The sequence below is a fragment of the Vibrio sp. Vb0304 genome (genome assembly GCF_033338995.1).
Classification (GTDB): domain Bacteria; phylum Pseudomonadota; class Gammaproteobacteria; order Enterobacterales; family Vibrionaceae; genus Vibrio; species Vibrio alginolyticus.
Genome location: NZ_JAWOTT010000003.1, coordinates 230,687 through 277,233 on the forward strand (window position 1 = coordinate 230,687; position 46,547 = coordinate 277,233).

The 46,547-nt window shown below is 44.2% G+C and carries 38 protein-coding genes, 1 tRNA gene and 1 other RNA gene (1 of these 40 cut by a window edge); 12 read left to right on the plus strand and 28 right to left on the minus strand.

Features of this window, described 5'->3' with window-relative positions; all coding sequences use genetic code 11:
• The 5 genes in view from kdsB to R7P35_RS07885 are tightly spaced (at most 31 nt apart) and all read right to left on the minus strand, a layout consistent with a single transcriptional unit that may run on beyond the window.
• Positions 1–58: the 5' end (the start) of a 3-deoxy-manno-octulosonate cytidylyltransferase gene (gene kdsB / locus R7P35_RS07865; RefSeq protein WP_053349434.1), read on the minus strand. Its footprint begins 698 nt before the window's first position; the window shows 58 of its 756 coding nt (coding positions 1–58); its start codon is at positions 56–58; its stop codon lies beyond the left edge, outside the window.
• On the minus strand, positions 58–237 hold the full coding sequence (locus tag R7P35_RS07870; RefSeq protein ID WP_005378451.1) for a Trm112 family protein: 180 nt from the start codon (positions 235–237) through the stop codon (positions 58–60). Before R7P35_RS07870 ends, kdsB begins: the two co-directional genes overlap by 1 nt.
• A complete protein-coding gene (gene lpxK / locus R7P35_RS07875) occupies positions 218–1,225 on the minus strand; it encodes a tetraacyldisaccharide 4'-kinase (RefSeq protein WP_065274294.1) in 1,008 nt (335 codons plus the stop codon). Before lpxK ends, R7P35_RS07870 begins: the two co-directional genes overlap by 20 nt.
• A 5-nt stretch (positions 1,226–1,230) precedes the next feature.
• A complete protein-coding gene (msbA, locus tag R7P35_RS07880; protein ID WP_213866959.1) occupies positions 1,231–2,979 on the minus strand; it encodes a lipid A ABC transporter ATP-binding protein/permease MsbA in 1,749 nt (582 codons plus the stop codon).
• A gap of 31 nt (positions 2,980–3,010) precedes the next feature.
• A complete protein-coding gene (locus tag R7P35_RS07885; RefSeq protein ID WP_065274292.1) occupies positions 3,011–5,266 on the minus strand; it encodes a DNA internalization-related competence protein ComEC/Rec2 in 2,256 nt (751 codons plus the stop codon).
• Between the two features lie 8 nt (positions 5,267–5,274).
• Between R7P35_RS07885 and R7P35_RS07890 the strand changes: the two genes are divergently transcribed.
• On the plus strand, positions 5,275–5,784 hold the full coding sequence (locus tag R7P35_RS07890; RefSeq protein ID WP_005387834.1) for a DUF2062 domain-containing protein: 510 nt from the start codon (positions 5,275–5,277) through the stop codon (positions 5,782–5,784).
• A 149-nt stretch (positions 5,785–5,933) separates the two neighbouring features.
• Here the strand turns inward: R7P35_RS07890 and lolE are convergent, their stop codons facing one another.
• From lolE to lolC, 3 genes are read right to left on the minus strand one after another with little or no spacing between them, the layout of a single operon-like run.
• Positions 5,934–7,178, minus strand: coding sequence for a lipoprotein-releasing ABC transporter permease subunit LolE (gene lolE / locus R7P35_RS07895; protein WP_065274291.1), 1,245 nt, complete (start codon positions 7,176–7,178; stop codon positions 5,934–5,936).
• 2 nt (positions 7,179–7,180) lie between these two features.
• Positions 7,181–7,888, minus strand: coding sequence for a lipoprotein-releasing ABC transporter ATP-binding protein LolD (lolD, locus tag R7P35_RS07900; protein ID WP_005378457.1), 708 nt, complete (start codon positions 7,886–7,888; stop codon positions 7,181–7,183).
• A complete protein-coding gene (lolC, locus tag R7P35_RS07905; protein ID WP_213904750.1) occupies positions 7,881–9,089 on the minus strand; it encodes a lipoprotein-releasing ABC transporter permease subunit LolC in 1,209 nt (402 codons plus the stop codon). Before lolC ends, lolD begins: the two co-directional genes overlap by 8 nt.
• A gap of 249 nt (positions 9,090–9,338) precedes the next feature.
• On the opposite strand from lolC, the gene R7P35_RS07910 reads away from it, so the two are divergent.
• The 4 genes from R7P35_RS07910 to R7P35_RS07925 all read left to right on the plus strand — a co-directional run bounded on the left by R7P35_RS07910 (position 9,339) and on the right by R7P35_RS07925 (position 14,865).
• Positions 9,339–9,908, plus strand: coding sequence for a hypothetical protein (locus R7P35_RS07910; RefSeq protein ID WP_065274290.1), 570 nt, complete (start codon positions 9,339–9,341; stop codon positions 9,906–9,908).
• A gap of 5 nt (positions 9,909–9,913) precedes the next feature.
• Entirely contained in the window at positions 9,914–13,375 is a 3,462-nt protein-coding gene (gene mfd, locus R7P35_RS07915; protein ID WP_033905041.1) for a transcription-repair coupling factor, read from the plus strand.
• A gap of 7 nt (positions 13,376–13,382) precedes the next feature.
• On the plus strand, positions 13,383–14,156 hold the full coding sequence (locus tag R7P35_RS07920) for a peptidoglycan binding protein CsiV (RefSeq protein WP_213891597.1): 774 nt from the start codon (positions 13,383–13,385) through the stop codon (positions 14,154–14,156).
• A 160-nt stretch (positions 14,157–14,316) separates the two neighbouring features.
• The gene (locus tag R7P35_RS07925; protein ID WP_213891596.1) at positions 14,317–14,865 is read left to right on the plus strand and encodes a GNAT family N-acetyltransferase; all 549 of its coding nucleotides are present in this window, start codon (positions 14,317–14,319) and stop codon (positions 14,863–14,865) included.
• 92 nt (positions 14,866–14,957) lie between these two features.
• Here the strand turns inward: R7P35_RS07925 and R7P35_RS07930 are convergent, their stop codons facing one another.
• The 7 genes from R7P35_RS07930 to hinT all read right to left on the minus strand — a co-directional run bounded on the left by R7P35_RS07930 (position 14,958) and on the right by hinT (position 21,171).
• Positions 14,958–16,247 carry an NAD(P)/FAD-dependent oxidoreductase gene (locus R7P35_RS07930; protein WP_138940032.1) on the minus strand — a complete coding sequence of 430 codons (1,290 nt, stop codon included), beginning with the start codon at positions 16,245–16,247 and terminating at the stop codon, positions 14,958–14,960.
• Between the two features lie 533 nt (positions 16,248–16,780).
• Positions 16,781–17,323 carry an alpha/beta hydrolase YcfP gene (gene ycfP / locus R7P35_RS07935; protein ID WP_213891595.1) on the minus strand — a complete coding sequence of 181 codons (543 nt, stop codon included), beginning with the start codon at positions 17,321–17,323 and terminating at the stop codon, positions 16,781–16,783.
• Positions 17,324–17,398: 75 nt separating this feature from the next.
• Entirely contained in the window at positions 17,399–18,280 is an 882-nt protein-coding gene (thiK, locus tag R7P35_RS07940) for a thiamine kinase (protein ID WP_213891594.1), read from the minus strand.
• A 24-nt stretch (positions 18,281–18,304) separates the two neighbouring features.
• Positions 18,305–18,895, minus strand: a complete 591-nt coding sequence (gene lpoB / locus R7P35_RS07945; protein WP_005378467.1) for a penicillin-binding protein activator LpoB — start codon at positions 18,893–18,895, stop codon at positions 18,305–18,307.
• A 66-nt stretch (positions 18,896–18,961) separates the two neighbouring features.
• The gene (locus R7P35_RS07950; RefSeq protein ID WP_005378469.1) at positions 18,962–19,354 is read right to left on the minus strand and encodes a YcfL family protein; all 393 of its coding nucleotides are present in this window, start codon (positions 19,352–19,354) and stop codon (positions 18,962–18,964) included.
• Positions 19,354–20,751, minus strand: coding sequence for a COG3014 family protein (locus R7P35_RS07955; protein ID WP_017820010.1), 1,398 nt, complete (start codon positions 20,749–20,751; stop codon positions 19,354–19,356). Before R7P35_RS07955 ends, R7P35_RS07950 begins: the two co-directional genes overlap by 1 nt.
• Positions 20,752–20,820: 69 nt before the next feature.
• Entirely contained in the window at positions 20,821–21,171 is a 351-nt protein-coding gene (gene hinT, locus R7P35_RS07960) for a purine nucleoside phosphoramidase (RefSeq protein WP_005378473.1), read from the minus strand.
• Between the two features lie 269 nt (positions 21,172–21,440).
• Between hinT and R7P35_RS07965 the strand changes: the two genes are divergently transcribed.
• Positions 21,441–23,432 (plus strand): methyl-accepting chemotaxis protein, encoded by a 1,992-nt coding sequence (locus tag R7P35_RS07965; protein WP_318091950.1) that lies wholly within the window; start codon positions 21,441–21,443, stop codon positions 23,430–23,432.
• Between the two features lie 163 nt (positions 23,433–23,595).
• Positions 23,596–24,756, plus strand: a complete 1,161-nt coding sequence (locus R7P35_RS07970; RefSeq protein WP_005378476.1) for a DUF1887 family protein — start codon at positions 23,596–23,598, stop codon at positions 24,754–24,756.
• Between the two features lie 157 nt (positions 24,757–24,913).
• On the opposite strand, the gene udp is transcribed toward R7P35_RS07970, so the two are convergent.
• From udp to R7P35_RS08005, 7 genes are all read right to left on the minus strand, one after another.
• Positions 24,914–25,672 (minus strand): uridine phosphorylase, encoded by a 759-nt coding sequence (gene udp, locus R7P35_RS07975; protein WP_005378479.1) that lies wholly within the window; start codon positions 25,670–25,672, stop codon positions 24,914–24,916.
• 314 nt (positions 25,673–25,986) lie between these two features.
• Positions 25,987–28,293: a zinc/cadmium/mercury/lead-transporting ATPase gene (locus tag R7P35_RS07980; protein WP_025766942.1), complete on the minus strand. Its 2,307-nt coding sequence runs from the start codon at positions 28,291–28,293 to the stop codon at positions 25,987–25,989.
• Between the two features lie 172 nt (positions 28,294–28,465).
• The gene (locus tag R7P35_RS07985) at positions 28,466–28,885 is read right to left on the minus strand and encodes a CBS domain-containing protein (protein WP_005378483.1); all 420 of its coding nucleotides are present in this window, start codon (positions 28,883–28,885) and stop codon (positions 28,466–28,468) included.
• 244 nt (positions 28,886–29,129) lie between these two features.
• Positions 29,130–29,864 (minus strand): RNA methyltransferase, encoded by a 735-nt coding sequence (locus tag R7P35_RS07990; protein WP_005378485.1) that lies wholly within the window; start codon positions 29,862–29,864, stop codon positions 29,130–29,132.
• 212 nt (positions 29,865–30,076) lie between these two features.
• An RNA gene (gene ffs, locus R7P35_RS07995) (signal recognition particle sRNA small type) lies at positions 30,077–30,173 on the minus strand.
• 137 nt (positions 30,174–30,310) lie between these two features.
• Entirely contained in the window at positions 30,311–32,314 is a 2,004-nt protein-coding gene (locus R7P35_RS08000) for a GGDEF domain-containing protein (protein ID WP_205460876.1), read from the minus strand.
• 152 nt (positions 32,315–32,466) lie between these two features.
• Positions 32,467–33,210, minus strand: coding sequence for a hypothetical protein (locus tag R7P35_RS08005; protein ID WP_169628357.1), 744 nt, complete (start codon positions 33,208–33,210; stop codon positions 32,467–32,469).
• A 257-nt stretch (positions 33,211–33,467) separates the two neighbouring features.
• Here R7P35_RS08005 and R7P35_RS08010 point away from each other — a divergent pair, with 257 nt between their 5' ends.
• Positions 33,468–33,770, plus strand: coding sequence for a DNA base-flipping protein (locus tag R7P35_RS08010; RefSeq protein ID WP_005378570.1), 303 nt, complete (start codon positions 33,468–33,470; stop codon positions 33,768–33,770).
• Positions 33,771–33,800: 30 nt separating this feature from the next.
• Here the strand turns inward: R7P35_RS08010 and R7P35_RS08015 are convergent, their stop codons facing one another.
• Positions 33,801–34,235: a YbaY family lipoprotein gene (locus R7P35_RS08015; RefSeq protein ID WP_005378572.1), complete on the minus strand. Its 435-nt coding sequence runs from the start codon at positions 34,233–34,235 to the stop codon at positions 33,801–33,803.
• 240 nt (positions 34,236–34,475) lie between these two features.
• Here R7P35_RS08015 and tesB point away from each other — a divergent pair, with 240 nt between their 5' ends.
• Positions 34,476–35,336: an acyl-CoA thioesterase II gene (gene tesB / locus R7P35_RS08020; RefSeq protein WP_005378575.1), complete on the plus strand. Its 861-nt coding sequence runs from the start codon at positions 34,476–34,478 to the stop codon at positions 35,334–35,336.
• Positions 35,337–35,404: 68 nt separating this feature from the next.
• Here tesB and R7P35_RS08025 read toward each other — a convergent pair whose 3' ends face one another.
• Positions 35,405–38,446, minus strand: a complete 3,042-nt coding sequence (locus R7P35_RS08025; protein ID WP_169628356.1) for a cadherin repeat domain-containing protein — start codon at positions 38,444–38,446, stop codon at positions 35,405–35,407.
• A gap of 456 nt (positions 38,447–38,902) precedes the next feature.
• On the minus strand, positions 38,903–39,367 hold the full coding sequence (locus R7P35_RS08030; RefSeq protein ID WP_005378579.1) for an Lrp/AsnC family transcriptional regulator: 465 nt from the start codon (positions 39,365–39,367) through the stop codon (positions 38,903–38,905).
• A gap of 139 nt (positions 39,368–39,506) precedes the next feature.
• On the opposite strand from R7P35_RS08030, the gene R7P35_RS08035 reads away from it, so the two are divergent.
• Entirely contained in the window at positions 39,507–40,601 is a 1,095-nt protein-coding gene (locus R7P35_RS08035; protein ID WP_169628355.1) for a PLP-dependent cysteine synthase family protein, read from the plus strand.
• A 61-nt stretch (positions 40,602–40,662) separates the two neighbouring features.
• On the opposite strand, the gene R7P35_RS08040 is transcribed toward R7P35_RS08035, so the two are convergent.
• Positions 40,663–40,980 carry a DUF1244 domain-containing protein gene (locus tag R7P35_RS08040; RefSeq protein ID WP_005378586.1) on the minus strand — a complete coding sequence of 106 codons (318 nt, stop codon included), beginning with the start codon at positions 40,978–40,980 and terminating at the stop codon, positions 40,663–40,665.
• Between the two features lie 214 nt (positions 40,981–41,194).
• On the opposite strand from R7P35_RS08040, the gene R7P35_RS08045 reads away from it, so the two are divergent.
• Positions 41,195–41,770, plus strand: coding sequence for a porin family protein (locus R7P35_RS08045; RefSeq protein ID WP_005378589.1), 576 nt, complete (start codon positions 41,195–41,197; stop codon positions 41,768–41,770).
• Positions 41,771–41,850: 80 nt separating this feature from the next.
• Here the strand turns inward: R7P35_RS08045 and vmeF are convergent, their stop codons facing one another.
• Positions 41,851–44,964 carry a multidrug efflux RND transporter permease subunit VmeF gene (gene vmeF / locus R7P35_RS08050; protein WP_005378591.1) on the minus strand — a complete coding sequence of 1,038 codons (3,114 nt, stop codon included), beginning with the start codon at positions 44,962–44,964 and terminating at the stop codon, positions 41,851–41,853.
• Complete coding sequence (locus R7P35_RS08055) at positions 44,964–46,058, minus strand: efflux RND transporter periplasmic adaptor subunit (protein ID WP_005378593.1); 1,095 nt, start codon at positions 46,056–46,058, stop codon at positions 44,964–44,966. The genes vmeF and R7P35_RS08055 overlap by 1 nt, the downstream gene beginning before the upstream one ends.
• A 284-nt stretch (positions 46,059–46,342) precedes the next feature.
• Between R7P35_RS08055 and R7P35_RS08060 the strand changes: the two genes are divergently transcribed.
• A tRNA-Tyr gene (locus tag R7P35_RS08060) sits at positions 46,343–46,427 on the plus strand.
• Positions 46,428–46,547 lie beyond the last annotated feature (120 nt).

Below are 46,547 nucleotides of genomic sequence, written 5' to 3' on the forward strand. Positions count from 1 at the left end.
GTTTACCAGGCAAACGGCTCGATGCGTAGCGCGAAGGGATGACAACCGTAAAAGACATTAGCGTCCCTCATCCATGCTCATAGTGCGAGCTTCAGGCTCTAGCAGAACTGGAATACCCTCTTTGATCGGGTAAGCAAGGCGATCCAATTTGCAGATCAACTCTTGATTATCTTTATCGTACGTCAGCTTACCTTTGCAAACAGGGCAAGCTACAATCTCAAGTAGACGGTGATCCATAAGCCGCTTTAACCTCTTTTATTCTATTTAAAATTTGCTCTGCATCGTTTGACTCAAACTGGGCAGATACAGGCAGATACCACCAATTATCTTGCGCATAATGGCTGCACTTGACGGCATCTTTCTCGGTCATAATCACATTGGTCCCTTGTTGAGCCAATGCTTCTAATTCTTGTTGATCAAAGTCTTGATGGTCAGCAAAACCTTTTGTGACTTTAACATCTGCGTCCATCGAGTTTAGTGTATGAAAAAAACGCGGAGGATGCCCAATGCCCGCAAATGCGACGAGATCTTTCAACTCCGAGACATCCACATGTTGCTTAGTCTTAAGATTAATAGCTTTAGAGGGTGCTAAAGCCATTGCGATTTCGCCCGTATGCGCTTGACCGCCATTGGTGATGATAAAGTCGACTTCTTTAAGTCGCTCAATACCTTCACGTAAAGGACCTAATGGAATCAGGCTTTCATTCCCAAACCGGCGATTCCCATCCACAATCACTAACTCAATATCACGGCCTAACGCATAATGTTGTAATCCATCATCCGTAATTATGATATCCACATCCAAATCTAGCAGTGCTTTCACTGCATTTGAACGCACAGGATCTACCGCAACAGGTGCTCCTGTACGGCGATGAATCAACTTAGGTTCATCGCCACAATGCTTCGCTGGCGTATCTTCTTTTAGCACTAACGGATAGGCAGGAGCCTTTGCCCCATAACCACGAGAAACAACCCCCGGCTTAAAGCCCATTTGCTGTAGTTGCTCAACAAGCCACACAACAACTGGTGTTTTACCATTGCCACCAGCAGTGATATTGCCAACCACAACAACAGGTATAGGCGCATTATAAGCTTGCTTGCGGCCAGTTTGGTATTGCTTTCGCTTTGACTTGCTTATCGCTCCAAATAATAAACTCAGTGGCCACAAAAGCGGCCACAAGAGGTATTTTATTGGATGGTTTTCAAACCAGATTTTTTCAATCACCGCGCTTATTCACCAAACTGAATACGGTGCAATTGTGCATACGCACCATTTTTCTCAATAAGCTCAGCGTGGTTGCCACGTTCAATGATGGCACCATCATCAACCACAAGAATTTCATCGGCTTTCTCGATTGTGGATAAGCGGTGCGCTATTACAAGTACCGTTTTGTCTTTTTGCAGCTCATCAAGTGCAGCTTGAATAGCTCGCTCGGATTCGGTATCCAAAGCCGAAGTTGCCTCATCAAGAATCAGCACTGGAGCATCACGCAATAGAGCTCGCGCAATCGCAACACGTTGGCGTTGACCACCAGACAAGCTAGCACCATTTTCACCAATCATGGTATCAAGTCCATCATCCATTTTGCCGATGAACTCCATCGCATGCGCGAGTGTTGCCGCTTTCTCGATATCACTGCGCTCATATTGACCATCCGTTGCGTACGCAATATTGTTTGCTATCGTGTCATTAAACAAATGAACATTTTGCGATACTAGTGCAAATTGCTGACGTAAATTCTTTAGCTCGTAATCACGAATATCATGCCCATCTAATGTGATAGATCCACTGTCAACATCATAGAAGCGGTTGAACAAGTTCGCGATGGTACTTTTACCTGAGCCAGAACGGCCAACTAGCGCCACCGTTTTTCCTCTTGGAATATCGAAGCTGACATTTTCCAATGCTGGTTTTTCTGCACCAGTGTAAGTAAAGCTTACGTTTTTAACTGAAACATCGCCATTTGCGCGTTTAACTGTCAACTTACCTTCGTTTTTCTCAGGCTCGAGGTCAATTAACGCGAAGAGCGTTTGGCTCGCGGCCATACCACGTTGGAACTGAGAAGTAACGTTAGTCAGCGCTTTAAGTGGGCGCATCAGACCAAACATTGCAGAGAAGACAACAGTAAATGTACCTGGAGTCAGTTGCTCTTTAATCGAATCAATACTTGCTAAATAAAGAACGGCAACAATTGCAAGTGATGCAATCATTTGGATGATAGGGTTAGCCGCCGCTTGAGCCGTCACCAACTTCATGCTTTGTTGACGCATTTGGTTGCTGACTTTTTCAAATCGTTTACGTTCGATGTCTTGGCCGCCATAGCTCAACACAACTTTATGGCCTTTCAGCATCTGCTCTGCTGATGCAGTTACGTTACCCATCATGGTCTGCATATTTTTGGATATTTTTCTAAAACGTTTAGAAACAACACCAATACCCCATGCTACAACGGGAGCAACAGCAAACAGCACTAGCGACAATTGCCAGCTGTTGTAAAACATCAAAACTAACAGACCAATGATACTTGCGCCTTCACGGACAATGCTCACCAACGCTTGGCTAGTTGCCGCTGACACTTGCTCTGAGTCGTAGGTTATACGCGACAATAAATTGCCCGTCTTTTCCTTATCAAAGTAAGACACTGGCATATGCATAAAGTGATTGAACACCATGCGACGGACTTGCATAACTACGTTGCCAGATACCCAGCTCAAACAGTAGGTGGAGACAAATCCACTTATGCCACGGATGAACATCATGGCAAAAATAATCAATGGAAGCGTGCGTAAAAAATCAGATTCAGCGTTCCCAAAACCTTCATCGAGTAGTGGTTTTAGCAGGGAAATCATATAGGTATCTGATATGGCATTAATAACTAATGCAATGACTGCAACGACAAGACCTGACTTATAAAGGCGAATAAATTGCCATAGACGCTTAAACGTCTGCCAAGTCGTTTCATCAGTATTTATCGACATAGAAGTGCTTTATTTTCTTACATTAAGACTCTCATTCTACTCCCTTACGCAGCATCTGCCTATACCAAGGCTCAAATGTATCGCTACGTTTGGTTTCTGAGCGCCAATTATCACGGTGAATAAAGAAGCTTACCTGACCACCCTCACCAGTATCAAGCCAAGTAATGCCAAGCTTTCGGTATGAAGCAACGACATTTTCCGCTGGCATTCCCCATCGATTGTTTTTTGCTAAAGAAGCAACTGCCACACTCGGGCTCACCGCCTCGATAAATCGAGGATTCGATGAACTTTTACTCCCGTGGTGAGGGACTAGCATCACATCGCTTTGTAACTTTCCGGGCTCTCTAAGCAATATCCACTCGCTAATGGCCTCAATATCACCAGTAAAAAGCATACTAAAGTTAGAAATAGGGTCAGTAAGTCGTAATACACAGGAGTGCGGATTATACGCACGTTGAACAAGTGCAGGAGGCCAGAGCACTTCCATGTTTAATCCTTGCCATTTCCATTGGTCGCCTCTAGTGCAAGGTTCATATCCGATAAAGAATTGACTACTAAATTTACGCTGTGGAGAAAAGGCATCTTCAATGAAAAAGCGGCCGCCTGCGTGATCATTATCGAAATGGCTTAGAATCAGTGTATCTATGCTTTCATAACCTCGTTGATGCAAAACCGGAGTGACGACCTGCTCTGCGATACTGCCGCTTTGCCATGCTTTACCAGTGTCATACAGCAACACCTTGTCGTCTTTTTCTACAACCACTGCAAGGCCATGACCTACATCTAATACATCGATACGCCAACTCGGTTCATACTTCGATGCAAGCTTGATACTAATAACGATGCCGAGTAACAAATACCACGCGTAATGAGACATGAACCGTTGAAATATTAAGCAAACCACTATCGCCATAACCAGCATTGTCATTTCCATGCTAATGGATTGCCAAGAACCTACTGCGTACTGTATTGACGTGCTCAATGGCTGTAATGACCAGTCCACCAAATGCCACAGAGGCTTCGCTATCATTTCAAGAAACAAAGATGAGAACAGGGCTAGAAACATCAAAGGTACAACGATAAATCCGAACCAAGGAATAAATACCAAGTTGTAGGCTATTGAGGACAAACTAAAACCGGAGAAGAAATGGCCACTAACAGGTACGATTAAAGCGCTCAACATCAATTGAGTAAGCAATAACGCTTTTAATCTCGCTTTCCAACCTCCCCTTTGATGTCGAATCAAATTAATTGCGAACAATACCGCACAAACGGATAGGTATGATAACCAAAAGCTCATACTGTAGGATGCAAAAGGTTGAACAAGCAGTTGTAGAGATACTGCAAGCAAAAGAACTCGCCAAGAAGTCCAGTGCACCAGAGTATACTTCAGGAGAACGTAAACAACGCATACCGACACTGCTCGCGTAGTAGGCAGAGAGAAATCCGCTAACCAAGCGTAGGCAACAGCGAAGATCAGCCCATATAAGCTAGGCAACAACTGGTATTGGGGTAATAGATAACGAACGGTACCGCCCACGACTAGCCCAAAAGTAAACGCCATACCAATATGTAAACCAGAAATGGAGACCAAATGCAGTAAACCACTGTCCCTGAGCGCTTGCCAATCTTCCTTAGACAACCAAGAACGGTCAGCAAAAACTAACGCACTTATTAACGAGAAATGATGAAGGGAAGACACATCATCAGCGACATCGGCAATAATGGATTGACGCAGAGATACATTAGAACGAACAATCCACTTAGCGTCTTTGTTGACAACCGCTCGGGCGATAATATTTTTACCCATCGCGTGCTTTTCAGCATCAAAGCCAGCTTCGTTGCGTAGACCTGTAATCGGCTTTAACGAGATAGATGTCGTAAACTCACTGTTAACATCGAGTGGAAAAGGCGTAATAAGACGGATTTTAGGTTTAAGAAAAGGTAACAGAGTTTGAGAATTTACCGCTTCTATAGCGACAATACCTTCATAACCGTGACTTATTTGCGTAAAAGGGCTGTCAACTTTACCAATTATGGTAATATTCTCCCCTGCTTGAAAAAGGGCTTGTCTCTGAGACTCCAATACATTGCCGTGGACGATGACAACCATAAAGCCCGCAATTGCGCCTATGCTAATTAAGCCACGACGTAATTTGATTATTGAGCCAGTGGTTATTATTCCCAGCAGCAACCAACGCCAATCTGGTATTGTCGGCCACCAAGCTGACGAGATTACGCTCGCTAAAAATAACGCCAAGGTCCAACTTTTTTCTGAGAGAGTCATGCTGTCCTATGCCTAGAAAGCTGATAAAACGCTTCATGCCAGATCATGAATTGATCAAACGCCAAAAAGCATTGAAGGTCTTCGGCAATGTGTTGTACAACCCAAACTTGTGGTGCTTAAACCGCCGCTCGGCATCAGGGGCTTTTGCTGTCGGGTTATTTATGGCTTTTGTTCCGCTGCCGAGCCAAATGATCATGGCCGCTGGTTTGGCCATTATGTTGGGTGTCAATCTGCCCCTCTCCGTCGCTTTGGTATGGATCAGCAACCCTATCACTATGCCTGTGCTATTTTACTTTGCGTACAAGCTAGGTGCTCTAGTGATGCGTCTTCCCCCGCAACCTTTTCACTTTGAACTATCGTGGGAATTCATCATGCAGCAAATGAGCACCATTGGACCTCCATTTCTATTGGGCTGCGCAATTTGTGGGGTTGTATCCGCGATTATTGGCTACTTCGGAATTCGAGGGCTTTGGCGCTACTCCGTGGTACGGAGCTGGCAAAAACGCAAAATAAGATAAGACCTTACTGCGTAAAAATCAGCATTTGAGCTATCAGTTGAGGGGCATCTAACAGTTAGAATGAAACGCGATGTTACTCAAGTCGGATAAATACAAAAAAGGACCGAATTCGGTCCTTTTTTGTATTTCGCATATTGTAAAACAATCAGCTATTTAGAACTCAGTACAGCCGCCGGATTCAACCTTGCGGCACGAGAAGCAGGATACCACGTCGCAAGTAAACTAAGCACTATCGCCGTCACTGACACCAATGCCACATCTGGCCAGTGTAGTTGTGATGGTAAGAAGTCAACAAAGTAAATATCACCCGATAAAAACTGATGACCAATTAAGCTCTCTAACCCTTTAATTAACGGAGTCAGGTTTAACGCCACTAAGACACCGATAACACTGCCGACGAGACTGCCAAATACACCAGAGAATACACCTTGCCAAACAAAGATCCGTTTGATTAGGCTATCTTTTGCTCCCATTGTTCGCAAAATTGCAATTTCCGCCGCTCGGTCTTTCACTGCCATCATCAACGTAGACACAATATTAAAACATGCCACGCCAATCACCAGTACCATCACCAAGTACATAATGGTGCGCACGAGCTGAATATCGCGATACAAAAAACCAAACTTTTGCTGCCAGCTTTTCAAATACACGTAAACATCAACCATGCTACCAACCTCACGAACAATAGAAGGCGCATTGAGAACATCGTCAGTTTTTAGTGAAATGCCTGTGACCCCTCCCCCTAACCTCGCGTATTGCTGCGCATCAGCTAATGGTACTAACGCTAGAGAGTGGTCGATTTGGCCATTCAACGTTAAGAACCCTGACACCTTCACGCGCACACGCTTAGGAGCCTGCACTTTATTTGCGCCGCCTGTTTGCGGAATCATTAACGTAACGTAATCCCCCACGGCGACATTTAGCTCGTTTGCTACACCTCGGCCTAAGATCACTTGCTGCTGACCGGCATAAAAGTTTTGCCAAGCTGCTTGGTCAATAAAATTCGATAAGCTCGACACCGCTTGCTCGAAAGTAGGCTCTACGCCACGAACTTCTATCGCTTTTAGCTTACTGCCTTTTTCTGCCAAACCCGTAAAACGAACGTACGGTGCTGCCGCGACAACATGTTCATGTTTTAGAGCTTGATTCATCGTTTTGGTGTAGTCATGAAGTGGTCCATTAACACCTTCTAACTCGCCGTGTGGGATCACAGACAACACACGCGATTGCAGCTCGCGCTCAAAGCCATTCATTGCAGACAAACCGATAATGATCACAGCAACGCCAACCGCAATACCAATGGTCGAAGAAAGCGATATGAAAGACACCATCTTGTTGCGCTTTTTCGCTCGACTGAAGCGACCACCAATCATCAAAGCTAAAGAGGTAAACAAAACTAGCCCTCCGCAGATGCTGTATCAGTCACAAAACGATCTACGAGCAAACCATCTTGCATGTGCATTTGACGATCCATTTTTGCTGCCAGCTCTTTGTCATGCGTGACAACCAAAAATGCAATGTTTGACTCTTTATTGAGCTCGCGCATCAAATCATAGATAGACAGTGCCGTATTGTGATCTAAGTTCCCCGTAGGTTCATCAGCCAAGACCAGATCAGGTTTATTCACCAATGCACGCGCAATCGCAACACGCTGACGCTCACCGCCCGATAACTCGGAGGGTCTATGTTGCATCCGATGACTCAAACCAACTTTATCTAACAGCGCTTTAGCCGCCTGTTTTGCATCCGCTACTTTAGCACCGCCAATCATCAGTGGCATCGCCACATTTTCAAGCGCAGTAAAGTCAGCCAATAAGTGATGAAACTGGTATACAAAACCAAGGTGCTTGTTGCGTAATGCCGCCTGTTTGTTCGAGCTCAAAGCTGATAGGTTTTGCCCTAGAAAATCAACTTCACCATGAGTTGCGTCATCTAACGCACCTAAAATATGCAATAAGGTACTTTTTCCCGAACCAGAAGAGCCAACAATAGAAACCAACTCCCCTTTGTCGATATCGAAACTTACGCCTTTCAACACTTCCGTATCTAACGAACCCTCTCGGTAGACTTTACGAATATCACGACATTCTAATAGCTTATTCATAGCGAAGTGCCTCAGCAGGTTTAACAGAAGATGCTCGATAAGAAGGATAAAGCGTAGCAGCAAGGCTAAGAGCAATCGCCAATACCACCACTAAAAGAATTTGCAGTGAATCAATCAAGATGGGTAGATGACCACCAAAGCTGAATAGCGCCACACCAGCAGATTCAAGAATCGCATTTAGATTAAGTGACAAGATCACGCCCGCAGCGCCACCAACAATCGCGCCAATTACACCACTACTTGCACCTTGCACCATGAAAATGGTCATCACTTGAGATTGAGTCATGCCTTGAGTTTTCAATATTGCGACTTCTGATTGTTTCTCCATTACCACCATGATTAAAGCGGAGATAATATTGAATGCAGCGACACCCACAATTAGACCTAGCATAAGTCCCATCATGTTCTTTTCCATTTTCACCGCTTGGAAAAGCTCACCACGCTGTTCGCGCCAATCACTCCATTGCCACCCATCAGGCATGGGTTGGTCAGCAAAATCCGTCACCATAAATGGGTCAGAGAAAAAGACACGCCAACCAGAAACCGTGTCTTTAGGGAAACGCATCAGCTTAGATGCATCCGTCATGTTCACAATCATTAATTGACCATCAACGTCCGATCCCGTATTGAAAATGCCTGAGACAGTAAAGTTTCGCTGGCTAGGAATACGGCCAAGTGGGGTAAACTGCGTTGCGTTGGTCACCATCAAGCGCACTTTATCCCCGATTGAGACCTTTAGTGAACGCGCCAAACTGTGACCCAAAAATACATTGTAGTCACCTGCTTGAAGTGACGATAATCGTCCGGCAATCAAATGGTTGCTAATCGGATCGCCTTTCTTAGGTTCAATACCGATGAGGTAACCAGCCGTCAGCTGTGCAGAACTCTGAATAACAGCCTCTCCTCTAACGATAGGCTCCGGCTGAGATTCACTCGACATCGCTTGAACAAATGGAGGGGCAGACTCGGTCATAGGCGTTTTTCCATCGTGTTGCGAAACCACGACATGAGGTAGCACACCTAAAATGCGTTCTTTTAACTGCGATTCAAACCCGTTCATCACAGAAAGAACCGTCACCAACGCCATTACACCGATCGTAATACCCGCCGTCGACATATAAGAAACAAATCGGCTGAACCTATCTCCAGAGCGTCCCCGAAGATACCTTAAGCCAATAAACAATGAGATAGGATGATACATATAAGACAAACCAACTGGTTGTTTTGATATAAAGCTTTAGCGGATTATCTTACCTTACTCTTCTCATTAAGAAGACAAGAGAATCGCTAAATTTGTCAACGACATGCAATAAGTCTGTATTTAGGGCAAAAAGTTCAAGGACAAATCGGCTAAACTTGATAACTTCATTCAGTTAGCGATAATCAGTGCCCTATTTCTCTTTGTTTGTTGAGTGAGCAAGGAGCGCTCACTGGCAAAAGGATCGACTATATGACAGAGCAAGAATACTTTACCGTCCATCATAACCTCACCATCAACGTCGAAACGTTGAGTGCGGACTTTGCTTTGCCAGATGAAGAAACATTTGCCTCCGAAATTCCAGCACCATTTATTGTCGCCAGTGAATTTAGTCACTTAGATATGTTGGCAGACAACGCGCGTCTAGGGCTGAAAAACAAAGAGTTAAAGCATGTGATCAACTTGCTTGATACGCAAAACGCGAAACTTAACCTCTTGTTGAGCTTTATGCTTTCACAACAAGATGACGCCTCCATTCGATATCAAACGACGCAGTTTGGTGCTAGTCAACTCAGTTTCCGCTCAGATACAGCGTTAACTACTCAACAACTCGTTCGTGTTAAACTGTTCCTCGATCACCCTGCTGCGGCGATTTACTGTTACGCTCAAGTAGAAGAATGTGATGCTTCAGAGCAAGATTTCATTATCACGCTTAGATACAAGATGCTCCGAGAATCTGATCAAGATTTACTGATAAAGGCGGCACTGTATCAACAACAAAAACTTTTACGTCAGCGCTCGATGGAGCGAGATAAAAAATAATTCCTATGACAAAAGCAACGATTCTTTCCGTCACAAACCCTTCAGAGCGTGGCGACAAAAAACAGCTAGGTAATTTGCCGGGCGCAGCTCTACCTCTAGCCATTGCAGAGCTGGCCAAGCAGCATTCGAGTCACTCGCTACTCGTTGTGCCTGACCCGCAAATCGCTTTAAAGCTTCAGGCAGAGATTGAGCAATTCACCGACCAAACGGTAAGCCTGTTCCCCGACTGGGAAACGCTGCCTTACGATAACTTTTCTCCGCATCAAGAAATCATCTCTGAACGTATCGCACGCCTATACCAACTGCCAAGTCAACGTGATGGCATAACCATCGTCCCGGTCAGTACAGTATTGCAACGCCAATCGCCACGTGATTTTCTGTTGCAACACACTTTAATGGTGAAAACTGGTGATCGGCTCTCGCTAGAGAAGTTACGTGTACAACTTGAAAATTCAGGCTACCGCCATGTAGATCAAGTATTTGGGCCAGGTGAATATGCAAGTCGTGGGTCTATTCTGGATCTCTTTCCTATGGGCAGCAATGACCCGTACCGCATCGACTTCTTTGATGATGAAATAGATACCATTCGCACGTTTGATCCAGAGAACCAACGCTCTATCGACGATATTCAGCAAATCCAATTGCTGCCTGCACATGAGTTCCCAACCACTAAAGAAGCGATTGAAGATTTCCGTACACGTTGGCGCACCCAGTTCGACGCACGCCGCGAGCCTGAATCAATCTACATGCAAGTGACCAAAGGCACGTGGCCCGCTGGTATTGAGTATTGGCAGCCGCTGTTTTTTGACCATACCGAGACTTTATTTGAATATTTGCCAGAAGACTCTCAAGTCATCACATATGGTGATATCGAATCTGCGGTCGATACTTTCTTAACCGATGTCGAATATCGATACGACCAGAAAAAAGTTGATCCGCTGCGTCCTCTTTTGACTCCTGAACAGCTTTGGTTGAAAAAAGACGAACTTTTCAGTCAACTAAAACAGCTCCCTATCGCTCAATTGAGCCTAGATAAAGTGGTTAAGCGTGCCGGTCGTCAAAACCTACCAGTACAATCGTTAGCCGAGCTTGGCGTTCAACAACAAAATAAAGAGCCGCTCTCGCGCCTTCGTCAGTTTAGTGAGCAATTCAGCGGCAAAATCGTTTTCTCGGTAGAGTCAGAAGGTCGTCGTGAAGCACTAACGGAGCTGTTGCAAGGCATCAAAGTTCGGCCGGTCGTACATGGCTCACTTTACCAAGCTCTAGACTCGGGTGATCGATTCAGCTTGATCTTAGGCGCAGCAGAGCATGGTTTCATTCACGAAGAGCTGAACTTCGCTCTGATCTGTGAAAGTGATCTACTCGGTGACCGTGTTATCCAGCGACGCCGCAAAGATAAAAAAGCCGTCAACAGTGACACCGTTATTCGCCATCTTGCGGAACTAAAACCCGGTCAACCTGTGGTTCATATTGATCACGGTATTGGCCGCTACATCGGTTTACAAACACTTGAAGCCGGTGGCATGAAAACGGAATACGTCACCCTTGAGTATCAAAACGATGCCAAGCTCTACGTGCCAGTTTCATCACTGAATCTTATCAGCCGTTATTCTGGCGGCGCTGAAGAGAGTGCGCCACTGCATAAATTAGGTGGTGAAGCGTGGGCAAAAGCACGTCGTAAAGCGGCAGAAAAAGTGCGTGATGTCGCAGCAGAATTGCTGGATGTGTATGCTAAACGAGAATTAAAACCTGGCTTCAAATTTGAGCTAGATCGTGGGCAATACGCAACATTTAAAGCAACATTCCCGTTTGAAGAAACAGATGACCAAGCGATGGCCATCAATGCCGTATTGTCAGACATGTGCCAGGCAAAAGCGATGGATCGCTTAGTGTGTGGTGACGTGGGCTTTGGTAAAACGGAAGTCGCTATGCGCGCAGCATTTGTCGCAACGGATAACAGTAAACAGGTCGCCGTACTCGTACCAACAACCTTGCTTGCTCAGCAGCATTTCGAAAACTTCCGTGACCGTTTTGCCAACTTACCAATCCGAGTTGAAGTACTGTCTCGTTTTAAATCTGCCAAAGAACAAAAAGTCATTCTGCAAGACGTTGCCGATGGTAAAGTAGACATTGTCGTTGGTACGCATAAGCTGCTTTCGAGCGACATTAAATTCAAAGATTTAGGTTTGTTGATCGTTGATGAGGAACACCGCTTCGGGGTTCGTCAAAAAGAAAAAGTCAAAGCAATGCGTGCGGATGTGGACATTCTTACCCTCACCGCAACACCAATTCCACGCACACTGAATATGGCAATGAGTGGCATGCGAGACCTGTCGATCATCGCGACACCTCCTGCACGCCGTTTAGCCATTAAAACCTTTGTTCGACAAAAAGAAGAGCCAGTGGTCCGTGAAGCGGTACTGCGTGAAATTATGCGTGGTGGTCAGGTTTACTTCCTGCACAATCAGGTTGAAACCATTGAAAAAACGGCAGAAGACTTACAGAAGCTCATCCCAGAGGCACGTATTACCGTGGCTCATGGTCAAATGCGCGAGCGCGAACTTGAGCGAATCATGAATGACTTCTACCATCAGCGCTTTAATGTGTTGGTGTGTACAACCATCATCGAAACCGGTATCGACGTACCGACGGCGAATACCATAATCATGGATCGTGCGGACAATCTTGGCTTGGCGCAGTTGCATCAATTACGTGGCCGTGTTGGACGTTCGCACCATCAGGCCTATGCTTACTTATTAACACCGCATCCAAAAGCCATGACCAAAGATGCCATCAAGCGTCTTGATGCGATTGCTTCACTGGAAGACCTAGGTGCTGGCTTTACGTTAGCAACCCACGATTTAGAAATCCGTGGTGCTGGTGAGCTGCTTGGTGATGAGCAAAGTGGGCAAATTCAATCCGTTGGTTTTACACTTTATATGGAAATGCTGGAACAAGCAGTGCAAGCATTAAAAGAAGGCAAGGAGCCATCTTTGGATGAGCTGCTTCGTGAGCAAACTGAAGTGGAAATGCGAATCCCAGCGCTCTTACCAGATGATTACATTCCGGATGTAAACACACGACTGTCGATGTACAAACGCATTGCGAGTGTCACAAGCAGTGATGAACTATCAGAGCTAAAAGTGGAACTGATTGATCGCTTTGGTTTGCTTCCAGACGCAACAAAGAACTTACTTGCCGTCTCAGAATTGAAAATTTCGGCTGGTAGTTTAAAAGCGAAAAAGATAGAAGCCCATGATAAAGGTGGATTTATCGAGTTTTACCCTGATGCTGACATAAATCCAGCGTATTTAGTTAAACTGCTGCAATCACAGCCGCAAAAATTTGCAATGGAAGGTCCAACTAAGTTCAAGTTTAGCGTACCATTGGTGGACCGACGTAAACGCATTCAGTTTGTTCAAGACTTACTGAATGATTTTAAACAGAATTTATTACCAACGAGCTAATAGTCGAATGAGAATACTGATCCCGTTATTGCTTCTATGTGTCTCAATGCCCTCTTGGGCACAGCGCCAATTTGATATTGAAGTGATCATTTTCAAGCGAGCAGTCGACGCTGAAAGCACAACAGAATCTTGGCCGAATCAACTGCCAAAAATCGATATGGAAAATGTCGGTAGCCTAGAGAGTGAATCCTACCGCCGCTCTAAAGGCGTGACACTTTTGCCAAGTTCTTCTTTCCGTCTTAACGCGCAAGAAGCGGCACTAAATAATCATGCCGGCTTTAAAGTGCTTAAACACGTAGCCTGGCGTCAAGGTGACCGAGGTAAATCTAGCGCCCCAATTTTCCGCATCGTTGGCGGGCGAGATTTCTCTGATTCTTATCAAGCAGATGGCCGCCCAATCAATGACAATAGCAATCAAACATTTTCCAGCGACGGTTACAGTGAAGAGACGGTCAATGGTCCTTTATATGAACTAGATGGTCGATTCCAAATATACGTACAGCATTACCTCTTCGCCGAAACAACACTAGATCTGCGCGAACCAAGTGTTAGAGAGGTGCGTTTTGAACCAACCTCAACTGAGCAATTGGCGGATGACTTAGGTGAAGTAGATGGTAACGTCCAAGTCGGTAACTTGGCAGAAATATCGCCGACAGTAACCGAAGAGAAATTCCTGAAGAGTTATCGAATGGATCAAAAACGTCGTATGCGTAGCAGCGAGACTCATTACCTAGATAACCCGTTGATGGGTATGATCATTCAAGTTCGTCGGGTTCGATAAGCACGAGCGGTTCGACAAAGCGCAGCAAAGCTGCGCTTTGTTTTTATCTGCTATACCTCAGTTATTCCTAACCAACGCAGAGCAAGGAAAATAGCTGCGTTCAAGTATAAATAGACAGCTTTCAATTTACTTACACTCAACATGGAAGTCGTATTAGTTCATGAGCCCAGACTTTGAAATCATTGCGCCCCGCTTAACGCTCAAGCTCATCCCTGCTGAAGAAGCACATTCACTACAACGATTACTTGCAGAATCCCCTTCGCTGCACCAATGGCTTGATTGGTGTGATAAAAACGTCACATTGAAAACCGCGCAGGACTTTCTGTTGGCAACCCGTCTTAACTGGGTCAAAACTGAGGCTTTTGGTTTCGGTATCTATGAGCGGCAAAGTAACACTTTGGTTGGAATGGCAGCGGTTAATGAGTTATATCATACGTTTAATATGGCGAGTATTGGTTACTGGGTTGCCGACCGCTATCAACGGCAAGGCTATGCCCAAGAAGCCGTTAAAGCCTTAGCAGAATTCTGCTTCGCAAAGCTAAGTTTAACTCGACTAGAGATTGTTTGTGACCCCGACAACGAAGCTAGCCAAGCCTTAATTGAGTCCGTCGGTGCACAAAAAGAAGCCATCGCCAGAAACCGGTTTATTTTTCAGGGTAAGCCTAAAGATGGCGTTGTGTTCTCACTTTTACCGACAGATCTAACATAAACAAAAAGCCACCGACTTGCGGTGGCTTCTGCATTTTTTAAGATACAACACATCCACACAGAGTGGATTTAAAACCTTAGTGCAGCTTAAGCTTAGTGCAGCTTAAGGTTTGGACGCAGCACGCGATTAATGCGGCCGACGAGCATCATCAGACCGGTTTTTAATACACCGTGCAACGCCATTAGGTGCATGCGATACAATGAGATGTAAACGACACGAGCAATACGGCCTTCTACCATCATCGACCCTTTAGTTAGGTTCCCCATCAGACTACCAACGGTTGAGAAGCGACTTAGAGACACTAATGAACCGTGATCTTTATATACATAGTCTTTCAACTCGCGTCCGTTGATCTTCGCGACGATGTTACTAAATGCCTGGCTTGCCATTTGGTGTGCAGCTTGAGCGCGTGGCGGCACGAACGAACCGTCAGACTGGGTGCATTGTGCTAAGTCACCAATAACAAAGATGTCATCATCTCGTGTTGTCTGTAGTGTGTTTTTCACTACAAGCTGATTGATACGGTTCGTTTCTAAGCCAGCGATATCTTTAATAAAGTCTGGAGCTTTGATACCCGCAGCCCAAACCATGATTTGAGCTGGGATTTTCTCACCATCTTTTGTAGTAAGACCATCTTTTTCAGCTTTAGTCACCATAGTGGCGGTGCGCACGTTTACGCCCAACTTCACCAACTCTTGATGAGCAGCAGAAGAAATACGTGGAGGTAACGCTGGTAAAATACGCTCACCTGCTTCAATCAGATTGACGTTCAACTTGCTAGAATCAAGATCACCGAAGCCATAAGTGCGCAGCTCTTTAACAGCATTATGTAACTCAGCTGATAGTTCAACGCCAGTTGCACCAGCACCAACAATCGCAATATCGACCGTACCGTTACCGTTTTTCGCGTGCAGCTTTAGGAACTCGTTGTTCATTTCTGTACGGAAACGGTGTGCTTGCTCAGGGCTGTCTAGGAAAATACAGTTTTCACGAACGCCAGGCGTGTTGAAGTCGTTTGATGTCGAGCCAATTGCCATCACTAGAATGTCGTATTCTAGCTCACGGCTTGGCATAAGAAGTTCACCGTGTTCGTCTTTAAGCTCACTTAAGATGATCACTTTACGTTCACGGTCGATGTCTTGAAGACTACCCATTTGGAAGTCGAAGCTGTGGTTTTTTGCATGAGCTCGATAGCTCAGTGCATCTACTCCTTCGTCCAAAGAACCTGTAGCAACCTCATGCAATAATGGCTTCCACAAGTGGCTCGCTTTTCGATCGACTAGCGTAATTTGCGCACGGTTTTTGCGACCTAGAGTTCGACCAAGCTTAGTTGCCAACTCAAGACCACCTGCACCGCCGCCTACAACGATAATGCGTGTCACAATGATTTTCCTCTACAAAAATGAATATATGGGGTTCAGCTCGATGCATGACTCACAAACATTTGTGGCATCCATCCAACCGATGAATTCTTGGTTCTTAGAGGTGTCTCAATTACTTGGATTAAAAAACTGCCACTCACCTTGATTCTTTATCTATCAATGACTTGTCAGGGTTTGGCATGTTTATCTGGTACGCATACGACGCCAGAATTTTTTGGGCAAGTTTATTACTCGCTCTCAATTTTTTTTGATATTTATCAAATTATTTTAGTCCGGTTCATTATATAGAGACCAACTTTGAAGGCAACCAAAATCCGTGTAACGAGTACGGATTGACTACTTTTCGACTACTCTACAACAAGGTGTTCGTGCTACATAGGAGGGAAGTAAGAAAACGGTAAGGAGAACACAATATTCAAAGCGTTAAACCAAGAAAATGTGCCTTTCAAAGAGACAGTGGCTCGGCATACTCAAGAGAAGGAATCGCAGCAAAGCAGCCGATAAAAACGCCGCTTTACTGTCTACACTCAACATTAATAAGTATTTTTAAATGCCTTTATCGCTTGTAAATGATGAGAGATTTTTTTGAACTTATGAGACTGAGTTTCATCCCAAATGATTTGATAGTGTTTTTCTAACTCAGCTGCCGTTTTCGAATTGTCATGCACTTCATCATCTTTTGAGAGAATCACTAAGCAGTGCGCTTGATTTTTCTCTCGGAACTGATCAACACATTTTGTTGCGATATCTTCGTACTCTTCTGGGCGATCGATTCGACCAGCCATCGTTTTTTCTGGGTGCAAGTTCGGGTTGAACATCACTTGCTTGATACCGCATAGAAAACCAATTCGCTCAGACCAGTAACCACCTAAACCAACCCCACAGATTAACGGGTTTGGGTCATCAGATTGATCGATAACTTTAGACACTTCTTTTAACAAGTGTTGCATGTCGTGCTTTGGGTGAAGGGTGCTGTAATTGATAAAACGAACGTCGTCGTCGATAAATTGCAGTTGAAGAACTTTTTCGTGGTTACCCGGGCTTGTACTGTCAAAACCGTGTAAGTAAATAATCATGTGTACCTCTCCCTGTGTGTATCTGGTACTTTTATTAAAACTACCACTATTTCCTTACTGTTAAAGGGGAAAATATCACGAGTTCTCAAAACAGTGATCTTCCATACACAATGAGCCTTTCAACTCATACGCACTGTTTAAGTATTGTTCATCTCCCCACAATTTATAGGCAAGTAGATACCAGAGCATCGCCATCACCAAGGTTCTTGGTTGCCAAGCGTGTACACCTCTCAGCCAAAGAGACACATCTTCGATACCGCGAATTTGGCAATACTGCTTCACCGCTTCTTCCACAGGCGCATTCGCGACCTGAATAGTTAAGGTCAAATCAAGCCTAGGGTCAGCAATCCCGGCATACTCCCAATCAATGACTTTCACCCCATTCTCCCCTCGCACTAGGTTGTAACACCCCAGATCGAAGTGACATAGGGCAAGCGGAACAGGTGCAACGTTCGGTTCCGTGCGCCACTTCATGTACAAAGCCTCAAACTCCGTACCCACATACTGACCATCAAGCTCAAGCCAATAATGATCGATGCGAGAAATATATGAAAATGGAACCAAAGGAATTGCGCTTATCGGATATTGATGAATCTTCGCCGCAATGGATAATAAATTGCTTAGTGCTAAGCCTGATTCCGTCAGTGCCTCTCCTTCTATCCATTCCACCAGCAACCCTTGCTCATGAATAAAAACTGGCTTGGGGCCAATTTCCAATGAAGAGACTGCATTCAGCACTTGATATTCACTGTGACGAGAAATTGAAAAAGCCTTGCAGACATGACTGGTCGGTCGCCAGATGTATGTAAGGCCTTGAGAAGATTCCAACCGCCAACAGCGGTTGGTTAGCCCCCCGGTAACAGTTTGTACTTTTACCGGAGGCTCCGTAAAGAAGCCATCGAGAGCATTAAGACTCGGATCTAACTGTTTTGCTTGTTGCCAAGAAAACCATGCCATTGATGACTTCTCCACCCTGTTCGATTAAAGACCGAATAGGCTCTTAGATTGCGCTTTACGAATTTCAGTTTCATCCGCCCACTCAATCAAACCTGTTTCTAGGTCCATTAGGCGCATGGTCATCTTGTAGTATACATCTTTATCGCTACCTGCATTTTTCACAATGCTAGATAGGTTGCCGTAAAGCATGTATTGAGCACCAACCATTTTACCAAATTGGATAGCTGTGCTTTGGTTAACAAGCTCATCCGTGTTTTGGAAGTTAAGTTGTTCACGCACAGACTCAACACGATCCATATCAACAAAACGGAACTTACCTGAGTTCAACATCTTAGTAGAGATCGTGTCAGTAATGGATTCAGTGTCAATATGTTCACTGGTTTTGTTCTTAATTCGCTCAACAAAAACGATAGGACGTTGGTCACGAGTAATTGCTGCTACAGAGCCCGACATCATCATGCTATCCACCATTTCAGCCGCGATTTTTTGTAAATCTGTTGAGCCAAAATCGATAGTCGTGGTTTCTGTTGCTTGCGCATCGCCGTAAGAGACTTTGTTAGAACAGCCACCTAAAATGACGGCAAGACCTAAAAGAGCAATAATACTTTTTTTCATGAGAGTTCCTTAGTTTTTCAATACCAGCGCATCGTTAGCGCGGCAGCTTCGGCAGAGCCGTTAAGATTAATCGTCTTGTGCTTCTCTAATTTGCACACGGAATTTTGTGCCATTTGGATTCACAGTAACTTCAGATAACGTGACTTGCTCAAATCCTCGCACAATCATTTTTCGCCACGGACCAGGTTTGGTATTCACTTCTAAACCATTGTTGTCATACCAATAAAATCGGTAAAGAATGTGCTGATCACCTTTGTAATTGCTACTCAGCTGCACGACTCCTCGTGGGCGATCATCAACGTAAGTGGTGGTGATGTTGTCAACTAATAAGCGACTACCTAAAACGTTATCATTAAAAAATACTTTTTGCGTTTGGCCATCAATTCGAATACCAGCCGTGTTTTCGGCGCATCCAACTAAACCAATAGCCATTGCTAAACAAACAAGCCATGCTTTCATTACAGTCTCCCTAGCTGTTTATGCCACACGGTTGAGTGTGCTCCCTGACGAGATACCCATACCAATGTAGTCTGCTGTGCAGGCACTTCAAACTGATAGGTTTGATCACCCAAGTTTAAACTTTGTGTTCCCGGTTTCACGATTTTTGAAGCCGTTTTCACTTGCGCTGGCAATGTTTGCCAACTTCTTGTATCTGGCTGTTCGGTCAATGTGTTCCATACATTGAAAAGTATGTTGCCCACATCATCGCCTTTTTTCGCCGCCTCTTTTCGGATTCGATCTTTTGCCCAAACACGAAGAGCTTGACGGATCACTATTGTAGTAAGACGTTCATTAAGATCGTTTTGCGCCATCGCATTAACATCAGTCAGCGTACTGGAAGGCAATACCTGACCATTTAAAACAACATCGCTAAAACGTTGAGCACCTCGGTTCTGATAATAAGGAAGCGCCAACGAATAAATCGCGCCATTATCGCGACTGTCGTAAATCGGTAAATCAATACGCCACCCTTTCATCGCCTCAACAACACCCTGCTCATCAATAACGATGACTCGCCCTTGTGACTGAGTTAATCCAGAAGGTGCTTTGCCATACCGCTTCTCTAGCATGCGCAAGTCTTCACGCATGCCCAGCTTCTTAGCAGCGTATAAGGTGCTTTCCACAACTTGCTTGTTGTCTGGCATTACAGCGAGTGCTCGTCGGTAATCAACATAAGCACTGTTTAAGTCTCGCGACGCTTCATATAACAAGCCAGAAAGATAGAACAGATAACCATTTTGTACCGCGCTTAGTTTTTTACCAGCATCAGGGTAGTTCGCTAACACACTGCCTAAATTGGCAGACATGCCTTGCTTGTTAAGGTCTTTCTCTGCTGCTTTTAGCTCTTTTTCACGCGCCTTTCTTGCTGCTTCCTGAACTTGATTAGCTCGACGCACTTCAACTAGTGCCCCTTCTAAATCGTTTTTCTGTAAGTAATTTAGTCCTAGATACAGGTGCAAAAAGCCAAGTTCGTAATCGGCGGGATGATAATCTTGGAGATTGTCGTTCACTGCGAGAGAGCCGACGCTCGTTGCCGTGTCTGACACAGATATCGTCGCTCGATCTTGTTGGACACGTACGGCACGATCGCTGCTTTCTAGCGCATTCAAACTTGTCGGGTAATCTTCAGCAAGAAAAGAGATACGACCTTTTTCAAAATTGCCAAGTATCTCGCCACCCACTTCACTTGATTGAAGTTGTTTTGCTTTGTCATATTCCCCTGCAACAACGGCTTGATAAACTTCTTGATTCTGGTTGCTGTAATGGCTAAACAGATTGCCCGCAGATAAATTCGCGCAGCCAGAGGCCATTAAAGCCCAGCTCATCAGCCCTAACAGCTTTACACCTAGTTTCACATTTATCTCCACAAATGTGTCATTCGACAGGAAAAAGAAGCGGGTGAATCGCCACCCACTTTTAAAAGCTTAGCTCAATACCATTGGACCTAGAGGGCGGCCGCCTAGTAGGTGCATGTGAATATGGTAAACCTCTTGGCCACCATGTGGATTACAATTAACGATCAGGCGATAGCCGTCTTCAGCAATACCTTCTTCTTTCGCTAACTTTCTAGCAACAGTGAACAAACGCCCCATCATTGCTTCATCTTCAGCTTCTACATCATTCGTTGTTGGGATCAGTTTATTCGGAATAATGAGAATATGGCTTGGTGTGCGAGGGTTAATGTCGCGAAACGCAGTCACCAAATCATCTTGATAAAGGATATCGGCAGGGATTTCCTTGCGAATAATTTTACTAAAGATCGTTTCTTCCGCCATGAGGACTCCATTTTATAAACGTAATTAGACCCCAATTAGTATGCGCCAACCAAAAGCGGAGCTCAATAAAAACAGTGTTCACTTAACATTATTAATCAAATGCTAATTAACGAGGCTTTTTTTGTCGTGTGCGTCATAAAATGCGCGTCACAAACTGAATACAATCCAATGAATTTTGTTACTTTTTTAAGACAATTATTATTTTTATACCCAAGTAAATTCAAAAATACTTGGGTAGCTTGTCTATTTTTGGGAGAGGAAGCTCACTTATGCGAGGTTCAGTTATTAAAAGGATGTATGCCGGCTTTGCACTGATCATCATCCTATTTGCCGTCACAATTGCCATTATGATGGGAGGAATGAGTGATATTCACGGAAAATTTAGCACGGTTTCTAAATCATCCCTACCGTTGGTATCGTTATCTAATCAAACCAGTGTTGAGCTGCTTTCTGCCGACAAATCATTTAAAGACTTCCTGACGACAGAGAATAAACAACGCATGGATGAAATGCGTCAGGAATTTGCTAGATCTCAACAGCGCTTCGAATCCACATTGGCTCAACTGAAAACCGCAAGCCAAATCTACCCTTCTCTTGCCGAACCGTTTTCACAGTTAAAAACGTTAGAGCAGAGCTATTTTACAGAAGCTCTAGAGGCCATGGACAACTACGAAGCAATGTTCGCGGCTCAAGAAGAAGTGCAAAAATCCTCACGCCGCTTCCAAAAACTGAATACCGAACTGTCGGTTGGTCTTAAAGAATATGTGGCAGATCAAACCAGCATTTCTGTCAAAGTCATGGCAAAGAGCTACTTTATCAAGTTAAAAGATGCCGAAGTAATTACCTCTGATGCCCTCGCCAGTTCCAACCCTGAGTTTGTTACGCAAGCCGTAGCTAAAAACCGCAAAGCAGTAACGCACTTGAATTACGCATTCCGCGGGTTGGTGACTCAACTTCCTGAGCTAGAAAAAGCATTTGGCGAATCTGTAGAGCAATTTACTCGCGACGTTGGTATGCGTGGCGGTGTGTTAGACCAACATAATAATTACCTCAATGCTCGCGCCGCTTTGTATAACAATATCGCCAACCTAGCAAATAAAGTGGATTCAACCATGGCGATTCTTGAGCAATTCACGACAACCGCAACAGATAAGCTCAATGAATCATTGGCAGATGCAGGTGACATATATTCGGCGGGTGTAACGAAAGCCATCATCATTGGCGTTATTGTCGTTTTACTCGCGACAGCGATTGGCTACCACATCGCACAAAGCGTTCGCGAACCGTTGACTCGTATTCTAAAAGTGTTAGAAGTCCTGACTGAAGGTGATATGACACAGCGTATCGATATTCGCTATAACAACGAATTCAGCCGTGTGAGTGGACACATTAACTCACTCGCCGACAACCTTCACGAGATCTTGGTGAAACTCAACGAAGCGTCAGAAAACCTATCGTCAACCGCGACAGCCAACGAACGCACCTCTTCGCAAGCACAAATTAAATTGAGCTCTCAACGCGAACAAACGGCAAACGTCGCTACCGCGATGACAGAAATGTCTCATTCAGTGCAGGAAGTCGCGCAAAGTGCGCAAGGCTCGCTAGAAATGGTGCAACGCGTCGAATCTGCCTCTGAAGAAGGCAGAAATGTTATGAGCAGTAACATCTCAACCATTAATCAACTAGAAACACGTTTGAACGAATCGGTCTCCGCAGTTTCTGAGCTACAAAAGATGAGTGGTCAAATTGGATCTATCCTTGATGTGATCCGCAACATTGCGGAGCAAACCAACCTACTGGCATTGAACGCGGCAATTGAAGCGGCTCGCGCTGGTGAACAAGGTCGCGGCTTCGCGGTAGTGGCAGATGAAGTACGAGTACTCGCATCAAGAACGACTCAATCAACCACTGAAATTGAATCTATGATCAGTAATCTGCAATCCAGCTCACAATCGGCAAACCAAGTCATACAAAGCTGTATGAGCGATATGGAGATGTCGGTTGAGCAAGCGTCAAAAGCGAACAGCTCAATGGAAGAGATCCAGGCGCTAATCATTGAGATCAGCCAAATGAGTACGCACATTTCACAAGCAGCAGCAGAGCAAAGTGAAACATCAACAGACATTGCTCGCAGCATTGAAGATATTAACAGCATCGCCGATGAAAGTTTCCAAGCCATGTCGAGTATCGCACAAACCAGTGAATCACTGACCCACTTGGCTCATCAGCAAAATGAATTGGTCCACCGCTTTAAGTTATAAATACTTTATAATTAAGAGCATTAATTAGTGCAATCAACTGTATAAGGGCGACTTTTTGTTAAGTCGCCCTTGTTTTTTGTCGGCCATGTCTACATATGATTAATAAGGCCAGCTCATCCCCTTGCACAACTCTTTTCGAGCGGCCTCATAAAAAGGAAAATCTATGGCTGTTCATGTTGGTATTATCGACCAAGACCCAGTGAGATTGGTCACTCCTCTATTAGATAATCGTACGCTAAGCACACATATCGTCTTCATCGGAGACAAGAGCCAGTTAGATATATTTGACCGACTGAGTGCCGTTTTAGATCAACGAGAAATTACTTCTGAATTTTTTGAAATTCCATCCGCTGTTAATACATCTCTGATCAAACAAGCAATTCAAAAACTGGCAAAAGACCTCCATGAACGCGGCGAAGATGTAAAATTGAACGCGAGCTGTGGTCTTCGTCATCGCTTGTTGTCGGTGTACGAAGTTTTCCGTACCTATCGCTGGCCAATTTTTGTGGTAGAGCCTAGTAGCGATAAGCTTTGTTGGTTATACCCTGATGGCAAAGAAGATACCCAAGTCGAAGATCACATTACGATTGCAGATTACCTCACTATCTTTGGTGCACGCGGCGAGTTTCACCACGTTGATTTACCACCTCTTCTTGATAAAAAATTGTATGAACTTGGTGAACGATGGGCCTCAAATGCGCTTGAGCTTGGGCCAGGTCTAGCAACACTTAACTACCTTGCAACCACATGCCGCAAAGAACAAAAGCTTGATGTCGAGCTCTCCGAAAAACAGCAGGGCTACCGTGAGCTCAACATGTTGCTTTCAGATTTAGTAGAAGCAGAAATCGCCACCTATGAGAATGGCGTTTTAACGTTTGCAGATGAAGATGCTCGACGCTTTTCAAATGGTGAGTGGTTAGAAACTTTGGTTCACAGCACCGTGAAGCAAATCCAAGACACCATGCCGACGATCCAAGATCGATCGTTAAATGTTCAGGTTTATCGCAAACTTGGTGAAAGTGAAGTACGCAATGAGTTAGATGTCGCAACAGTTGTAAACAACAAGCTGCACATCATCGAGTGCAAAACCAAAGGCATGAGAGATGACGGCGACGATACTTTATATAAGTTAGAATCGCTTCGCGATCTATTAGGTGGCTTACAAGCGCGCGCAATGTTGGTGAGCTTCCGTCCTCTTCGTCACAATGACATTACTCGTGCTGAAGACTTAGGGCTAGCCCTGATTGGCCCTGATGAGCTTAAAGATTTAAGAACGCACTTAACTGCTTGGTTTAAAGACGCGGGCGGTTCAGACGAGATATAGTGCCATTAAGAAAAGCTAAAATTCACAACGATAAAAAGCAGCATTAATGCTGCTTTTTTTATACCTAAATTTTAGCTGTACGCATTTCTATAAGTAGAAAAAAACCAGAGGTTAGCCTCTGGTTTTTTCTGTTTGTTTAAATGCCAACTATAGCGGCTTAAAGCATTTTACGCGCTGCTTCTACAACCACTTTAATTGAACGCGCTTCCGTTTCTTTCAGAGTTGAATGATCTGGAATCTCTTTTTGTGTACGGTTGATGATAACACCAGCCACACAACCCGCTTTTAAACCAGAGCTCGCACACATTGTTAGCAGTGTTGCAGACTCCATCTCGAAGTTAAGTACGCCCATGTCTTGCCATTCTTGCATAGAGCCTTGGAAACGCTTAACAACACGACCAGAGAACGTATCGTAACGTTCTTGACCAGGGTAGAACGTGTCGCTTGATGCAGTCACACCCATGTGAACTGTAGCGCCAGACTCTTCTACTGCTGCTTTCATTGCGGTTGCTACTTCAAAGTCAGCAACTGCTGGGAATTCCATAGGAGCAAAGTGTAGGCTCGCACCGTCAAGACGAACTGACCCCGTCGTTACGATCATGTCACCCACGTTTACATGTGGTTGAATTGCACCCGTTGTACCAACACGTAGGAAAGTACGAACACCAAGCTGTGCCAATTCCTCAACTGCGATAGAGGTAGAAGGACCACCAATACCTGTAGAACAAACCACAACAGGTTTACCGTCTAACTCTGCACGGTATAGCGTGTATTCACGATGGCTTGCTAGAAATACTGGATTTTCCATTTGTTCTGCGATTTTTTGAACACGCGCTGGGTCACCAGGAATGATCGCTAGAGTCGCACCATTAAGATCAGCTTCAGTAACACCTAAATGGAATACAGCTTGAGACATAAGTCGCTCCTTATTGTGGCTTATTTTATGAACAATAAGCTCATTAATCAGTTATTGGGTACAGATGCACTGTAGCGAACCTTTCACCAACATAGAGTGATCACAATCACAATGGCAAAATGTAATGAAAATGAAATTTCAAACAAAACTGGTATTGATCACACTTTAAGGGGCGTTAGATCATTTTGTTGCATAGCAATGCGTGATTTCAAGGACGAGAAAAACGTCTGATCGCATCAGGTGAATACGGTTAAAAAAAGCCCGATACACGAATGCCTCGGGCTATTAATGAGTGGGATCATTGGTTAGGTCAGTTATTTGATCTGTTTGGACTCAAAACGAAGTAATCTCAACGCATTCAATGTCACCAGTGCTGTTGCACCACTGTCAGCTAATACTGCAACCCACAACCCAGTAACCCCAAGTAAACTTGTCACTAAGAATACACCTTTCAAACCTAGCGCTAACGCGACATTCTGACGAATGTTACTTAGCGTCGCACGCGACAGTTCTATCATGGCAGGTAGCTCAATCAACCGGTTGTGTGTTAACGCCGCATCAGCAGTCTCGAGCGCAACATCCGTACCGCCTCCCATCGCAATACCAATGCTCGAAGCTTTCATGGCTGGAGCATCATTGATACCGTCTCCCACCATCGCAACGGTATGTTGTTGTGATAGTTTCTCGACGTAATGCACCTTGTCTGCAGGTAACAAACTCGCTTTATAATCCAAGCCTATTCTATTTGCCATTGCTTCTGCACTTCTCGGGTTGTCACCCGTTAGCATCACCGACGTGACCCCAAGTTCCTTCAACATTGCGATGGCTTGCTGGGCATCTGAGCGCAATGTATCTTGCCATGCGATCACGCCAATGACCTCGTCATCGTAACGAACAATGACAACCGTTTTACCTTGTTGTTCCAACGTAACCACTTGCTCTTTGGCTTCTTGAGAAAGTGGAAAGTCTGCCTTTGAAGGCGTGACCACTTGGACCATTTTTCCATCGACGTAACCAGTGACACCAGAGCCTACTTGCGCGGTTTTATCCAACGCTTCAGGAATAGTAAGCCCCTGCTCTTGCACTTTGGTAACTAAAGAAACCGCTAGAGGATGACTTGAACCAACCTCGATTGACGCAGTTAGGCTAAGTAACTTGTCTTCATCCATATCAAAAGCAAAGACGTCGGTCACTTCTGGTTTACCTTGCGTCAGTGTCCCAGTTTTATCAAATGCGACAGACTCAACCTTGCCAAGCAACTCAAGCGCCGCTCCACCTTTGATCAATGCGCCCCGCTTAGCCGCTGCCGCCAAGCCAGAAGTGATCGCCGCAGGCGTTGAAATGACTAATGCACATGGACAAGCAATCAACAGCAGGGCGAGTCCTCGATAGATCCACGTTTCCCACGGTTGGGCAAATAGTAATGGCGGCGTAACGATAACCATCAGAGACACCAACATCATTAGTGGCGTATACCAACGGCTAAATTTATCAAGAAAGCGTTCTAATGGTGCCTTACGGGATTCTGCTTCTTCAATCAAATGAAGAATTCGATCTATCGCATTCTCGCCCTGACGGGAAGTCACCTGTAAACGAACCACTTTATCGACAACCACAGCCCCGGCCATCACTTTGCCACCGGTTTGATGTTCAACGGGAACAGATTCTCCCGTTAACGCACTTTCGTCAAAACTCGCAAGCGCATCTTGCAAAACACCGTCGGCAGGCAAACGACCTCCGGGTGCGACTTCTATGATATCCCCTGGTTTAAGCTGCGCAGCTGGTACTTCTTTGCGTTCACCATCAATAATTAAAATTGAATTTTCTGGGACTAAGTCCATTAACGCCTGGACACCGCTTCGCGCGCGAGATGATGCATATGCTTCTAACTTTTCACCAATAAGGAAAAGCAATAACACCATTGCGGCTTCGGCGGTTTCACCTAAATATAAAGCGCCGAGCGCCGCTACACTCATTAACGTTTCAATCGCAAAAGGCGTACCGCTACGCGCCAACTTAAATGCTTTGAGCGCGATTGGGTATAAACCAAGTAAACACGTCAAAGTGAATAACCAAGCGCTTATTTGAGGGTCGATCTTAGAAATTACTGCCGCAGTAGCCATTGCACCAGCAATCGAGAGAATTTGGATGTTGTCTCTTATGACGCCAAGCCAGCCTTTCTTTGTAGTGCTTGGTTTTGGAGCATCAAGTGAAAAGAGCGGGAAACCCGTTTTTTGGGCTGTCTGCTCTATCGTAGCTATCAGCTCTAGACCATCAAAATCGACGACCAGTTTTTCTGTTGCAAACAAAACCTTGGCTTGGCTGACGCCTTGTAAAGACGTAATGGCTTTCTCAAGCTTTTGCGCACAAGATGGGCAATCCATACCTGACACAAGCCAAGCGTTCCGAACGGAGGAATTACTCTCCCTTGTGGGATCGTCTTCCTCGCCTGTGTCAACGCTGCAGCCTCCTCCACTACAGCAAGAGCTTTCAGAAACATCAACACTGGCCTGAGAGATATTGAGCGAAGATTTTACTGGCGCACAGCATGACTCGCTTGCACCAAGCGGCACCGCAGTTTTGATTTTGCTAGATTGGCAACCTTGATGTTTTGTACACATAATTTTTTCCTTATTGGTATCGGTGATTTACCTATTGCTAAGGATAAACCTTAGAGTAAGCTCCAAGGTCAAGATAAATTTGTACAGTTCGGCGATAGAAAATAAAAAAGACGCCGAAGCGTCTTTCCAAACCAGTTTAAAAGCAATATTCCGTAAAGTTTAAACAGAGAGGTTAAACGGGATGCTTAAAACACTCATTTAATGTCATTCCTATGGCACGCAGCACGTCTCTTCTTGTGATAACACCAACCAACTTACCTTTGCCATCCACCACTGGATACATTTTCGGCTTTCCAACTTTCATCATGTCAGCCAGTTCAATTACTGACATTTCTGGAGAAACAGATAAGACATCATCATGCATACACTCTTGTACCGTATGTGTATCTTGGCAGTGATAACTTGCTTTCACCAACTTATCTAATAAGTCTTGCTCCGATAAAAACCCAACCACTTTTTCATTTTCATCAATGACAGGGCCACCTAGTGTGACACTTTGCATTACTTTGTTTAAAGCTGCCGAAAGTGACATATCTTTCGTGAAAGTCACCGCTTGCAACGTCATGTAATCTTTTACTTTTAATGAATGCATTCTTATCTCCTTAAGGGCATTTTATTGCGGCCTTTAGATAAGTGTCGCCTAATTTCCTGATTTTACTAAATGGAAAGGAGTAATTTTATTTATAGGCACAGCCTATTGAACTAAAACAAAATTAACTCACCGAACAACATTCACTGTATTTCGTTAAACGCAAGATTCAGCCAGGCTGATTTTTCTAGGCAAAATACAACAAAGCCAGTCAATTGACTGGCTTTGTTATTATGTAATTGTTGCGTTAGCTATGTTGGCGGCGCATGTTGTCTAAAATAATGCCAGTCGCCATCGCGACATTCAGTGATTCGGCACCGCCAAACGCCGGAATCGTGATCTTATCTGTCACGAATTTTGCTGCGGCTTCACGCACACCATGAGATTCGCTGCCCATCAACAAAATACCTTCAGCAGCGAAATCCGTTTTATGAACGCTCTCTCCTTCCAAAAACGCGCCATATACTGGCAATTTGGCGTGTTCCAAGTAACTTGGCAAATCCACCAAACTCACTTGTACGCGGCCAAAGCTGCCCATGGTCGCACTGATCGTTTTAGGATTATAAGGATCAGCACAATCTGTACTCGCAATAATGTGCTTGATGCCATACCAGTCTGCAACACGAATAATCGTACCTAGATTACCAGGGTCGGATACACCATCTAGCGCAATCATCAAGCCTTTCGCTTGAGGCTCTTTTACACTCGGAATTTCAACCACAGCAATGGCCGCATTATTGCTCACAAGCGTGCTCGCTTTGGTCAATTCATCAAGCGATGCTTCAACACAATCAAAACGATTTAGCGTACCAGCATTTTGTTCGAGAAATGCCGCTGTTGCAAAAACCTGCTTCACCTTCAATGAACTACTTGCTAGCTCTAGTACGTTCTTTTCACCCTGAACTAGGAATAAGCCATGCGCTTTACGCTGTTTCTTTTGACCTAAAGCACGAAGCAGTTTTAATTGGTTTTTTGAAATCATTAAAGTATCCCAGGTGAAAATGGTTATTCGGCGAGTGTACCCTAAACAATCTTCACGAAAGTTCGGTATCGAGCGGATGAGATTATAAATTATACCTAAATAACCTCAAGAAGCTTGATCATCAGAAGACGTTGAACACCAAGCGTAGCCAAAATAAAAGAAGGCTCAAAAACGAAAAAAGCCCTGCGATAACGCAGGGCTTTCAAAGGGTGGGACCCCAGCCACATCCCGGCACACAAGTCACACGCTGCGGCTGCTTCCTTCCGGACCTGACCGAGTTCACGAGCTATTGTTGCGAGAGGACCAGAGCCCCATAATTCTTTTCGAGAGGTCTTGCCTCAATCGATGGGGCGATTATTCAGTATCAGCTCTCATAATGCAAGAGCAAAAACCTTGAATTTCATCATTTCATTACCGTTTGAACAAAACTCGATCAATTCATTCCTTTATGATGAAACCGTGCAGTCACGATAAGAGGAGTCGTGCCGTGAGGACTGCTTACTCATGTACATGTCTTCATCAGCCAAATGCATCGCTTGCTCTAAGCTCATGTGCCGTTCCCTTTTTGCAGAGAAACCAATAGAGATACTTATAGACTCCAAATCACTACATAATTTGCCTTTCACATCGATTCTACTGAGCTCTCTCATTGCTCTAGTTAACTCGGCTTGCGTAGGATAACCCAGTAATATGAACTCATCCCCTCCAATTCGATAACATCTTCCCGACCAGACATAATGAATTTTTAGCGCCAGTAGTTGTAAAACTTCGTCCCCAGCGCGATGACCATAAGTGTCATTGATTCGTTTGAAATGATTAATGTCTAAGTAAAGTATGGATAGATCTTTGTTTACTCCTTTTCGATACTTTACTTGCAACGCACGACGATTCCTTAACCCTGTTAAGTTGTCAGTGTTCGATTGACGGTAAAGATAAAGCGAAACACAAATAGCAAACAATAATACAAAGATAAACACAGCTTGTGTTTGCGTCGCTAATCGAATCTCATATTCAAGTGCGGTACGCCAATCTGGGCGTACATCGTACTGAGCAATGATCTTATCAACTTCTAACATCGCTATCGCTCGACTGAAGAAAGGCGCAAGCATGGCTCCTTTTTCATTCGCGACCAATCCAACAGAGAGTTGTGACTCATAAAACTCGCCAATAGCGGTATCCTGCTCTATCGGAACCAATTCACTGAGACGTAAAAAATGATTGAGCATCGCCGTATCCATCGGAATGTAATCGACTTCTTCATTTAGTAGCCCCTGAATGAGCTCTTGTTGGGTACGATAACGTTTGAGTTCTTTTAGCGGTAACAGTTGCGTCATCATTTGATCGAAAAAGTCATCCTTAACTACGCCAATCCGCTCAGATATCAACTGTGAAACATGAGAGTATGTGCTCGGTTTGTAACCTAAACGCTTGACCATCACCGATGCTGGCGCGTAATGGGGCTTTGGAAAGTAGCTAAATGCGCGCCGCTCACGGCTGACCGTTAACGGCGCCAAAATTTCGAAATTACCTTGGATAAACTCATGGTACATAGAACCCCAGCTTTCACCAGGCTCACTAATGATCAAGCAGTTTAAAGCCAAGATCTCACAGCTTCTCAGGACTACATCAGCCGTCATCCCTTCGACACTACCATCTGCGTTGTATACAACATATGGAAAGATAGATTCGAGCTTAATCCGTATTGGTTCATTAAAATCAAGGGGTAATAAACGAATAGAATCACGCAACGCTGCTCGCCTTAATTCAAATTGATACTGGGAAATTTCTTCGCGAAGCTGCTTTTGCACCGCTTCCCCGTGAATAAACGTAGCGAACGTGTCCAACTCTTCAAGATGATGATCTTTTTTACTGATGATGGATACGGGCTTTATCGAAATCTGATCATTGAGCATCTTGGCGTCAAACCCCTCCATCAGCATCGGCTTGAGCTGGTTAATGGCATCGACAACGCCATCCACAGCACCTGAACGTAGCAGTGTTACTGCTTGTTCGTGACCTTGATAAGAGATCTGTTCTAGCTCAGGGTAGTGTTGTTTAAGTAATTGGGCATAAACTGTATCTTTGGGGACGCCAACACGCGAAATGTCACTCAACGTCGAATCTTTTAAACCAAAGAGGTAGGTATATTCGATATTTGTTGGGCGGGAATAACTAAAACGTTGAGCACGTTCTTGTGTGTAAGTGATATTCGCAGCAAAGTCCGCTTCCCCATTCGCTACTGAATTTAGAATGGCATCAAAGCTGGAGTAGTTCACGTATTGAACGGTAAAGCCAAACTCCTTTGAAGCAGCATTGAAAAGAACACGAGTGACGACATCATCCGCTTCAGTCGCGACTTTATAATGAGCAATTAAAGGGGCTTCGGATTTTACATTCAAACTCAAGAGGCAACATGCAAAAAGCAACAGTGTTCGAGCAAAAGTTGTCATGACAAACTTATCTTAAATCAACCACTTATATTGTGGTTATTATTATTGGAAGTGTAGTAAATATGAAATGAAGAACATATACTAATCTCCATTTTGTTCCACAACCAATTCGATACTCTGCCGCACATGTCACTTTTTACCTGACTAAAAACTCATAATTCAGCCTGTTCATCGCTACTACGTAAAATATAGTCAGTCATCCAAGCCGTCCCTAACAAACAGATCCAAACCACGAAAACAGGGTTTGGCACATCCGTGGTCGGGCTGACGACTAAAGCGGCAAAACCCACAGTCGGCAATGTCCAACATAATAATTTGCTCCAACGAATGGTATGTTGAAGCTTCACAAGTGCTTCCATTGACGCTAACATTCCCGTCAAACTTAACGCCATAAGAACGGCGTACGGTAGGCCTGCAATCCACAATGGGAGCAACAAAAACAACGGCCACCAGCTGTGTTTATTGGATGGCGTCCAATGCGCAGCCGACCACCACATCGCCATAACCGCAATGGTTTGAACCACTGTAACCCAAGCAGACCCATCCAGCTTACCGCCTTGCTGTGTGACCATAAGACCAACTTGCAGTGTAAGTACAATAAGACCAGCGGTGAGCAACACACCTAAAGAGCTTCTACGAGAAAATACCACCATTAAAAGTGGGAAAAGGATCAAAACACCAACCGACAAAGCAATTGGCTGCATTGAGAGTGTCGCACCAAAAGCCATCATCGCGCCCAGTAATACTAGGCCAGCGAACCCACCTTGTGGCAGAACCCACAGCGCGGGGATCATAAGTGCAAGAACGGGAATGTCACCCTCGCTCAAACTCATCGCCCGAACGCAGACAACAGCGAGTAAGGTCGTAACGAAAAATTGAAGTGTCGATAAAATCATAGCGCCTCCTGGCTTCCCCACCTACTTGGTAACTCAACGGCAAAAACTGGGATTGAAAGTCGTTGAGAGGGTCTAGATTCAAGCTTAGCTTGCGTTTGCTTCATGCTGTTTAAGGCTCATCAACCAACGACACTAAAGAACAGAAAATGTAATTCTTCAAAGTGAGTCGCTGGCAACACAAGGGTTAAGAACCGTTAGCAATATACAAGTCCAATGGTTTACCATTCCTTAGTAATCCAAAATAGACACTTTTGAGTATGGACCAATTTTTAGCGCAAATCTTTGCTGTAATTCACCAAATTCCAAAAGGAAAAGTCTCCACCTATGGGGAAATTGCAAAAATGGCCGGTTATCCGGGCTATGCGAGACATGTTGGTAAAGCACTGGGCAACTTACCAGAAGGCAGTAAACTCCCCTGGTTTAGAGTGGTAAATAGCCAAGGAAAAATATCTTTAAAAGGCCGAGACTTAGAGCGACAAAAAAAGAAATTAGAAGCAGAAGGGATTGAAGTATCGGAAGTTGGCAAAACTTCACTTAAAAAATACAAATGGCAGCCTTAAGCTGCCATTTTTTGTTCTCAGTACGTCGTATTAACGTGTTCCAACTAGACGAATATCTAATTGGTGAGTTTGTGCTTCATCTGTAATAACACCGTTATGTGTGTCGCTGATAAAACGCAGCTTTCCATCTACCTCAATGCGAGCACGAACGCTGTAACGATGGTTTGGTTTGATTTCATTGCTGTCGTAACTCAACTCAAAAGAAAGAGGAACTTGCTTACCTTCTGTTTCGAATGTCTGTTTCGCCAACACTTTTGCTGGCGCATCCGCCAAGGACACATCTTCTAACGCAATAGTAACCACTGCGTTTGGTGGCAAGGCAATCCGCTCGCGATAAGCCACTGTACCTGTAATCGTCTTCATTGACGCCTCTGTAGATTCCATTTCTGTATTTTGAGAAGTTTGGCAACCCACTAACGCAGCCCCAAAGAGTAGAGAAGTAACAAGTAGTAGTGTTTTTTTCATATATTCCTCGAAAAGAGCATTAAACCGAAGCAATTATAGGTGTGGAATATAAAACTGTCTGCTTCCTGTCACTTTATTTGACAATAGTTTGACTGAGTTAGAATTTATCAAACAATTGATTTTGTTTCATAATTGGAACAATACTATTTCTAAGTTACTCAATAGTTCTTAACTATACCACTTCACAAGAGTGAGGCTGTTGAGGTAACTTGGAATGAAAGACAACGGTGAGGAGACACAATGAGTAAACCACTACGAGAATTGCTCAGCCTACTACAACTCGAAAAATTAGAAGAAGGCTTGTTTCGTGGCCAAAGTGAAAACCTAGGTTTGCCTCAAGTTTATGGCGGTCAAGTAATTGGGCAAGCACTTTCTGCTGCACGCTACACCGTTGAAGAAACACGCACGGTACACTCCTTCCATAGCTATTTTTTGTACCCTGGCGATCCAGAAAAACCTATTATTTATGACGTAGAAAATCTGAGAGATGGCCGTAGCTTTAGCACTAGACGCGTAAAGGCAATTCAAAATGGACGCCCTATTTTTTACCTAACCGCATCCTACCATGGCGATCAACCTGGGTTTGATCATCAAAAAGAAATGCCAGATATCCCTGGTCCAGAAAACTTTGCCTCAGAGAGTGAGCTCGCAAGCCATATTGCAGAATTTCTACCCAAACGCTTACGCAAAACATTTTGCGGGGAAAAGCCAATCGAAACTCGCCCCGTTACGGTTATCAACCCTTTGAAGCCCAAAAAAGCAGAACCCAAACAGTACCTTTGGATTCGTGCTAATGGTGAAATGCCAGAGAATCAGCTAATTCACCAGTACCTTCTGGCCTACGCATCCGATTGGGGATTCCTTGTAACAGCAATGCATCCACATGAAGTCTCATTAATGACGCCTAACTTTCAAGTGGCCACCATTGACCACTCTATCTGGTTCCATCGCCCGTTTAAGATGGATGAATGGCTTCTATATGCGATAGAGAGCCCAACGGCGAGCAATACTCGTGGGTTGGTCCGTGGCGAAATATACAACCAGCAAGGTCACTTAGTGGCGACCGCCGTGCAAGAAGGGGTGATGCGCTACACGAAATAGCTCGTGTTCGCTAGACGAAAAAAGGAGTGCTGTTCCGCACTCCTTTTTTAATGGGTATCAAACGATGATTAATTTGGTTGATACTTCATGTTAATAACCGACCATTCGTAAAGTGATTTCGGGTAACCATATTCGCCTTTCCCGTAAATGACATTTGGGTCGGCATAGAATCCACCTTTATTCGTTGCTAAAAATTCACGACCCCCACGACGGTAAGTAATCACAGGTGCTACTAACTCATACTCTACCTTTTCCATCTTCGAGTCATCAATTATTAAGAACCGAGTCATACGAATCGTGCTGCCGTTGGTGCAGTACCCTGGGTCATCATAGTCAATTGCTTCAAAAGGCTTGAGATCATCTTCGAACAGTTCTGATGTACATCCATCAAATCGAGCCACATGTACCCACGCAGCTTTTATTAGAGTTAGGTCATCGTTACCCACCGGCTTAAACATAAGCTTCGCAACCTTACCTTTGCCGTATGATTTCAATTCTTCGTCCGTTGGCTCACGCACTGAACGAACGTTCATCAAACCAAACTCACTTTCTTCTAAGTTGGAAAATTCAAGCTTATTCAGAGTACTAATCAACACCGTTTGTTCTTTCTCAAACAATTCATATTGATCCGCAACACCTTTGTCAGCGAAGCTTATAAAAACCTGAACATTCTTACTTTTCAGCGCTTCGTAATCTCGAGATTCCCCTTCCGAAACGTCAAGAGAAATCCAACGTCTTTTTACTGGTGGGAGGTCAAGTAACGTCAGCTCTTCCTTATCAACATCTAATGAAGCGACACCGTTAGTTGTTGAGCCGGATATTTGATAGCTGCGGTTTCCTATTGGTGTACCAAAGTCTAGCTTAACCTTTTTAAATGGTTCAAATTCCACCTTCATTGTAGAAGCACTTAAACCAGGGTGATTCGCTTTGTTAATAGTGCCATTTACGACGATTGTTTTAGCTTTGTAGTTGCGTCCAGTAAGAGTAACCTCTACTTGGTACTCGCCTGCGTGCAAAATCTTCAAACGCCCTGTATCAGGAGAAACTAGCTCGACCACAGGATCTTTTTGGTTAATAAGACGGTAACTTGCCTTCGCAGTCCCACCACTCATCACTGGTGAGATAACACTACCAGCGGAGAATTCTACCGTTGGGTAAGTAACCGATACAGGGTTTGTGCCTTGTTTAATCGTGACCGAGAAACTACTTTCACCCGGATCCACTTTGTCGTCCCCCGCATCCGAAACAATAATTTTTGTGCTACCCGCGTTAAGAATTTGCATGGCACCCGTTTGGCTGTTTAAGGAAACTACATCTGTTGCTGCGTTGTCTGCAAATCGGTACGTAACTTCCCCAACCGTACCAGAGATTTTCGGCGCAACAAATGTTTGGCCAACCTTCCAAATCTCTTCCACATCGGATTGAACTTCAATTCGGCTCGGCGCACTCAAAATTGTCACGTAGACTTTTTGATCAGGACCAACGGTATAATTCGCGCTCTCTTTTCTGCGCACAGTTAGCGTCGCTTTACCCGCTTTATACACATGGAGACGTCCTTCACTAAAACCACCGACAACATCTGGTGCGGTGTTATCTACAATCTCAATTTGCTCGTCAGCACTCAAACCAAAATCACGGTGAAGATCAAAACTGTATTTGTTGCTGTATACAACGTCATAATCGTGCGTTGCCATGGGTTGGCCTTCAGCCTTTGCAACTTTAATGACGACATTAAATTGAATAGGTTGGTAGAACTCCCCACCATCGTCTTCAAACTTAAGGCCGTACTCACCCGCAGTCACTACCTCCAACTTGCCGTCAGTCATTCGTAAGCCATTAGGTAAGCTGCTAACTAGATTTACGTTACCTTTTTGCCCTTTAAACGCCAGAGGGATTGAAAGATTTGGTTGATAGGTAAGCGGCATTTCAATGTCTTTTATAACGGGATGAGGCGCGCGATTAACTTCAAGATCAAAACGAGTTTTGCTTGCAGAATAATTACGCATATCATGCTCGTAAATTTCCACTTCAGCAGCACCAACCCCTTTGATCAGTAATGCTTCACCATTTTCTGTTTTAGCAACAACGTCTTCACCACGAATGATTCTCAGCTCATAGTCACCGTAGGCGTTCGTCACCTTAGGGAAAATTCGTCCACCTTCCTCATAAGTTGTGACGATATCCGCTGCGCTGATTTCTTGACGCTTGCCTTGTTTTATATCCACAAAAAATTGCGCTGTTTGCTGTTTATCCAGAAACGCGTCGCTGTAAGTTGCAGTCGCTTCAACCGTTAATCGACCAACATTATGAACAAGAAGCAAACCCGTTTCAGGATCTAGCAACTCGGCCACCTTGCTGTCTGGTACGCTATTTATAATTTTGTAAGAAATACGTTGCGTTTGAGCTTTATCTAGACGCACTGGTTCTAACGTCAACCCTTCTCGATACTCGTCTTCAAGCAAAGCGAACTGTAATTGCCCCGGAGCTACTGCATGCAGTTTAACCGTAGCGCGAACTTGTTTCGGCAAGTAAAAGTCGTTACCTGAATCGGTAATCAGCACCGATGCCTGACCAACTGAACCTAATGAATATACCGAACCGTTCTCATCAACACGAATCAAGTTATGACCACTTTCTACCTCATAACTCAGTTCGCCTTTTTGGCCACGGACGATCAACGCTTTTCCTTCTGACTCAATCGCATTGAAATTCAGATCACTCACTGAAAGTTCAGTATTGATGCCTCGCTCTACAGTGACAGAAAATCTTGCTTCAGAAGATTCATAAGCAGAGCTACTATCTGTAGCAAGAATAGTCGCCGTTCCTGGGCGCAGAATTTGTAGTATTCCTGAGTCATTAATTTTCACGACATTTGGCGGATTAGAATCAATGACTTGGTAAGATACCGACCCATGTACATTGCTCAGTTTTGCTTCAGTAACCGTTCCCACTCCTTCAAACTTCAATACCGTGTCTTCCACTTTTAATTGCGGACGGTTCTGCTTTGTTATCGTAGTTGGTGTCTTCGTATTGTTCGGCTTAGAGTCTCCCCCACCGCCACAGCCAGCGAGTAAAGCTGCGAGAAAAAGCAAATAGTAATTTCTGTTCATTTTTAGTAATACTTTGTTACATACAAGATGGGGCGATAATAATACGATGTTTTATTAATCACTATCCCCATTTTTGAGTACTTTATTACTTAAGTAATTGCTACTGTATTAATCCTAAAAACAAATACTCAAAAATAGCGACCAAATTACATGAAAACACAAAAAGCAAACGTTTAAATCAAACTCTTCCATTAATTTAGTAAAAATTAATATTCAATAAAATAAAACATGAAAAAGAAAGAGAAAAAATTGCGTTATTTTTTCTTTCATTATGATATATGGGATTAATGGACTGCAAAAACAAATGGTTAATGAAAAATGGAAGAGAGAATAAATATCGTTTATATTTATGAAAATCTGATAGGAAATAGTTTTAAAAGCATAATCAAACTACCTTTTAACATTTAAAATACTAAAAGGTAGAATTAACATTAGATAGAATTCTTATAGGGCGAGTTATTTTAGGATTGGTAACTCTGTTGTGTATTTAATGGACTCCATAGCAAATGTTGAAGTCACATTAGATAGCCCTTTTACGCTATTAACTAACCGCTTATAGAATTCGTCAAAACACTTCATATCTTTGACTAGTACTTTCATCATGTAGTCATACTCGCCAGCCATACGATAAAACTCCATTACCTCAGGAAAGTCACTCACAGTTGTAACAAAATGGTGATACCAACCTTCGGAATGATCAATCGTTTTTAACTGAACAAATGCAATGAAAGATAGCTCGAGCTTTTCTGCACTTAACAACGCCACGCGTTTTTCGATGTAGCCCTCTTCTTCCAACCTTTTCAAGCGCTTCCAGCATGGTGTTGTAGTAAGATTGACTCGCTCAGCCACGTCATTTAATGACGAGGTGCTGTCGGTTTGTAGTAAAGCAAGCAGCTGCTTATCTATTCGATCTAAACTCATTTCTATAAACCCATAAAATGTAGAAAATTTTTCTACAAAAATCTTTATTAAGAGTAACAATAGCAAAGTTTTTCTCGAAAATTATAGATAAATTATCCCTATCTAATACTTATCTATCGATTTCCCCAGGAGAGACGCCATGTGTACTGACCACAATTGGATCAACAATGCAGTGCGTAAAATTGAAGCAGACTTCCAACGTTCTGCTGATACTCACTTATTTAAACTCGAACTACCTTCTCTTGATGGTATCGATATCTATCTAAAAGATGAGAGTACGCACCCTACAGGCTCTCTTAAGCATCGATTGGCGCGCTCATTGTTTCTTTATGCTATTTGTAATGGATGGATTGGTCCTGAAACCACTGTAATCGAGGCGTCCTCAGGCAGCACTGCCGTTTCGGAAGCGTATTTTGCGCGTTTACTTGGCTTACCGTTCATTGCCGTCATGCCGAAAACCACTGCACGTAAAAAGATCGAACAAATTGAATTTTACGGTGGTAAAGCGCACCTTGTTGAACGATCAGATCAGATTTATGACGAGTCTCGACGCTTGGCTCAAGAGCTAAATGGTCACTACATGGACCAGTTTACTTATGCTGAACGCGCTACTGACTGGCGCGGTAACAACAACATCGCGAACTCTATCTTTAGCCAAATGGAGTTAGAAGATCACCCGATTCCTAGCTGGGTAGTGATGAGTCCTGGAACAGGCGGCACATCAGCAACCATTGGCCGTTTTATTCGTTACCAAAAATACGACACTAAGCTTTGCGTGGTAGACCCTGAAAACTCAGTGTTTTACGATGCTTTTCAGTCAGGTAATCACTCATTAAAAGGTGAGACCGGCAGCAAAATTGAAGGTATCGGGCGACCACGTGTCGAACCAAGCTTTATTGCTGGTGTCATTGATGAAATGCGCAAAATTCCAGACGCAGCCAGTGTGGCAACCGCCCATTGGGTATCTCAGCTGATTGGACGTAAAGTCGGCGCATCAACAGGCACCAATCTTTACGGTGTGCTGCAATTGGCTTGTGAGATGAAACAACGCGGTGAGAAGGGTTCTATCGTGACGCTTCTATGTGATTCTGGAGAGCGTTACCTAGATACGTATTATGACTTAACATGGGTAAAAGAGAACATCGGCGATATTCAACCTTACTTAGCTCAACTCGAAGTCATTCAAGCAAAAGGTTGCGTTGAGCCAGCTTGTTGCGGCTCAACTAACGCTTAACGTGCAAACTGGACTTTAAAAAACAGCCCAACTTCATGCGGGCTGTTTTTATCGCTGGGTTTTACTTTTTCTGGCGCGCTTCAAACGCAGCCAATTGTTCTGGCGTTGCCGCTGGTTGATGATTTTGTTTCCACTCATCGTAAGTCATGCCGTAAACACGTTCGCGAGCGTCATCAATATCTAAATCCAAACCGAGATTTTCAGCCTCAGATTTATACCATTTGCTAAAGCAGTTGCGACAGAAGCCCGCAAGGATCATCAGGTCGATGTTTTGTACGTCTTTGTTGGCATCTAAATGCGCCAATAAACGGCGAAATGTCGCCGCGTCTAACTTATCTTGTTCTTCTTGAGTCAAGTTTTTGTATTTGAATTCAGCCACTTTCCTTTCCTTCTCTCTTATTTAACTAGCTTTCGTCACCATATCTAGTTAGTCGGTAGTCATGAGTAAGAAGTATGCTTTAGCGCAACAATTCCCATTCTAAAATCACTACCTTTGATAAAAGCTGATATGATAATTACCATCCATCCTATTGATTAAATTAACATTTAAACAAATCATTACAACGGTCTTTTACCAAGGTTATCGTCTAGTTATGAAAAACGCCATTCTATTATTGTCTGCCTTGACCATTAGCGTGCCAACTTTAGCTGCTCAAGAACAAGCTCATCAATCTTATTTTTATCTGGGTACTGGTAACGTTGGTTTTGATACACCGTACTTCGGCTCGGATAGAGACAATGAGTGGTCAACACCACATATCACAGTTGGCTGGGGTTACCATGTAAACCAATACCTCGCGTTTGAAGGGGTTCTGCGCTATTCACAAAATGAACTTAAGAACGATGCTCTAAAAACTGACTTAGATCTTCACTATTACCAAGCAGGTATGTCTGCTGTTGTAACAAGTGATAACTTAGGCGATACGCCGCTGTCACTGTTTGGTCGCGTAACTGCGCTTGGCACTCAAGCTGAAATGTATGTTCCAAACGAACAAAAAGTCACAGATGATTCAGGCGCGCTATTCAACATCGGTGCTGGTGTCCATTGGGATATGAGCAAAGATATCTGGTTACGCGCAGAGTACATTTATAATGTCGCGGATATGGGTTTTGAAGATTTTTACGACAGCTACGAAGGTGTACAAATCAGCCTAGGGAAACGCTTCTAATCGAACGCTTCCGAGCTAACTTTAAACCGATAAAGAGAAGCCGAGGTTATTACCTCGGCTTTTATGTTTTAACGTTTGATTTAAGGGTGCGCTATACGGCCCTTCGTATCATGGCTAATTGCTTTGTTTAACTCTGCTTCTACATGACCTGGTGCTTGTGTTTTCGCCGAAATCAATCGGTACATTGCCGGGATAACAAACAAGGTCACCAATGTCGCAAACCCCATCCCGAAAAAGATAACCGTACCCACGGCAATACGGCTCTCATAACCCGCCCCTGTCGATACGATCAACGGAATTGCGCCAGCAAGTGTGGTAAACGCAGTCATCAAGATTGGACGTAGACGTCGCGCGGCAGCATCAATGATCGCTTTTTCAAACCCAACGCCACGATCACGTAGCTGATTGGCAAATTCTACGATCAAAATACCGTTTTTCGTCACCATGCCAATCAACATGATCATGCCGATCTGACTATAAATGTTCATACCTTGGCCCATAATAACCAAACCAAGGAAGCCACCAAATACACCCATCGGCACCGTAAACATGACCACTAACGGGTTTATGAAGCTTTCAAACTGAGCCGCCAACACGAGATACGCCACTAGTAGTGCCAATGCAAACACAACAGCAACACTCGCTTGGTTCTCTTTAAAGTCTTTCGACTCCCCCGAATAACTCACCGAAATGTCACCCGGTAAGTTGTCGATGGCTTCCTGGTCTAGGTAATTCAGCGCATCTCCTAATGTATAACCTTCCGACAGGTTGGCAGTAATAGTGATGGACTTCTGTTTGTTGTAGTGAGAAAGACGAATAGAGGCCGCCACTTCTTCAATTTTTGTGACCGCATCTAACGTCACTAGCTGACCGCTATTCGTGCGTAGATAAATCTGACTTAAATCTGCAGCATTATTAAAGCTATTTTCATCACCGCGAAGATACACATCGTACTCTTCGCCACGCTCAACATAAGTCGTTTCGCTTTTACCACCGAGCATGATTTCTAGGGTGTCAGAAATGTCTTTAACACTGACTCCTAGCTCTGCGGCACGCTGTCGGTCAACTGTAACCAATAACTCAGGCGTTTTTTCCGAGTAATCTATCTCTGCTCCTTCCATCATTGGTGATTCTTCTGCTTTGTTCTTTAGCATTTCAGCCCAAACAACGAGCTCATCGTAATCAGAGCCGCCTAATACGAACTGAACTGGCTCACTCGAACCACCTTGGAAACCTGGCATAAATGGGAACACTCGAACATCTGGGATACCCGCCAATTCTTTCCGTACTTTGTTAAGGGCTTGCTGAGCCGTGATATCACGTTCGTTCCAATCTTCTAGAATCATGATCACAAAGCCTGTCTGGTCTCCTGCCTGGCCACCAAACGCTGGCGTTTGGATACTGAATGACTTCAGATAACCTTGCCCTAGTAATGGCATCAATCGGTCTTCGACAATATCCATATTGGCTGACATACGATTGTACGACGTAGCATCTGCACCTCGCACAAACGCGAATATCACACCGCGATCTTCTTGTGGGGTCAGCTGGGCCGGTACCTGATTCATCAAGAAATAGCTACCGCCCAAACAAGCTAGAATCACCAGGGGAGCAGCCCAACGTACTTTTAATGCGCCTTTCAATAATGCGCGATAGCCACTCTCAAGCTTGCTAAACAAGCGATCAACTGCTTCATTGAATCGATTTGGTTTTACATTCGCTTTCAAAATCTGACTACCTAATACAGGCGTCAGCGTCAGGGCAATCAAAGAGGAGAATATGACCGACATAGCCAGCAATACAGAAAACTCTGTAAATAGTAGACCTACCATGCCATCCATAAAGGAGATCGGTAAGAACACCATCACCAGCACTAATGTTGTTGCTATAACAGCAAAACCAACCTCTCTTGTGCCTTTATATGCGGCGAGTAATGGCGATTCACCGCGTTCAATATGGTGGAAGATATTCTCCACAACCACAATTGCGTCATCCACCACCAAACCAATCGATAATATCAACGCCATCAAGGTGATCAAGTTGATAGAAAACCCAAAGTAGTACGCGGCAATGAACGAAGAAATCAGAGAAACAGGAACCGTAACCGCAGGAATTAAGGTTGCACGAGCTTGGCCGATGAAAATGTACAATACCAAAATCACCAAGCCGCCCGTGATAAATAACGTGCTGTACACCTCTTCGATTGAACGCTCGATAAACACTGTCGCGTCGTAATCTATCGCAAGACGTGTACCTTCTGGTAAGAACTTCTGGATGTTATCGACTTCAGACCTAACCAGCTTCGCTACTTCTAACGGGTTTGCGTCTGACTGCGGTACCACACCAAGACTGATGTTTACTACACCATCACTTTTGAAGGTTGAGTTTTCGTTTTCTGCACCAATGAAGACATCTGCTACATCTTTTAAATAGATAGGTGTATTGTCGCTTGCGCGTTTAATGACAAGATATTGAAAATCTTCAGGCGTGTTATAAGTACGAGCCGTACGCACGGACATTACTGTTGAGTCGTTGCGAACTTCACCACCTGGGCTTTCTAGGTTCTCACTTCGCAAAGCTGATGTAATGTCCGAAGCTGTAACTGAACGTCCAGCCATTAGTTCTGGCTTAAGCTTCACGTACATGACCTTGTACAAACCACCGGAGAGATCAATGGAGCTAACCCCAGAGATCAGGCTAAAGCGGTCCATCAATACACGTTCGGCATAATCGGTTAATTGAGTACGGTCCATCTCTGCAGAACTGAGATTGATGTAGAGCGACGCCTCTCCCGAGCCATTGTTCTTATAAACAATAGGGTCATCCGCTTCATCAGGTAGCGAGCGCTGAGCACGAGCCACTGCATCACGCACGTCGCTCACACCTGTGTTGAGATCGTAACCTAACTCAAACGTGATCGTGATACGCGACATGCTGTTACGAGTAGTGGAGCTAATTTCATCAACTCCACTGATCCCAGAAAGCTGGTCTTCCAAAACGGAGGTAATTTGGCTTTCAATAATAGTCGCCGATGCACCCTCATAACGCGTACTGATAGAAACGACTGGGCTTTCTATATCAGGCATTTCACGAACGGCTAATTTGGTGAATGACACAAAGCCAAACACACACAACAGCATGCTCAGAACCAACGCCGCGACAGGGCGTTTAACTGAAACGTCGGACAGTAACATTAGTTTTCTTCCTCATCCGATTCACTGTCATTGCGTGTCACATCCGTGGTGTTCGCTTTTAGTGGCGCGACAATTTCTTTCACTTCGACACCATCACGCATGTTAACAATGCCTTGAACCACAATCTTGTCACCAATCTCAACACCAGATTCGATCACCACCTCGTTGCCAACACGAGCACCTAGCGACACTTCTTGACGAGTAGCTTTGTTATTTTCATCAATTACATATACAAAACGTTTAGTTCCGGAGTATTCAAGTGCTTGAACAGGAATGATTGGCGCCTTAATAGCAGGAAATGCTAGTGAAGCGTTCATCAACATGCCCGGCTTCAATTGATTTTCTGGGTTATCAAACTCAATACGCACGCGAAGATTCAGTGTTTCGGCACTGATCCGCGTATCAATACCTGTGACTTGACCAGTAAAGGTCTGGCTACCCCATGCACTGGTTTTAGCGATGACTTCCATACCAATAGAAAGCATCGATAAATAGCGCTCCGGTACTTGTAAATCCAGTTCCATGACGGAAAGATCATCCAACGTCAAAAGTTCAGTACCCGCACTGACCATTTTGCCGCGGCTAAAATCGATAAAACCAACAGTGCCAGAAAATGGGGCAGTAATATGGAGGTCAGCTAAATTGGCTTGAGCAGCATCAAGCCTCGCTTGTGCTATTTCAACACTGGCTTTTTGTGCATCGATTTCAGTTTGAGTAATCGCATTCCGCTTAACCAAACGTTGGAACTCTTTTAACTTACGCTGTTCATCTTTTAGATACGCCTTTGCCTCAATCAAAGCGGCTTGAGCCTTATCGTCATCTAACTTAATTAATAGCTGGTCTTGCTGGACATTTTGATTCGCTTTAACAGCGATTTGATTCACTTTGCCGGCGACTTCCGATGCGACAACCACAGACTCCGCTGCCTTTAATTTGCCGATAAGAGTTAAGGATTGATTGATCTCATGCGTTTCTACTTGTTCAGTCACAACAGTAACCGCTGAGCCTCCTCGCATCGCAGCGCAAACCGATGGAGAACTCAGTAATATAGAAAGCGTTAAAACAGATAACGATAACGTGGCTTTCATGCTCATGATATTGACTTCTAAACGAATAAACTTATGTCATTAAACTGCTTACAGTTTATCAGTAGATACGGTGTTTAACGTCAAGTAGTGTAAATTCAAGTAAAAAGCGCGCCTCTCTTCTGTTCAAAGGACAAACAAAACGCTGACTTTCTACCATCTTTGCCCAAAAAGACAGCATTCAACGTAAAAACGTAAGAAAAACGCTTTACAGCCTGAGCGAGTTTGCTATGATTCGCTCCGCACTTGGGAGATGAGTTGGGAAAACATCTTACTAAGTATAAAAATCCTCTGGAGGGGTTCCCGAGTGGCCAAAGGGAGCAGACTGTAAATCTGCCGGCACTGCCTTCGATGGTTCGAATCCGTCCCCCTCCACCATATTCTTTCTTATGTTTTTCCTTTAAACGTGAGAACAACTTGAAAGCTAGGTTGGGAAACTAACTTTTAAGTATAAAACACCCTGGAGGGGTTCCCGAGTGGCCAAAGGGAGCAGACTGT

Excerpts from the sequence above, each read along its gene's own strand:
- R7P35_RS08005 (WP_169628357.1), bottom strand. The coding sequence starts at position 33,210 with ATGATTTTATCGACACTTCAATTTTTCGTTACGACCTTACTCGCTGTT.
- lolC (WP_213904750.1), bottom strand. The coding sequence starts at position 9,089 with ATGTATCATCCTATCTCATTGTTTATTGGCTTAAGGTATCTTCGGGGA.
- R7P35_RS07890 (WP_005387834.1), top strand. The coding sequence starts at position 5,275 with ATGCCTAGAAAGCTGATAAAACGCTTCATGCCAGATCATGAATTGATC.
- R7P35_RS07980 (WP_025766942.1), bottom strand. The coding sequence starts at position 28,293 with ATGTGTACAAAACATCAAGGTTGCCAATCTAGCAAAATCAAAACTGCG.
- R7P35_RS08055 (WP_005378593.1), bottom strand. The coding sequence starts at position 46,058 with ATGAGCATGAAAGCCACGTTATCGTTATCTGTTTTAACGCTTTCTATA.
- R7P35_RS07910 (WP_065274290.1), top strand. The coding sequence starts at position 9,339 with ATGACAGAGCAAGAATACTTTACCGTCCATCATAACCTCACCATCAAC.
- R7P35_RS08030 (WP_005378579.1), bottom strand. The coding sequence starts at position 39,367 with ATGAGTTTAGATCGAATAGATAAGCAGCTGCTTGCTTTACTACAAACC.
- R7P35_RS07920 (WP_213891597.1), top strand. The coding sequence starts at position 13,383 with ATGAGAATACTGATCCCGTTATTGCTTCTATGTGTCTCAATGCCCTCT.
- R7P35_RS08000 (WP_205460876.1), bottom strand. The coding sequence starts at position 32,314 with ATGACAACTTTTGCTCGAACACTGTTGCTTTTTGCATGTTGCCTCTTG.
- R7P35_RS07950 (WP_005378469.1), bottom strand. The coding sequence starts at position 19,354 with ATGAAAGCATGGCTTGTTTGTTTAGCAATGGCTATTGGTTTAGTTGGA.
- thiK (WP_213891594.1), bottom strand. The coding sequence starts at position 18,280 with ATGGCATGGTTTTCTTGGCAACAAGCAAAACAGTTAGATCCGAGTCTT.
- R7P35_RS08045 (WP_005378589.1), top strand. The coding sequence starts at position 41,195 with ATGAAAAACGCCATTCTATTATTGTCTGCCTTGACCATTAGCGTGCCA.
- tesB (WP_005378575.1), top strand. The coding sequence starts at position 34,476 with ATGAGTAAACCACTACGAGAATTGCTCAGCCTACTACAACTCGAAAAA.
- udp (WP_005378479.1), bottom strand. The coding sequence starts at position 25,672 with ATGTCTCAAGCTGTATTCCATTTAGGTGTTACTGAAGCTGATCTTAAT.
- R7P35_RS07970 (WP_005378476.1), top strand. The coding sequence starts at position 23,596 with ATGGCTGTTCATGTTGGTATTATCGACCAAGACCCAGTGAGATTGGTC.
- R7P35_RS08035 (WP_169628355.1), top strand. The coding sequence starts at position 39,507 with ATGTGTACTGACCACAATTGGATCAACAATGCAGTGCGTAAAATTGAA.
- R7P35_RS07985 (WP_005378483.1), bottom strand. The coding sequence starts at position 28,885 with ATGCATTCATTAAAAGTAAAAGATTACATGACGTTGCAAGCGGTGACT.
- lpoB (WP_005378467.1), bottom strand. The coding sequence starts at position 18,895 with ATGAAAAAAAGTATTATTGCTCTTTTAGGTCTTGCCGTCATTTTAGGT.
- vmeF (WP_005378591.1), bottom strand. The coding sequence starts at position 44,964 with ATGTTACTGTCCGACGTTTCAGTTAAACGCCCTGTCGCGGCGTTGGTT.
- ycfP (WP_213891595.1), bottom strand. The coding sequence starts at position 17,323 with ATGATTATTTACTTACACGGTTTTGACAGTACAAGCCCGGGTAACCAC.
- R7P35_RS07870 (WP_005378451.1), bottom strand. The coding sequence starts at position 237 with ATGGATCACCGTCTACTTGAGATTGTAGCTTGCCCTGTTTGCAAAGGT.
- R7P35_RS08015 (WP_005378572.1), bottom strand. The coding sequence starts at position 34,235 with ATGAAAAAAACACTACTACTTGTTACTTCTCTACTCTTTGGGGCTGCG.
- mfd (WP_033905041.1), top strand. The coding sequence starts at position 9,914 with ATGACAAAAGCAACGATTCTTTCCGTCACAAACCCTTCAGAGCGTGGC.
- lolD (WP_005378457.1), bottom strand. The coding sequence starts at position 7,888 with ATGAATAAGCTATTAGAATGTCGTGATATTCGTAAAGTCTACCGAGAG.
- msbA (WP_213866959.1), bottom strand. The coding sequence starts at position 2,979 with ATGTCGATAAATACTGATGAAACGACTTGGCAGACGTTTAAGCGTCTA.
- hinT (WP_005378473.1), bottom strand. The coding sequence starts at position 21,171 with ATGGCGGAAGAAACGATCTTTAGTAAAATTATTCGCAAGGAAATCCCT.
- R7P35_RS07925 (WP_213891596.1), top strand. The coding sequence starts at position 14,317 with ATGAGCCCAGACTTTGAAATCATTGCGCCCCGCTTAACGCTCAAGCTC.
- R7P35_RS07990 (WP_005378485.1), bottom strand. The coding sequence starts at position 29,864 with ATGATTTCAAAAAACCAATTAAAACTGCTTCGTGCTTTAGGTCAAAAG.
- R7P35_RS08010 (WP_005378570.1), top strand. The coding sequence starts at position 33,468 with ATGGACCAATTTTTAGCGCAAATCTTTGCTGTAATTCACCAAATTCCA.
- R7P35_RS08025 (WP_169628356.1), bottom strand. The coding sequence starts at position 38,446 with ATGAACAGAAATTACTATTTGCTTTTTCTCGCAGCTTTACTCGCTGGC.
- R7P35_RS07965 (WP_318091950.1), top strand. The coding sequence starts at position 21,441 with ATGCGAGGTTCAGTTATTAAAAGGATGTATGCCGGCTTTGCACTGATC.
- R7P35_RS07885 (WP_065274292.1), bottom strand. The coding sequence starts at position 5,266 with ATGACTCTCTCAGAAAAAAGTTGGACCTTGGCGTTATTTTTAGCGAGC.